This is a genomic window from Marinirhabdus gelatinilytica (assembly GCF_003353425.1).
Taxonomy (GTDB): Bacteria; Bacteroidota; Bacteroidia; order Flavobacteriales; family Flavobacteriaceae; genus Marinirhabdus; species Marinirhabdus gelatinilytica.
On sequence record NZ_QRAO01000004.1, the window covers coordinates 1 to 56920 of the forward strand.

The window sequence follows — 56920 nt, forward strand, 5'->3', positions numbered from 1 at the left end:
ACAGACCTCACCCAGGGGGACTATACCTTCAGGAGCAACAAGGCGAACCAGGACCGCAGGTTCACGGTGCTCTTCGAGCGCGACCCACAGCTGGGCACGGGTGATATAGGAGCAGGGGACATAGCGGTATATCCCAACCCCACCAGCGGGACGCTTCACATCGTGGGCACGACCGTTGGCCTGGACTCCATCAGGGTGTACGATGTGCTGGGCCGTGCAGTGGTGCAGGAGGATCTTGGCGGGGCACTGGGCCACCAGCTGGATATGTCCGGCCTTGGGGCTGCGGTGTACTTCGTGGAGATAACTACCGAAAGAGGCAAGGTGACCAAGAAAGTGGTCAAGAAATAGACCTTATTTTGGAAGAGAAATACAAGCGCCCTAGAGATAGGGCGCTTTCTTATTAAAATATCTTTTAAGATTTTGAGTTAGTAAAAGATGAAACGTTTTGTTTTAGGGGTATTTTTTGTAGGGATTGTTGCTGTATTTTTCTTCACCAAAAAAGGAAAAGTTGTAAAGAATGTAGCGTTAAGTTATGTTGTTGCTCCAGATTATATTCAAAAAGAGGGGGAGACAATTGCTTCGAGGGTTCTTGTTCCGGAAACTTTCAATAGAGTGCAGTACCTGGAAAAATCTTTTTCTAACTATATTCAGCAGTACGCTTTAAAGCCTTATGGTTCCAAGATTGTGAATTATGATGGCAAAGATTATTTATATCAAAAGGGCCATGTGGGTATTTTGGAGGTTCCTGTTCCTTCAAATGGTCTTCAGCAATGTGCCGATGCACTCATCAGGTTACGTGCGGAGTATCTTTGGGAGCAAAACCGAAAAGATGAGATTGGTTTTAATTTCACTTCGGGTCACTACTGTTCTTGGACTGAATACGCTAATGGGTATCGCCCAAAAGTAAATGGTAACAAGGTTACCTTCAGCAAAACAGCACAAACGAATCATTCCAAAGAGAATTTTTATAAATATCTAAACCTGATATATACCTATTCTGGAACCCAATCATTGTACGACGAACTTCCAGAGGTCGCTTCGGTAAAAAATCTTGAGGTGGGCGATATGGTGGTGAAGCCTGGGTTTCCAGGACATATTGTAATGATTGCAGACAAGGCTACCAATGCCAACGGTGAAATTTTGTTTATTTTAGCGCAGGGAAATACACCAGCACAGAGCGTCCATGTACTCAAAAACCTAAACGATGCAACCATAAGCCCCTGGTACCATATAGAGAAGGACGCCTTTCTGGAAATCCCAACGTATTATTTTGACCAAACTAAATTTTTACGCTTCAAATAATGGCATTACCCCTTACCGAACAAGAACTACATAACCTTGCTATGAACATAGTGGGCAAGGACCTTGAGGATAAAGGATTTGAGTTTTTGGGAGTCAATTCAAAATTGAAGAAAGATCCGCAGTTTGTTGCATTGAAAAACAAAGACCTACATTTTGTAATTGTGAGGGCTGTACGGTATCCACAAGATGCTAATGTGTACGATCCTGTCCTGATGCAGACTATGAAGGAGCACGCCGATAAATTTGAAGCGAAAACCTATTATGCTGGCGTTGGCCTGGGCCACGGGACAGACTATGCAAAACCAGTGATAAAGGACGAGGATTACACTATGGTGTATAACGGCTTGCAGGAAATATCCTAATTATGAAATACTTCTCCATTTTCTTACTTTCGGTTTTTATGTTGGTCTCTTGTGCCGAAAAAACACCAGAAGCAACAGTGCTTCAGGGTGATGCTTTTGGTACAACCTATACCATTCAATACTTTTCCGAAAGAGGTTTTGATGCCGAAAGAGGTTTGGATTCTATCTTGGCGATGGTAAACAATTCGGTGAACACCTATATGCCCCAAAGTGATATATCCAAGATTAACCAAGGGGATACAACGGTTGTGGTAGATGAAATATTTAAAGAAGTGTATAAAATTTCTGAAAGAGTGTACACAAATTCTGAAGGTTATTTTGACCCCACTGTGGGAACCTTGCGAAACGCCTATGGCTTTGGCGATATGGCCCCGGTCACCGAGATTGATAGTACGGTTTTAGATTCCCTACGTAGATATGTAGGGTTCAAAAAAGTAGCTTTATTGGAGAATGGGAAGATTGAAAAGCGGTATCCTGAAATATATTTCGACTTTAATGCGGTGGCAAAAGGCTACGGAATTGATAAAATAGGCCAGTTCTTGGAAGCTCAGGGAGTATCAAGTTATATTATAGAACTGGGTGGCGAACTACTGGCCAAAGGCAAAAACTTGAAAAAAGATCAATATTGGATAGCCGGTATAGAGGCAGTAGATTCTCAACTTGAAAACCGGAGCTACCTTGCCACTGTATATCTAAATAATACAGGCATGGCCTCTTCTGGAAATTATAGGAAGTTCAGGATCAACCCACGGACGGGCCAGAAATATGTGCACACCATAAACCCCCTTACTGGTTTTGCAGAAGAGAGCAACGTAACCAGTGCCACCGTCCTTGCGCCCACCTGCGCCCTTGCAGACGCCTATGCCACAGCGTTTATGGCGATGGGGCTGGAACGCTCTAAAAAATTATTGGAAGAGATTGAGGGTGTTGAAGCCTTCCTTACGTATTCTTCAGAAGAACTGGAAGGAGAGGAACAGGGCCAATTTATTACCGATGGTTTTAAAAAACAATTAGTGTCAAACCTTGCGGCAAACGGGGAGTAGTTCTCCTTTTGGGAGCCTGTATTTTTCAACTTCTTTTTCTGAAAGTTTTGCAGTGTAATCTACGCTATCTACTTTAAAACCTACGGATTGCAGCTTGTCAAAATAATCCATTCCGTATACACGTACATGGTCGTACTGTCCAAAAATAGCAGCCCGTTCTCTTGGGTCTGTAATGCTATTGTCCTCAAAAGTAGTGGTGCGGTTACGGTCGTAGGGAACTTGTACAATTGCAGTGCCATTTGGAGCAAGTACCCTGTACAATTCTTTCATGGCTTTTGTATCGTCCGGGATATGCTCCAGCACGTGGTTACAGATCATAAAATCGAAACTATTGTCTTTAAAAGGAAGGTTGCAAATGTCTGCTTTTACATCGGCGATGGGTGAATTAAGATCTGTTGTGGTATAGGTAATGTTTTTCAATGTTCTGAAACGTTTCAAGAACGCTTGCTCTGGCGCAAAATGGAGCACCCGTAATTTTTCAGAAAAAAAGGAGGTTTCATTTTTAAGGTAGAGCCAAAAGAGCCTGTGCCGCTCTAGCGATAATGTGCCAGGCGCCAATACATTTTCACGCACTTTTTCGTAGCCATACGGCAGAAATTTCCGGTAGGAGTTGCCATCAATGGGATCGGTATATTTGTTGCCTCTAAGGAAAAAAGCAACAAAAGGACGTGCGAGGTAGCTTAACCTAATGAGCAACGGTCGTGGAATAGTGTTCAATGCCTTTTTAAAAATTTTGCTCAAACTGTTGCGGTCTAAATAAGTGTTTAAAGTTACAGAAAGTTAACCGTCAAACCTAAACGTATCCTCCTCGTCACTCTCAATACCTAGGGCTTCGTATACATAATCGAAGGTAGAAAGCAATTTGGGTTCACCGTGGACTAGTGCTACGTCGTGTTCAAAATGGGCGCTGGGTTTGCCGTCCCGTGTCACTATAGTCCATCCGTCCTTTAACTGCTTTACACGATGGGTTCCCAGATTGATCATGGGTTCAATGGCAATGGTCATCCCTTCCACGAATTTTTTTCCTCTACCGCGCTTCCCATAGTTGGGTATTTCTGGAGCTTCGTGCAATTGGGTCCCCAAGCCGTGGCCTACCAACTCACGAACCACACCATACCCGTGGGACTCGCAATAGTTTTGGATGGCATACCCTATATCGCCCACTCGGTTTCCGTGCTTAAATTCTTTGATGCCCAGGTACAACGAATTTTTGGTTACTTCCAGCAACTTCTTGGTTTCTGGCGCTACTTCTCCCACCTCGAAAGTATAGGCATGATCCCCATAAAAACCTTGCTTTATGGCACCACAGTCTATGGCAACTATGTCGCCTTCCTGTAAGGGAACATCTGTAGGGAGGCCGTGAACTACGGCCTGGTTTACGCTAGTGAGCAGGGTAGAGGGACAATCGTACAATCCCAAAAAACCGGGGGTAGCATCTTGCTCCCTTATATAAGCTTCGGCAAGGTCGTTCAGTTTGTTGGTGGTAATGCCCGGTTTTACTTCCTTGGCAAGCATCCCCAATGTTTTAGATACTACTAGGGCTGCTTCTCGCATTAAGGCTATTTCTTCGGCTGTTTTGGGTATTATCTTTTTATTGCTCACTGTTTCTTTCTTGTGTTTTTGTTTGAAGGGGTCAAAAGGGGAGGGGTTATTAGAATATTAAAACCCGAACCATCCTTTTTTCTTTTTATGGGTAGAGGGGGCTTCTTCTTTAAGGAGCGTTTGATAAATTTCCCCCCAGCCCATGAGCCCGCCAATATTCCTATCGTCTATAAATATATCTGCGTTTATTTTACGGCTGTATTTTTCGTCAAATTCTTCTTCCGGAAAGCTTTTGTTCACGGCGTAAAAAGTAATTCCATTTTCCTTGCAGAATGCAACAGCTTCATCCAGTGTACGCCCATGACGATAAGTCCATAAAATGAGGCGGTGCCCTTGCTGTTGTAATTTTTTAAGGGTATCGAAAGCGAATAACTGAGGCTTCCCGATTTTTGGGTAGGCGTCTTCCACAATCGTTCCGTCAAAATCTACCGCGATGGTAAGGGTCTCGTTCATAAACTTTTGAATTGGACGGCAAAAATACAAAGAAAAATAAGGATTATCCTTTGTGCCTGTGCGAATAACGGTCTTTCATAAAAATGGCTTGCTGTTATTCAGAGTAGGCCGGGGTGTATTCCTTTCCTTGCAAAATAGTGAGCATATCCTGTTCTAGGGTCTTGTGGGCATATTCAACAATACGGTTCAATGTGTCGCCATTTTTTATGAATAGAATAGTAGGCACATACTCGATATTGGCTCCTTTTTCCAGCTGGTTAGGGGTGTCTTTGTCGTGAGATACAGCAATGATGCTGAAGTTTTCAAAATTATAATCTGCCGCATCCAAAATTTTGTACAGTGCAGGAACCTCACGCTGGCTGTCCTCGCACCAGGTGCCCATAAAAACGCTTACTTTGGTATCATCCAGCAAAGGTTTCAGGCTGTCTACTGCCACCGTATCCAAGGTGTGGTTGGTCTGGCTCTCGGTAAACCATTCGTTGTAGGGTGCGTTTGTTAATCCGTTTCTGTTTACTTTCCCTAGAAGCATTTTACCTTCCTCTTCGGGGTCGTCAAACTCGTTGTTCACTTCCTTGGTAAGGGTGTATTCAATTTTTTCTTCGGAACTATTATCAGTTTCTTCTGAAGGCTTTTCAGCAGCGTTTTTACAGGCTAGTACTGAAATTAAGGTAAAGACAGTCAATAGGTATTTCATAGTCGATTTTTTTTTTTTAGAGTAATGAATGTTGTGTCATGGCTTCGGGTTTTGGGATACCCATTAATTTCAGAATGGTTGGGGCCACATCGCCCAAAACGCCCGATTGGATTTCTTGTATATCCTTATCTACCACAATGAGCGGGACGGGATTGGTAGTGTGAGCCGTGTTGGGTGAGCCGTCCGGGTTGCGCATGGTCTCACTGTTCCCGTGATCTGCAATAATCAAAGTTGTGTAGTCTTGCTCCAAAGCGGTTTCCACGATACTTTTTGTGCAACTGTCCACGGTTTCGCAAGCCGTAATGGCTGCCGATAGCACCCCAGTATGCCCTACCATATCTGGATTGGCAAAGTTGAGGCAGATAAAATCTGCTGATTTTGCTTTAATCTCTGGAATTATTTTATCCCGTATTTCGTAAGCACTCATCTCTGGTTTTAAATCGTAGGTAGCTACTTTTGGCGAAGGGCATAAAATTCTCTTCTCGCCCTCAAAGGGAATTTCTCTACCACCGTTAAAGAAAAAGGTAACGTGTGGGTATTTTTCAGTTTCGGCAATCCTGATTTGTTTTTTTCCGTAGCGCGCAAGTGTCTCGCCCAGGGTATCCTTCACATCTTCTTTGTTGAAAACCACCTGAATATCCTTAAAGCTTTGGTCGTAATTTGTAAGGGTTACGTAATACAGCGGCAAACGGTGCATGCCAAATTCTTCAAAATTTTCCTGTGAGAGTACCTGTGTGAGCTGTCGTCCGCGATCTGTCCTAAAATTGAAGAAAATAACAACATCGTCTTTTTCTATCGTGGCGGTGGGCTTGTCGTTTTCAGAAAGAAAGATGGGTTCGATAAATTCATCAGTAACTCCATTATCGTAGCTTTCAGTAATACTTTCAATGATATTTGTTGAAGGGCTGCCTTTTCCGTACACCAATAGATCGTATGCTTTTTTTACCCGTTCCCAGCGTTTGTCACGGTCCATGGCGTAATAGCGCCCCACTATCGAAGCCAGTTTTCCAGTAGTTGCAACAAGATGTTCCTGTAGTTCTGCAATATCTTGTACCGCGCTCTTGGGATCTACATCCCTACCATCGGTAAAAGCGTGCACGTAGACATGTTCCAGTTCATTTTCTGAAGCTGCTGTGAGCAATCCTTTTAGATGGTTTAGGTGGGAATGTACCCCGCCCTTGCTCACCAAGCCCAAAAAATGAACGTTTTTATGGTTGTTCTTTGCATACTGAAACGCATCTTTTAAGACAGTTTCGTCACGCAACGTGTTTTCTTGGAGTGCCAAATTTATTTTTGCAAGGTCTTGGTACACAATACGCCCAGCTCCCAAGTTGATGTGCCCCACCTCGCTGTTGCCCATTTGGCCTTCTGGCAGCCCCACGTTCATACCGTGGGTTAACAGTTGTGCGGTGGGATACTTTTTGGAGACCGAATCTATAAAAGGGGTGTTGGCTTGTGCGACAGCTGAAACCTCGGGGTTTTGGGTAATCCCCCAGCCATCGAGGATCATAAGGAGTACTTTTTTTTCCATGGGGCAAAGGTAAGGAAACTTGCAATGCTATAGACCTAAGTTGTATCTGGATACCGAAAATCCAATAGTGCTTTTGGTTCAAGATCAAGTACTGTTGCAATTTTATGGATACTCAAGATACCGGTATTAATTTCACCCTTTTCAATTAAGCGCAGTTGTTTTTCGTGAGTGCCAATCTCGTAAGCCAGCTGCACTCTCGAAATATTATGTTGCTTCCGGACTTTTTTTAGGTGTTTGCCAAAAGCAACTAAAAAATCTATATGGACTTGATTTTTCAAGCCATAAAGTTTTTGCTTTGCTTAATTTTAATTCGGCTATATTTAACCGAATTAAAATATTTCTACTATATTTAGGTACAAACTTTTAAAATTTTATACCAATGAAAAATTTAAATCTTCTGGGGAGAGGATTTAGAATGTTCTCCCTCTTTTTATGTATTTTTATGGCAAATAGTTTCTCTATGTTTGCACAAACTATTTATGACGAATGCGGAACACTGGACTTCAATAATCCCAATTTTAATGGTAACTACAGTTATACTGCGGATGTTATAGACACCGCAACCGAAGAACCCTTAGTATTAAATGTCTATTACTGGCAAGTGAAAGCTCCAGATGGAAGCTATGGAAATGTTACCTTTAGTGAGGATAATTTATTGGAAAGTATTGCGGCATTGAATATGCATTTTAATCAATTCAATATATTCTTAAAATATATAGGATATGGTGAAATAAATACTCCTAGTGATTTGCCTTTGGTTGAGTATGAATATAATTCTTTGTTGGAGCAATGGGAGTGTAATCCATATCCCGGCCAATTTGATCCAAATGGCTATGGTATTATTGGAAGATGTCAAATAAGCAATTTTTTTAATTGGGCCAATACCCATTTCAAACATCCCAATGCACTAAACATTTATGTGCCATATGCATCAGAATTTGGAGGAGCAGCAAGAGGTGTGGGCAGTAATATGTTGGTAATGAAAATAGATAAGCTCACTACCTTGCATGAAATGGGACATGCGTTGGGGCTTCACCATACCCGTGCTAAAGGGAATGGATGTTCCGATATGGAACACACCACAAGGACAAAATATTTGTTAAATGGCTCCTTAAATCTAGATTTTAATGCAGAGACCGCAGATGATGAGGTGGTGGATACCGCTGCAAATACTTGCTATCGTAAGACGGGACCAAATGGCCAGAGTATATACCCGTATATTGATTATGGCACTTCCAGTGGAGATTGTTTGTATACTGGAATGGAAGAAGATGAAATAGGGGTAGAATACGAAATATCGCACGAAGACGTAATCAACAACATGAGTGATGCTTACCCCTGTGCGACCGATTACATTACGGCCGGACAGGGACACCGTATGCGCGAGACGATACAGCAGGATCCGGACCTTACCAGTGCTATGAATGTTGATGGAATAGCCTCTTTGTTTGAACCTTATGCTGGAGCGTACGATCCTGATGCCAATGATCCAGAGACCTATCCATTACCTTTGTTTCAACCAGGATTTGATTATATCTTTAGGCCATGCTGCTGCGACTACCCATTGCCATCAGATTATTCCGATATATCCTTTAGTTATAATGGCAATAATGGGGTAGCTACCGTTATTTCCAAGGACGAGACAGATTATAGTACCATAACCCATCCCAACCACAAAGCAATAGAGATAGCCCAGTTGGCTCCCTATATGAACAATCCCGTGCGCAAATGCTGGGATAGGCAGGGTATAGCTACCAGCGGTAGTGTGACCGAATTTAACGATGGGGTCTTTAATGGTAATTATACTACGACAGCGCAAGATTCTACGCAGATAAACAACCCACTCTTAATAGACAATCTTAGCCCAGGGCTCTATACCATAGATAAAACATACGACGATGGTACTACAGACCAGACAGTTGTACAAAAACATAATTGATTTATTAATAAGCAAGCGGGAGTCCACGGCTCCCGCAATTATATTCTATTGCAATGGACTACTTAAAATTATTTTTTTTTCTTTTCGCTATTCCAATGTTTTCCCAGTTTGGACCAGAACAGTTAATCAGTAAAGATACAGGACTACCTGTGTCTATTATAATTGCAGATTTGGATGGAGATGGTTTTTTAGATGCACTTACTGGCGCACGCTCTTCCAACGAAGTTGCTTGGTTTAAGAATGAAGATGGCTTGGGTACTTTTGGTTCTGTTAATCCTATAACACCTTCGGATGAAGTTAGAAGAATACACGCTGGAGACCTGGATGGAGATGGTGACAATGATATTGTCGTGGCACAGATTTTTGAAGATACATTTTACTGGCAGGAGAATTTAGATGGTGAAGGAAATTTTGGCCCCCAACAAATTATAGATGACAATGCAGATAATGCATATGAGGCAATACCCGCAGACCTTGATGGTGATGGCGATCTGGATCTTGTTGCAGCCATATCTGATGACTCTAGGGCTGTATGGTACGAGAATCTAGATGGTCAGGGCAATTTTGGATCTTTACGAGTAATCTCCAACGTACAATTGGCTTGTCGCTCTGTTTTTCCAGCAGATATTGATGGTGATGGTGATTTGGATGTTGTAGCAAATTCTGGAGGAGACGTAACTATTTCTTGGTTTGAGAATGAGGATGGATTAGGGAATTTTGGTCCCAAAAAAATAGTTGCTGGGGAGGCATTATATGTAGCCGATGTGTTTTGTGCAGATATGGATGGTGATGGGGATTTGGATATAGTGGGTACTACAAATGCTGAGGATAGGGTAGCTTGGCACGAAAACCTTGATGGTCTTGGTGCATTTGGCCCACAACAAATAATCACTAATGAAGCATTAAGTTGTACTTCTATTTTTTGTGGAGATTTAGATAATGATGGAGATATAGATGTTTTGTACAGTTCAACACCAAATAGTACTATTGAAAACTCACAAATTGCGTGGAGTGAAAATTTGGACGGCCAAGGTACTTTTGGGGGTAAGTTGATCATTGGCGATGAACTACAGTTAACTCGCGAAGTCTATGCCGCCGATATAGACAGTGACGGCGATCTGGATGTTTTTGCTGCTTCCCAGAACAACAACAAGGTGGTTTGGTACGAGAACCAGACCATTCTTGGAGTAGGAGAACAACGGGTTCAGGGCGGTGTCACATTATATCCCAATCCCACACAGACCGAGCTTTTCATTGAACATGCAAGCTATACAACTTTTAACAACGTAACAATCTACAGTGTACAGGGAAAGATTGTATTACAACAGGACTATCACAGTAAAGCAATAGATATATCCCAGTTATCCAGTGGAGTATATTTTGTAAGCTTAACAGATACACAGGCTAAAAAGACAGTCAGGAAGTTTATTAAAAAATAAAATTGCTCTAATTTATAGATACTTAGGATCTTCAATTTTATGCTACATTAAACTATTCTACCACCCCACCATATTTCCTGATACTTTCCTTAATTTGTTCCATGCGGTTTTCAGGGTCTGGGTGGGTACTTTGAAATTCTGGGACACGGCTTGGTCCAGCGGCTGCTTTTAATATTTGCATCACGCCAATCATCTCGTTGGGATTGTAACCTGCTTTGATCATAAACCGAACGCCCAGGTCGTCACTTTCCAGCTCGTCGTCACGGCCGTTGGAGAGTAGGGTGGTCATCCCAATTTGTGAAACAGCACTTCCTGCGCCCACGCCCACTTCGGCTCCTTGCGCTACGGTTTGCCAAACTTGTGTGTTCGCAATACGTTCGCTACTGTGGCGGCCTATTACATGACCTATTTCGTGGCCCAGTACACCTGCCAGTTGGTCTTCGTTCTGTAATTTACTATAAAGTGCATAGGTGATAAAAATTTGCCCTCCCGGCAGTGCAAACGCGTTGATGGTCTGCGGATCTGCCAGTAAGTGGAATTCATATTGATAGGGAGTTTGTGTGGCAACGGTATTTTCGACCAATTTTTGACCTACCATATCTACATAGTTCTGCAAGCGTTGGTCCTGATACATACCTCCGTATTCCTCGATCATCTTGGGGGCGTTGGCAAGCCCAATGGCAATCTCTTCCTTGGGGTCCATGGAGATGGCCTGGGTAGTGCCCGTATAAGGATTTTCCTCCATAGAAGAGCAATAGCGCACCAAACCAAAACCGGCAATGAGTACGCCAATCAATATCCTGAGTTTCCAACTTCCTCTCATAGGTTGACTTTTAAGAATCTAAGATACGAAATGTTCTGCTTAGTGTATGGAGTGTTTGCTAAAGTAATTTTGGGTTGATGTCCAAGATGTTTTCAGTACGGTATTTTTCAATAAAAGCATCGCTAAAATGATTGGCTCCCTTTATTTTTTCTTCCAAGAGGATTTGCTTTACGTCCAGTTTTCTGTACTCTTGGAGCATGGGGACAGAGACCGGTGCATAGCTAAAGTGCCATGGTTCGTATTTAAAACCCTTCCGGTTGGCATTGTCTGTATATACTTCAAAGAAACCAAAGCTTTTGGCATTTTTATCCAACCATTCCTTCAATTTACAAAAAGGACCTTTCCCATGGAACAGCTCGGGTTGTAGTACACTCTTGGGGCGTGGGGAGGCACCGCCGTCAATAATGTCAATATCGGTGCCCCAGTGGTGGCGGGAAGTCCCGGGGATAGTGGAGTATTCAATAATCTTTTCGATGGCTTGGGTGGGCGAGAGGCCCTGTTTGGTAAAGCGGTTGTACTTGCCCTCAAAAATTTCTTTCTGGCGCTGAAAGCTTCGGTAGGCAGAAACTACCTCAATGGAGATACCGGCTTCGGCAGCGGCAGCTTTCATTTTTTTGAAAGCTTCTTTGGCGTCCTTGTGCATTTTGCTGGTGTAGCTACCCCCCACAATATCCGGATTGCCTTTACCAATGAGTTGGGAGCGGGTAAATGTTTGTATAATTTCAGAAGAAAAACCCAGCGAGGGAATTAAAGTTAAACCTAGGGTTGCAACCAAGCTCTGTTGAATGAATTCTTTTCGTTTCATGGCCTAAAAATAATCAATTTGGGTGCCACTTTCTATCTCATAGGCTGTTTTATCTTTTTCAAAAACCCTGGCCGAAAGTACGCCCTGCAACACAATTTTTTCAGCTCGTACCCGTAGCCAACTTCCTTCCCGCAGTCCAATTACGGGTACGGTGTTCTGGGTATGGAACTCCTTGATGCGCGTCTCCCGTGTCTCGCCCATATGCTTGCTATTGGGGTCTGGATCGAGATAATGTGGATTGACGTTAAACGGTAGCACGCCCAAGGTCTTAAAACTTGGGGGATACACTATGGGCATATCGTTGGTCGTCATCATGCTAGGGCCGCAAATATTACTTCCGGCGCTCGTCCCCAAATATGGGGTGCCCTTAAAAATAGCCTCCCGTAGCACTTGCATCAGCCCTAATTGATGCAGCGCATTTACAAGTACAAAAGTATTGCCGCCACCCGTGAAGATCGCTTGGGCATTTTTAATGGCTTCCCCGGGATCATCAAACGTGTGGACACCTACAACCTTTTTGTTAATTTTCTTGAATACATCGGCTGCCTTCGCAGTATATTGGTCATGCGAAATACCACCGGGTCTTGCATAGGGCATAAACAGTATTTCCTCCGATTGGGAAAATAGGTGTTCCAATTCGGGTAATAAGTAGTCCAAATAGCTACCTTGATGTAGGGTTGAGGTACTAGCAACAATAAGGTTTTTCATGCTGTTGAAATGTGCTGGGTTTTATTTCGTCTCTATACTAACTGTACAAAGCTTGCGATTATTTTCGACTTTTAAAAAAACTGCCGTATCTTTAGTATATGAAAAACTTGTTTCTTTTTTGTGGGATCTTTTTCACTATTGCAGCATTTTCACAACAAACTGAACGTGTTGAAGTACAAGGTGAAATTATTGTACCTGTGGGAGATGAAAAGGAACAGATAAGCGTTTACAATACATCTTCACAAAAAGGAACCACTACAGATGCTGAGGGTAAATTTACCCTGAAAGTCGCCGCAAATGATAGGGTGTTAATCACCGCATTGCAGTTTCAACCCTTTACGGTGGTAGTGGACCAAGGCGTTGTGGATAAAAAAACAATGCGCATTCTTATGAACCCTGCCATCAACCAGTTGGAAGAGGTTGTCGTGAGGCCATACGATCTTTCCGGAAATGTAGAAGTGGACGTAAAAAGGCTTCCGGTATTTGAGGTGCCCAATTACGATCTTTCCTATGAAACCATAACTTTCGATTATACATTTACGCCAGATAAGCTCTCCAAAGTAGAAGGGAATGCGGCCCAAGATGCCTTGGGTACGGGCGGTTTGCAGTACGGTGCCAATTTTGGTAATATCATTGCCGGCATTGCGGGTTTGTTGCTGAAAAATAAAGATAAAAACACTCCCGCTGAAAAGTTGAACAACGGCCAAGTATTGGTAACCGCTTTACAACAACGGTTCAGTACTACTTATTATACTGAAACATTAGGCATCCCCACCGAAAAAGTGGACGACTTTATCTATTTTGCACAAGACAATGCCATACAGCCTTACTTACTAAAACCTGAAAATGAAATAGAACTCATGGAGGTGCTGTTGGAGCAAAGTGTATTGTACAAAGAGCGATCACAACATGAAGACTAATCTCACCATTGTCTTTTGTGTTTTTTTTATTGCTGCAAAAATTGCCGCACAAACTACTACATTACAGGGAAAGGTTACCAATCTTGAAGATATTGAAGGCATCCATGTACTCAACAACAATTCCCGTAACAATAGCGTTACCGATGCCTTCGGGAATTTCTCGATACGTGCAAAGGTAAGTGATACATTGGTGTTTTCTTCGGTACATTATCTACCTCAAAAGGTTGAGGTTACACAGGCCATTGTAGAGAGTGGCATTGTAGTGGTAACGCTGGAGAAACTCGTAAATCAATTGGATGAGGTGTTCTTAGGGTCAAATCTTTCGGGAGATCTCACCAAGGATACAGAGGGTATAAAAGTGGAACGCCCCATAAATTTTTTCGATTTGGGTATTCCCGGCTTTCAAGGAGAACCCGAAGAAAAAATACCCACTGTTTTGGGACAGACTATTGGCCCCACTCATGTGGATTTTGAGGCACTGTACAAGCACTTGTCCGGCTACTATAAAAAACTCAAGATAAAGCGGAAATGGGAAGCCCAAAACAATACGGTAGCACGTATTCTATATGCGTTTGACGAAGATTTTTTAGAAGAAGCTTATGAAATTCCTAAAGATAGAACATACGATTTCATATTGTTCTGTATAGAAACTACAAGCCTTCAGAAAGATTTTAACAACGAAAACAACGGCATTGTGCAGGATATCTTTAAAGAACAAGCGCCTATTTACGTTTCCAGACTACAAACAGAAACAACAAAAAGGGAATAATTCTTGTAACAATTTGGCCTAAACTACGTCACATATCAGTTAAAAATAGCGATGAAATTTCTTAAAACTGCCTTAGTTCTTTTTTTAGTTCCCCTGCTCACCTCTTCAGTAGACCATAAATTTTATGTGAGCATTACCAGTATTGAGCATGCGCCCAAAGAGGAGAGCTTGCAAATCATTACAAAAATTTTCTTGGATGATATTGAAGATGCCCTGGAGAAACGATATAACAGGAAATTCAAGTTCAACTCCCAAAAAGAAAAAGAAGAGGACGAATTGATACTAAAGGATTACGTGTTTCAAAAATTAAAAGTCAAAGCGAACGGAACCCCGGCAACGCTTAACTATATTGGTAGGGAGTACGATATTGACGTGGTAAAGATCTATATAGAAATACCCAATGTCCCAACCCTGAAAACTATAGAGATAGAGAACCAAGTATTGTTCGATATGTTTACCGATCAGCAAAATATAGTGCACATAAGAAATGGCGACACACGCCGAAGTTTGATTTTGGAAAACCAAAACCCTAAAGGATTGTTAAATTTCAATCAATAGTACGCCTAAACCCTTTATAACAAGTATTTTTAAACCTTTCAAAAAATAAACAATAACACATGAAATTAGTTAAATACCTTTCCTTGATCGCTTTGTTCCTAACAGCGGGAATGGCCTATGCACAAGATGGTGATGTTGAAAAAGACGAGGCCCGCAAGCCTGGACATTATAACAATAATCGCTTTAAGCAATTGTACGAAGAGTTTTCCACGCCCAATGTGTATCGCTCTCCTAACGGTGCCCCTGGACCACAATATTACCAACAACGGGCAGATTATGAGATGGACCTTATCCTGGACGATAAAACGTCAAGACTTTACGGGACCGAAACAATTACTTATACCAATAATTCTCCAGATGAGTTGGAATACCTTTGGGTGCAGTTGGACCAGAACGTTCGTGCGCGAGATTCAAAATCGCCACTTATCGAGCCCAGTGGAGCAACCCCTGCTGAGCTTGCCAGTAGTTTTGTAGGCAAGTATATGGGAGCAGGCTTTGATGGTGGTTTTAAGATAGACTACGTAAAAGACAAGTCTGGAAACCCCTTGCCCCATACCATTAACCGTACGATGATGCGCATAGATTTGCCTGAAGCAATGGAAACAGGAGATAAGTTTACCTTTTCTATAAAATGGTGGTACAACATTCCAGACCACACTGTAGACCGTGCCAGAAGTGGATACGAAGTATTTGAAGATGGAAACAAAGGGTATGTTATTGCCCAGTTCTACCCACGTATGGCTGTGTACAGCGATGTAGAGGGGTGGCAGAACAGTCAGTTTTGGGGACGTGATGAATTTGCGCTTCCTTTTGGCGACTTTGAAGTAAATATTACCGTACCCGCAGACCATGTTTTGGATGCAACTGGTGAACTGTTGAACAGAAAGGAAGTCTTCAGCTCAACAATGATGAACCGTTACGAAAAGGCCAAAAAAGAATACAAAGAACCCGTACAGATAGTAACCGAAGCAGAAGCAGAAACAGCCTCTAAGGGTTTTGCGTCCGGGACAAAAACTTGGAAGTTCAAGGCCGAAATGGTTCGCGATTATGGTTTTGCAACCTCACGAAGATACATGTGGGATATGATGGCCGTAAAAATTGGCAATCGTGATGTCATGGCAGTTTCTGTATACCCTCCAGAAGGAAACCCATTGTGGGAAGATTGGTCTACAAAAGTAGTGGCCAGTACCCTGGAGACGTATTCTAGAATGGCTTTCGACTATCCTTACCATAAGGCAATTTCGGTACACGCAAAAAACCAAGGGATGGAATATCCTATGATATGCTGGAACTATGGCCGTCCCGACAAAGATGGAAACTATAGCGAAAGAACCAAATATGGAATGTTCGGAGTAGTTATCCACGAGGTAGGACACAACTATTACCCAATGATCGTGAACAGTGACGAGCGCCAGTGGACGTGGATGGACGAAGGTATCAACACCTTTGTACAGTATGTGGCAGAACAGGATTTTGGCGAGAAATATCCAGAGGCAATCGCTCCCAACACAAAGTATCCTTCCCGTAGAGGTCCGGCAAAAAACATTGTGGGCTATATGGCGGGTGACCAAGACTACATCATGCCCATCATGACCAAAGGTTTGAATACCTATAGTTTTGGTGCCAATGCATATTCTAAACCGGCTACGGGATTGAACATCCTTCGCGAAACCATTATGGGGCGTGAGTTGTTCGATTATGCATTTAAGACCTACTCACAACGATGGATGTTCAAGCACCCTACCCCAGAGGATTTCTTCCGTACGATGGAAGATGCCTCAGCAGTTGACTTGGATTGGTTCTGGAGAGCATGGTTCTACACAACAGATTATACCGATATAGGCGTAAAAGAAGTGAAGAAATTCTATGTAACCAGTAAAATGAACAAGGAAGTTAGAGAAATGATGGAAGCCCGTGGTATGAAAGAGAGCGACCTGCCTCCATTGGTATATTTGGTGGAAGAGGGAAGTGAGGATTTTGACCCCTCGATGAAAAACGCAACCCTCGATGAGGTTACAACTTTACAGGAATATATAATGGACAATGTTCCTGCTGAAGATAGAGCGGCAATGAAAAATCCTAAATATTTCTACGAGGTGGTTTTTGAGAAGCCAGGAGGAATTCCAATGCCTATCATAGCTGAGATCACCTATGCCGATGGAAGTACAGAGCGCATTACCTATCCAGCTCAAATTTGGAGAAAGAACGATGCCGAAGTAGGAAAAGTAATTGCTTCTGAAAAGGAGATCACCAAAATTATGGTAGATCCGGACGAAGAAACAGCCGATATAGATACATCGAACAACGCTTGGCCAAAGCGCAAGAAGCTGGGAGAGTTCAATAAGTTTAAAAACGAAGTGAAGGGTGAAGAGTAATCCTTTTACTGAAACCAAATAAAAGCCTCTTTCAAATTTTGGAAGGGGCTTTTTTTGTTTCTCGTAATATCAGAATTGGAAATTAAGAATTTGTATCTTTGCACCCTATGTTTACAGTAACTTTTCCTTTATTCATAAGCGGTGCCGAAATAGCTTTTATACTATTTATCGTGCTCATGGTCTTTGGTGCCGATAAGATGCCCGAAATAGCTCGAGGACTGGGAAAAGGAATGCGCCAAATTAAGGACGCCACCAACGACATCAAATCTGAAATCACCAAGAGCGCCGAAAAACAGGGCTTGGATATAGACATCACTAAAGATGTTCGGCAAGAGATCGATAAGGTAAAAGAAGATGTTGAAGAGATCTCTGGTCCCATAAAACGAAAATTCTAATGCTCCAAACCCTAAAAGAATGGGACAGGGAACTTTTTATCTGGCTAAATAGTTTGGGTATCGAGCGTTTTGATGGTTTTTGGGTGTTTGTAACCCAAATTGAAACCTGGTTGCCACTGTTCATCTTTTTTTTCGGGATTATATTTTACTACCAAGGCTTCAAAAAGGGGCTACTGGTAATACTCTTCACTATAATCACATTTGTTGTTACCATAACATTCACCAATCTGGTAAAAGACTATGTGGCTAGGCTGCGCCCAAATAATGTAGAAGAATTGTCTACGTTAATCCGTATTCTTCAAAAGCCTACCAATTACAGTTTCTTTTCAGGACACGCGTCCTCCAGTTTTGCTGTTACTACATTTGTGGTGCTTACCATACGGAAGTACTCGAAATGGATTTTCCTGGCATATCTCTGGCCCTTCATTTTTATTATGAGCCGTATTTATGTAGGCGTTCATTACCCAAGCGATCTTTTCGTGGGGGCTTTAGTAGGAACAATCATTGCAATTGTTTTTTATTATATCCTCAAAAAAATTATAAAAAAAATACCAAATTAATAGTATATTGTTTGTCTAACAAAACAAACCATATCATGAAAAACTATTCCCTTTTACTATGCATGGGCATCTTACTAGTTGCAAGTTGTTCCCAAGACCCCATTTCAGAAACCATTGACGAAGAAGTAAATCTAGAAACAAATATTCAAGATGGCCTATTGTCTATAGAACAAATTAACGAGATCATTGAAGCCCAACTGGACGCAACAGGAAATTTTAGCTGGGCTTTGGTTGATGATAATGTGTTGTGGAGTGCCACGGTACACGGTAATTCCTTGCTCACCATAGGCTATGGCCAGCAAGGTGAGAGTTTCAGGACAAGTGATTCACAACGATTGAGCCAGTCCAAAAATACAATCATAGACCAAGTGTCCGCAATAGAAAAAACCAGCAGAAGATCTATTGTTGTTGAAGATGATCCCGTACTCAACGTAATAGACCTAGAGGTGAATGCTATTGAAACCATTAGCGAGTTGCGCAAACGAAACGACATTAGGTACTTGGAACCGAACGGATACTCCTATTTTGTTCCCAATGTACAACAACCACAAAACCAACAACGGTCTTCCAGCGGTTGCAGCAAAAGCGGAAGCACATTGAATACTAACGATTACCGAACCGTAGCACCCGGAAGTTTGGTGAGCTGGACGTACGATTACCATAATATTGAACAAGCTTGGACATATAGCACCGGGGCAGGTGTAACCGTTGGACTTATTGATACTGGGGTATCTCCCAATCAACCATTACTGGGTGCTAATTTTAATGATGGGTGGAGCTCAGGAAGAACCATCCAGAAATACGGAACTTTTATAGATAGTCCTTGGTGGTGGAGCAGTAATTATGATGGTCCACACGATAAATGTGGGCACGGGACCAGTATGGGCGGGACCATAGCGGCTCCAAGAAACAACGATAATTTGCCCGTTGGTGTTGCCTACAATAGTAATTTGGTATCCTATAGAGCTACGGAAGATGTGGTGCTTAACGATTACCACGAACGTAAAGGGGTAAAAAATGCGTTGATTCAACTTGGAAATAGGAATGATGTGAAGATCATTTCAATGAGCATTGGGTACCCTTGGTCCATTGGGAATGTTAGGGATGCTGTTCGTTACGCGAATGATAGGGGTAAATTGATATTTGCCGCTGGAGGAACCTCATTGGATTTTACAAATTGGTACCCCGTTATTTTCCCAGCGAGTATGAGTGAAACCGTTGCCGTTACTGGAATAACCGATAGCGGTACGTACCAGCAATGTGATACCTGTCACGACGGGAGTGAGATTGAATTTACCATAGTAATGGAGCGCGATAATAACAATAATAGGACGGGGACTACGGTTGGTTTTTATAATGGAGACAGCAAATATGTTGGCGGTAGTAGCGTAGCAACGGCCACAACAGCTGGAATAGCTGCCTTGGTATGGGCGAAGAACCCGGGTTGGTCCAAAAATCAGGTTTTAACAAAGTTAAGACAGAGCTCTGAGTTTTACCCTAATAAGGACAGTACAAAGGGCTACGGAAATATTGATGCTCTGCAAGCAGTACAATAGAATACAGTTCTGAAAATTTGTAAAAGCCCAAGAAAATTATCTTGGGCTTTTTATTTCTGAGAAGTTGCTGAAAAAAATAAAACAGAAGACCCTCCCCAAAGCGCTTACGTCTTGAAGAGGGCCGTTCTTTATATGATAGGTATTTTTCCCTTTGTTTACAATACAAAGATGATAGTAATTTAAAGAAAACAACACAGGTGCATACCTATTTGTACAAAGTGAAAAACCCCTTTTTGTTAGGACGATATGATTATTTTACCCTTGAAATGGTAAGCCCATCCCTAATAGGTAGTAAGACGGTTTCCAGGCCAGGATGCTCCTTGAGCATTTTATTGTATTTTAAAAGTACTTTTGTATCCATATCGTCTTCTTTCAAGGGCTCAACAACTTTGCCGCTCCAAAGCACGTTATCACTTAAGATAATAGCTCCAGATCCCAACTTCGGAATGAGTAGCTCGAGATAATTTACATAGTTGTGCTTATCGGCATCTATAAAAACAAGGTCGAAATTTTCTTCCAGCTTCGGAATAATTTCCAATGCATTCCCCGTATGCTGAAAGATGTTGTCCTTGTACGCTGAAACATCAAAATATTTTTGTGCAAAATCGAACAACTCTTCATTAATATCAATAGTGTGCAACTGCCCATTTTGTTGAAGCCCTTCAGCCAAACACAGTGCCGAATACCCTGTGTAGGTTCCAATTTCCAAAATTCTTTTCGGGCGAATCAACTTGGAGAGCATACTCAGTACCCGTCCTTGTAAATGGCCACTCAACATTCTAGGAGCCAATACCTTTTGCCACGTCTCGCGAGATAATTTTTGCAATAATTCAGGTTCGGGTTGCGAGTGCTTTACTACGTAGTTTTCAATTTTTTCTGGCAGAAAATCCATTAAGCAGTTATTCTATCGATCAATTTTTTCTTGGCTTTTTCATCATCGCCACAGAGCCATTGCAACACATTATCTTCCCACATTTGGTCTGCATCGTCTTCAGTAATAATTTTACGGTCTTTTGCAAGGTCGAGTATTTTCCCTGGGTAGGAAGATTGTACAATGCTTTCCATCTCACCAAGCGGATATGGATCGTCCAGTCCCACCAAAACTTGTTTCACGCCTTGGTTTTTTACCAAAAGTTCCAACGAGCCTGTATCGTGAACCAAAGTGTCAAAAAATATGTTTTTGTGCCCAACAGACTTACGTGGGTGTGTTTTACCTTCAAAGAGATCTGGGCGGCCATCAAAACCTTGTATTCTTCTTCCCAGGTTCATTTGCGCCAATTGCCCGCCGTGGGCAAAGCAGGTACGCATTCCGGGATATTTGTCTGCATAACCGTTTAAGGTTAAAAAGTGGTAGGCATCGGCACATTGTGCGAGCATCCAGATTAGGTGGAAACGCCAGGCCGTATTTTCAAGTTTTATAAATTTTTCGCCATCGTAGGGGTGTATCTCTACCGCTAGGTTGTATTTGCTGGCAAGTTCAAAAATGGGTTCGTTCTCTTCGTCAAAAATACAACGCCACGTACCTATGGTGTCCATATAGTGGGTTGGCAGGCACAACAATTGCATACCCAAAACTTCCACACAACGTTCAATCTCCCAAAGTGCCCCACGAATAAAGCCAGGGTGTATTACAAACCCACAGGTAAATTTTGATGGGTTTTCCTTCTGCACTTTCGCGTTAAAATCGTTTTGAAAGCGCAACGCCTGTTTCATCTCTTCCAGGCGGAGTCCATTTCCGTAGAGTTGGGACAGGTTCAGTACAACTGCGTGGTCAATCTTATATTTTTCCATCCATGCCAACTTTTCGTCAAGAAAAAAGCTGGAGTCTGTAACAGGACGGCTCCAGTCTTTCTGAAGCATATACTTTCTATCCTTGTCAACCCAAAAAATACCCTTATCCTGCATAAACTGTGGGATTTGCTCAGGATAGGGCAAGAGGTGCGAATGGCCGTTAATGCGGAGTTTTCTTTTTGTCATGAGTTAGTGATTTGGGCGTGTCCCTAATCGGGTCGGGCTTTCGTGGCTACATGGTAGCCTACTCTATCCCTCACGCAAAAGCTAAAGTTACAAACTTTTTGTCCTTCCACCATCTACCGGGAGGTTAATTCCATTGATATAGCTGGCAGCTTCCGTAGCCAGAAAGGCAACGGCATTGGCAACCTCACCAGGTTGTGCAAAACGTTTTGCGGGTACCAAGGATTGCATCCATTTGGAAGCTTCGTCTTTCGATTTTCCTGTGCGTTCAGCGGCTTTGTCAATAATGTTTTCCAATCTGTCTGTAGCGGTAAAGCCTGGCAGTACATTATTAACCGTAATTCCATATTGTCCTAATTCGTTGGCAAGGGTCTTGCTCCAGTTGGCCACGGCACCGCGAATGGTATTGCTCACTCCCAACCCGTCGATAGGCTGTTTTACCGATGTTGAAATAATATTGATGATCCTCCCGTAATCGGCTTCTTTCATTCCGGGCACCAATGCCTGTACCAAGATCTGGTTGCATACCAAGTGTTGTGAAAAAGCTTTTGTGAATTCTTCGGTATCGGCTTCAAAGATAGGGCCGCCCTTTGGACCACCTGTATTGTTTACCAAGATGTGCCATGTTTTTCGCTCCTTGGCAATGGCTACTTTTTCCTTCACTTCTTTGGGGTTGCTAAAATCTGCTACAAAATAGTTGTGTTTCTGTCCCTTGTCATGGTGTAGTTCAATTAAGGTCTCTTTCAGCTTTGCTTCATTTCTAGCCACTAGGGTAACGGTGGCTCCCATCTTTGCCAGTTGCTTTGCAACGGCTTTTCCAATGCCCGCGGTACTTCCGCAGACCAGTGCATTTTTGTTCGTTAAATCTATATTCATAGGTGTTTTTCCGCTCAGGCGGGTGTCTCTTTGGTTAATAATCTGTTTAATCTAATGATATAATTGAAATGACCAAAAGTTTAGGATTAGTTTAATATTTCCAACAGTCTAACTAGGAAATTCATCAAATTGCCGGTTAGGGTTTTAACCCTCATAAGTAATGCATACATTCTTCGGTTCCGTAAAAAACCGAAGTGCCTCAAAACCACCCTCACGACCCACGCCACTGTCTTTCATGCCACCAAAAGGAGTTCGAAGGTCACGGTTTAGCCACGTGTTCACCCAAACAATTCCTGCCTCCAACTGTTTTGAAAGTAGCATGGTACGGTTAAGGTTATTGGTCCAGACGGTTGCAGAAAGTCCGTACTTTACATTATTGGCAAGTTGGAGGGCTTCTGCTTCATCCCTAAAAGTCATTATGGTCACCACGGGCCCGAATACCTCTTCTTGCTGAATGCGACAGTTGTTGTCCTCAACTTCAATCACGGTGGGTTGCAGGTAGTAGCCGTTCTCAAAATTTTTCACTGAAACCCTTTTGCCACCAAATAGTACTGTACCGCCTTCATTTTTGGCGATTTCAATATAATTCTCCACCTTTTCAAGGTGTTCTTTTGAAACCAAGGCACCCAGGTTTGTGTCCTCATCAAACGGATTGCCAATCTTCAATTTCGAAACTTTTTCGACAAAGTCTTTTTTAAATCTGGATGCAATAGCTTCTTCAACATAAATCCTACTTCCGCAGAGACAAATCTGTCCCTGATTGGCAAAGGAGCTTTTTACCGTTGTAGCCAGCATTTTTTCATAATTGCAGTCTGCAAAGATAAGGTTGGGGTTTTTCCCGCCCAGTTCCAACGATAGCTTCTTGAACATTGGAGCGGCTGTGCGGGCAATGTGTTCGCCTGTTGTGGTACCACCGGTAAAACTTATGGCCTTTATGTGCTGATGGGCGACGATGGCCTGTCCTGTTTCGGGACCCGTACCGTGTACGATGTTGAGGACGCCTTTTGGCAGTCCAGCTTCGGTTAAAATTTCGCCCAATAGATAAGCTGTCATTGGGGTTACCTCACTGGGTTTTGCAACCACGCAGTTTCCAGCGGCAATGGCCGGAGCCACCTTCCAGGTGAAGAGATACAGTGGAAGATTCCAGGGCGAGATACAGCCTACAACACCTATGGGGCTGCGCATGGTGAAATTCATAGTATTTAACCCAACACTTTCGTGGGCTTCACTGGCAAATTGGGTAATGGCATTCCCAAAAAACCGAAAGTTTGCCGATGCCCTTGGGATATCTACTGCTCTTGCCAAACTAAAGGGTTTCCCATTATCCTTGGCTTCTGCTTCTGCAAGTTTGTCTAAGTTAGCTTCAATTAGATCGGCTATTCTCAGTAACATCTTACTCCGTTTCTCTAGGGTTGTATTGCTCCAGCTGGGAAATGCTTCTTTAGCAGCTTGGTAAGCGTTTTCGACATCTTCCTGGGTGCTCTTTGCAATTTTTGAATATACCTCACCCGTACTGGGATTATAGTTGTCCAGCCATTCATCAGAGGAAGGTTCTTTACTTTCGCCGTCTATGTAATTTTTTATTTTTGTCATCTTGTATAACAGGCTTTAATAAATTTCTCTCCAAATTCAGTCAACACAATCGTATCATCAGTGATCACTTCTTCTTGGGGTTCTAGTCTTCCACTGCTAAGAATTATAAATGCGGAATGATTAAATTGAATTATTTCTTTTAAAATATTTAACCTAATTAAATTACTTAATTCTTCAATATTAAAAGGTCTATCGAGTGAATAACCACTAATGTTAGACGTAGGTATTTTTATGTGGTTTTTATTGCCAACCGATATAAGGGTGTTGCAAAATTTTCTTATTTTTTTTAGTACAATAACATCCTCCGTTGATAGTTGGCTTAGAATTTTTGGAAATATAATTGAATTTAGATTTTTAGATGAATCAATATAATTTATTAAAAGATTTTCCCACATTTCATTTAAAAGAGGTTCTTCCTCTAAAGAAGCATTTTCTAATAGAGGTAACAATATTTTTAAAGGAACCTTTTTTGGCTTTATTTTTTTCTTTTTAATGTATTTTTCAACATTATTTAATAATCTAATTTGATTTTTAAATCGCCAAACTCTAATATTGTCCGAAACTAAAAGCCCAACTTCTTCAACTGAAGGACCCATAAGTTTGTTCAAGAACTCTTTGGCTAAATCTAGACCTTTTTCAAGAGTGGAAGATTTTAAATTTAACTGATTTTCTGACATATATAAACTGATTATTACTTACTGTTTACCGGTTTATAGGCCGTTACCTTAATCTCGATCACCAGATGTGGGTGTGGCAATTGATGTACGGCAACGGTAGTACGAGCGGGTCCCGTTTCTTTACTGAAAAACTCACCGTACACTTGGTTGTACCCTCCAAAATCGTTCATATTTACCAAAAATGTAGATACCTCTACTACATCTTCCAGGGTTGCGTTTTCGGTAGCCAAGACATCTTTTATGTTGTTGAGAACGGCACGGGTCTGTTCTTTTATGTCCAGAAAAATAGTACCCATTTCGTCAATTTTATTGGCCCCGGCAATAGTATTGTCTGGCAATCGGGAGCTGGTACCGCTCAAGAACAGGAAATCTCCGGCTCTTTTTATATGCGGATATGCGCCCCGAGGCGTTGCTTTTCCTTTTACTACGTTGCTTTTTGTTTTCATGAGTTTTTATTTACTGTTCCCTGAGGGACTTTAGGGGTGATTGTGTATGCGTAAGCATTCCCCAAGCCCTGGAGGGAAAATTATTGTTTTGCTACAAATTGCTAATCACATCATCATCGTGCAGAACTTCTATTGTTTCACGTTTCACGATGTCCAGCTTTTTACTGAGGTCCATGGATTCTGTTATTTTACCGTCGGCTATCAGGTTTAGGATTGCCTTGTCCTGTGCGCGCCCTTTTTTCAAAGCTTCGGAATAGGTAATGTCCTCGTTAAAGGTAACCAAAGAATATTTACTGAAATATTCCTGTGGGAATTCTGCTTCAAAAGCGGTCTCTAGTTTACGTTTCTGCTGAAACAGAGGACTTGCGGTGTGCTCTTTCATTTCGTGGAAATTATCCACAGCCAGATCGGCAATGGCATCGGTATCCTTTTTTCGGGTTTTTCCATATTCCTGAAATATGGTTTCCCAACTAGAATTCTCTTCGGAAGAAAAGCGATCCAAAACTTCATCAAATACTACCACATCTTCAAAACTGGCGTTCATTCCCTGCCCGTAAAAAGGAACTATCGCATGGGCTGCATCACCCATTAACAGGGTCTTTCCGTAAGCACTCCAAGGACTGCATTTAATGGTGCCGAGGGGTCCCGTTGGGTTGTTGAAAAACTCCTCTACGAGATTGGGCATCAGGGACACGGCATCGGGATATTCTTTCTTGAAATATTCCATGACCATTTTGGGTGTGGTCAAAGTATCAAAACAATAGTCACTGTTTGAGTAAGGGAGGAACAAGGTCACGGTAAAACTACCGTCTAAGTTAGGGAGCGCAATGAGCATATCTTCGCCACGTGGCCAGATGTGCAATGCGCCCTTTTCAGTTCGGTAGCCACCATCTTCGGCCTTGGGAATGGTAATTTCCTTGTAGCCATGTGTGAGCCATTCCTGTGAAAAACTGAACAGAAATTTTTTATGGTTGAACATACTCTTACGAACCACGGAGCCAGCACCATCCGTCCCCAAAATCACATCGCCTTCATAGCTTACCTCACCGCCGGACACATAATCTTTAAACGTGGCCGAGGCTTTTTGTAGATCCACACTTTTACATCCCTTGTTGAAGACTAGCTCAACATTTGGCATTTTCTCGGCTTCGTCCAACAATAACATATTGAGTCCCGGCCGAGAAATAGAATTGATGTATTCGTTTTCTCTACCGCTGTATTTGCTCAAAAATGTATTGCCTTCTTTGTCATGGATCATGCGTCCCAACATGGGGATGCACAGTTGGAGCGCTTTTTCTTCAACACCTGCTAAGCGTAACCCTTTCAATCCCCGATCGCTGAGAGCCAAGTTGATGGAACGCCCTGCGTCTTGTTCTTCTTTTCGTAAATCTGGCCGCTTTTCTACAAGCTTTACGGCATAGCCTCTTTGTGCCATTCGCAATGCGAGCAGGCTTCCGCAGAGTCCTGCGCCTATAATAAGTATGTTTTGGTTTTTATTCAAAAGATATATATGGTCTAGCGCAGTCGAGACCTGCATTTTGATTAATATGAACCTCTCGACTGCGCTCGAGGGCACATGTTTATTACAGTATTTTTTTTAACCGCTGTACAAACTCCCAAACATCTTCAAAATTATTGTACAATGGTGCAGGGGCGACCCGTATTACATCTGGTTCGCGCCAATCACTTATTACACCAGCTTGGGTTAGTTTTGTGTGTAATGCTTTATCAGCATTTTTAACTTGTATGCTCAATTGGCAACCACGGTCCTCTTTGTTTCTGGGGGTGATGATGTTTATGTTCTCGTTGTTCAGTCCGTCCAGTAGATATTCTAAATAGCCTGTCAGTTTTTCAGATTTGCTCCTTACGTTCTCGAAACCTGCTTCCGCAAAAACATCAAGGCTTGCGCGTATGGCAGCCATGCTCAAAATTGGGGGGTTGCTAAGCTGCCATCCCTCAGCACCTTCGAGTGGGTCAAATTCATGGCGCATATTAAAACGCGTTTGTTTGTTATGTCCCCACCAGCCTGCGAAACGAGGTAAATCATTATTTTTTTCGTGCCTTTCATGTACAAAACAACCGCCCAAACTCCCTGGACCGCTATTTAAATACTTGTAGCTGCACCACACAGCAAAATCTGCGCCTGTATCATGCAGATTGGGTTGTATATTTCCAGCACCGTGCGCTAGGTCGAAACCAACCATGGCTCCGTGTTTATGGCCTAGTTGAGTTATTTTTTTAAGCGGAAACGATTGTCCCGTGTAATAATTTGTACTTCCAATCATCAACAAGGCAACTTCGTCGCCTTGGGTTGCCATGATTCTTTCTAGGTCCTCAAAACGGCAAAGCTCTTCTCCCTGTCTGGGTTTCCAAAGGATCAATCCATCTTTTGGGTCGAGACCGTGAAATTTTAGCTGGCTTTCCACCGCATACTTATCGCTTGGGAAAGCATCACTCTCTACAATAATTTTGTACCTGGTCTTTGTGGGTTTATAAAAACTCACCATCATTAAATGGAGGTTGGTGGTGAGGGTATTCATTATTACCACTTCACTGGGTTTTGCGCCAACGATCACGGCCATGTTTTGTGTAAGGAACTCGTGGTAGGGAAGCCAAGGATTTTCGGCATCGGTATGGCCTTCTACACCGTGTTTTGCCCAATCATTCAATTCTTGCTGAATATACTCTTGTGTACGCTTGGGTTGTAACCCCAAGGAATTTCCGCAGAGATAGATTAATTGTTCACCTGCTGAATTTTTCGGGAATAAAAACTTGTCTCTAAAATGCTTTAAGGAATCCTTGGCATCACAGGATTGCGCATATTGTAAAGAGTTTTGATATTGCATAGTGCGGTTTGATTATGAAAGGCTAACAAAAATAACAATTTAAAATGTTTTATATTCTGAATGTTTAACGGGTTTTTATTTTATTCAGAATAAGTATATTAGCCCCATTATAAGTTAATGAAATGAAAAAGAACGCCCTACTACTTATAGGATTACTGTGTATAACGCCATTGTTCTCACAATCTGTTGCAAGGCATTGGAACGAGGAAGTGCTGCACGCTATACGGAACGATTTTGCTAGACCTACTGTACATGCACGAAACCTTTTCCATACATCTGCTGCAATGTATGATGCCTGGGCAGTTTTTGATACCGAAGCGGCTCCGTACTTTTTAGGTAACACAATAGAGGGGTTTACATTTAAGTTTAATGGTTTTACACCCAGTGAAGCAGTGTCCAATTCACGTGATAAAGCTATAAGCTATGCCGTATACAGGCTCATTGAGCACAGATTTGTTAATTCCCCGGGTACTGAAGACATCATGACATCCACACAGCACTTAATGGACTCCTTGGGGTATGACATTTCAATAAGAACTGAAGATTACACAAGTGGAGATGGTGCTGCGCTGGGCAATTACATTGCTGCAAAAATTATTGAATACGGGTTACAGGATGGTTCTAATGAAGCAAACGACTATGCCAATAGATTTTACGAGCCAGTAAATGAAACCTTGAATATGGACATATCCGGTAATGCTACCTTAACACACCCAAACCGCTGGCAACCTTTGAAGCTCTCAAATTATGTAGACCAGAGTGGTAATAGCATTCCAGGTGGCGAACCAGAATTTTTGAGTCCAGAATGGGGTGCCGTGATACCCTTTTCGTTACAAGAGGAAGATAAAACAACGTATACCCGTGATGGTTTTGACTATAATTGTTATTACGATCCCGGACCGCCAGCATATATTCAAGATGGAATGGCACTTGCAGATCCTTATAAATGGAATTTCTCTCTCGTAGCTGTTTGGGGTGCGCATTTAGATCCCAATGAGGAAACCAGTATAGACATTTCACCCCGTGTTATTGGAAACCTGGATTCTGAACTATTTCCTGAAACATTTGACGAGTATACCCAATTTTACGATTACTTTGAGGGTGGCGACCCTAGTACGGGACGAACCACGAACCCTACAACTGGTGAGGCCTATGAACCACAAATAGTGAAACGTGGAGATTATGCAAGGGTTTTGGCAGAATTCTGGGCAGACGGACCCGATAGTGAAACGCCGCCAGGGCACTGGTTCACTATTTTAAATTATGTGAACGATAATCCTTTGCTCGAGAAAAAATTTGAAGGGCAGGGGGAAACACTCTCCAATCTTGAGTGGGATGTAAAATCCTACTTTATCCTTGGAGGTGCTATGCATGATGTAGCCATTACGGCTTGGGGTTTAAAGGGATATTATGATTATATACGTCCCGTGAGTGCCATACGGTATATGAGTGAAAAAGGCCAATCTAAAGATACAACGTTACCAAGATACCACCCACATGGAATACCCTTGATCCCTGGGTATATTGAGTTGGTTGAAGAAGGCGATCCATTGGCAGGATCGTTCAATGAAAATTTACATAAGATAAAACTGTATACCTGGAAAGGCCCTAGCAATATTATAGACCCGTTGTACGATATTGCAGGAGTAGGGTGGATACTGGCCGAGGAATGGTTTCCCTATCAAAGACCATCTTTTGTTACGCCACCTTTTGCAGGTTATGTTTCTGGACATTCTACCTATTCCCGAACTGCTGCAGAAATACTTACCCAGCTAACGGGAGATGAGTTTTTCCCGGGCGGGATGGGCGTTTTTGATATTCCCGCAAACGATTTCCTGGTCTTTGAAAGAGGACCTTCAGAAGATATGCAATTGCAATGGGCTACCTATAGAGATGCATCCGACCAGTGTAGCTTGTCGCGGATCTGGGGAGGCATACACCCACCCATAGACGATATTCCAGGAAGAAAGATTGGTGAGGCATTGGGGAGTAACACTTTTTCATTCGCCAAAAAGTATTTTACCAAAAGAATTGCTGAAGAAGGTGTTCTGTACCCCAATCCCGCTGAAGACAAGGTAACCATTGGTTATGCAACCCAGGACGAAAACACGACCGTTCGAGTAATGGATGTTCGAGGAAGGGAGTTGTTTGCCCAGCAAGCAGACTTTTCAGGAAGTTTTAATGTCGAGATAGATATTTCAACATTGGGCAGCGGTATCTATTTTGTCCAACTTGTGAGTAGCAACAAGGTGCGCCTCTTTACAAAAAAAATACTCAAGCAGTAACTTATTTCTTTACCGAAATATCCGTAAAATACAATTTGAAACCTCCCGTACTGTCCTGGTGCATCTTGGAGAGAGTGAGGCCATTGTAGTCTTTATAATCTTCCCAAGTTGTCATCATGGATGGAGTGCTATCATTTCCTTTTCTGAAAATCCACTCTTTTACTCTAAAATTGGTATCGAAATAAAAATCATAAGCATCGCCAGGGGTATAACCGCCTTTATTTCCGTAGGTAATGGTGAGTTTGTTAAGGGTATCCTTAGAAATGGGTGCAATTGCTGTTGTAGTTTTAGAAAGGGTAGTCCCTTGGTCCCAAACCAATTTATAGGGGGCGAGCAACCAGTAGGAATCGTTCACGAAACCAGCATCGGTCTTCATTATAAGGCTGTCCATTTCTTTTCGGTTGTATGTAACTGTGTCATTTTCTGAAATCAATGTCACGTCATCGGTCTTGGGTTTCCACCTCCACGAGCGTTCGTAATGTTTTCCGCCTCTATCTACATTGAAGGTGAAACGTAATTCTGAAACCTTATTCCAATGTGCTAAACCGTTGTTATAGGCGATGCTCTGGGCATCGGTGAGGTCTGGGTTTTCTTCGGGGTCTGGGATAAGCTCCAGCCGGGTATTATTGGTTTTTGTTTCTTGACAGCCAACAAGGGCAAGCAGAAGCACTACGATAGGAAGGATGTTTTTCATGGTATTTATTTAAAAGGTATTCAGTAAAAATAGTGAAAGTATATTTGGGAATTATTTTTTGTAACTTTAAGAGATGGAAAAAGTAAAAGAATATACCAATGGTAAAGTGACCGTGGTGTGGAAGCCGGAGCTTTGTATACATTCCGCAAAGTGTGTACACGACCTGCCCGAGGTCTTTAAACCAAAGGATAAACCTTGGGTGCAAGTTGAGAATGCAACAACAAGCGATATTGTAGCTACGGTAAAGGGGTGTCCCAGTGGTGCGTTGAGCTATTTTATGAACGAAATAGGACCTGCTGAAATAGATACGGAAATGAAGAAAGAAACTACAAAAATCGAGGTTATGAAAAACGGGCCCCTAATGGTTTTAGGTTCCGTAGCAATTACCCACGATGATGGCAGGGAAGAGCTCAAGGAAAAACGAACTGCCTTCTGCCGTTGCGGGCATAGTAATAACCAACCCTTCTGTGATGGGAGTCATAACGCATAGCAATGGATATATCAATTTCAGAAAATCAAGAAAAAAAGCGCTTTGAGACCCAAGTGGAAAACAAATGGGCTTTTATCGAATACATCCGCACCCAAGAGAAAATGTACTTGACCCATACCGAGGTGCCCACTTCACTTGAAGGCAACGGCATAGGCTCTACATTGGTAAAACACGCATTGAAGCACATAGAGAAAGAATCGCTCAAGTTGGTCCCGCTCTGTCCCTTCGTTGCAGGTTACATTAAAAGACATCCTGAATATAAAGAACTGCTCGCAGAAGGATATACCATAAAAGAAGAAGACCCCACTAACTAGGTTAATAGGGTCTTATCAATTTTTTGGTTTAAACGATTAATCTACTGCGTCCTCAACGTCGTCTGCTACGTCCTCGATAGCGTCTCCTGCATCACTTTCAGTTTCTCTACAGCTTACAAATGAAGTTGCTGTTGCGGTGAATAATCCTGCTGCCAGTAAAAATGTAAATAGTTTTTTCATCGGTTTGGTTTTAAGGTTTAATTAAAAATAAAGATTTTTTCTGAAACTTTCAGAAATTAAGGTTTACGGCCTGTTGCTAATCTGTATAGTATCGCTATTACGGCCAGTACCAGCAAAATATGGATTAGACTACCCACGGCTTCCCCAAAGGCGAAAAAGCCTACGAGCCAACCTATAATCAAGATTACAACAATTAGCCAGATAATATCTTTCATAGTTCTATTTTTTGGTTCGTATTAAAGATACTAGGAAAATATAGTTTTACGGTGGAGTTTAACGGCGGTTTAACCTGCATTGTTAAAGTGCTCCCAACTAGAAATTGTCGGGATTTTCGATAATTTTTGCAGCTCTTTCCTTTAACGCTGAAAGCTTTTCTGGAGACATTTTGTCCAGTAAACCCATCATCATGTTCATACGCTGGTTGTCCTTAAAATGTTCCCTCTTATCATCCAGAAAATTCCAATACAGACTGTTGAACGGGCAGGCGTCATCCTCGGTCTTTTTGGAAACGTTGTAGTGGCAATCTTTACAGTAATTACTCATTTTGTTGATGTAGCTTCCGCTGGATACGTAGGGTTTTGTGGCCACGATACCGCCATCGGCAAACTGGCTCATCCCTCTGGTATTGGTAATTTCAACCCACTCAATAGCATCGATGTAAATACCCAGATACCAGGCGTCTACCTCGTCCGGGTGGCATTGGGTGAGCAAAGCAAAATTACCTGTTATCATTAACCGTTGTATATGGTGTGCGTAAGCGTGGTTTAAACTTTGGTCTATAGCGTGGTGCAAGCAGTTCATGTTTGTGTCCGCCGTCCAATAAAAATCGGGGAGTTTGTTCTGGTTGTCCAATTTGTTGCTTCGTCGGTACCCTGGCATCTCTTTCCAGTAAATACCTCGCATATACTCACGCCATCCCAAAATTTGCCGAACAAAACCTTCTACCTGTGAGATATGAATGTTGTCTTTATGCTCCCTCCAATAACCTATCACTGTATCAATCACTTCTTTGGGGTGCAGTAGCTTGCTGTTCATGGCGAATGAAATCCTAGAGTGGAAAAGAAACACCTCCTCGGTGTGCATGGTATCTTGGTAATCGCCAAAATGTACCAACAGATTTTTGCAAAAATAGTTCAATACCGAAAGACAATCCTCCCTGCTAGTAGGCCAGCTAAAACTGCTTTTTTTTATAGATCCCATGGTTTTCACCCCAGCATCCTCGATACGTTTTACAGTTGCCGAAACGTCTTTCCTAAACCCTCGCTCGTGTGGAATTTCTGCATTGCCATTCCATTTTTTTCGGTTGCTTTTGTCGAAGTTCCATTTACCGCCTTCGGGATTTTTTCCGTTTACCATCAAGATGTCATATTTCTTCCGCATATCACGGTAAAAATATTCCATGGTCATTTCCTTTTTCCCTTTGTAGAATTCGGATAGATCGCTTCTTGAGGTTAGAAAATGTTCGGTATCATAAGCTTCGGAACCTATACTTAGATCCTTACAAAAATCATGTAGCTGTTTATCAAGGCGATATTCGTCGGGGAGTTGGTATTCAAGCTTTTCAATGTTGTGTTTTTTGATTAGTTTTTCAAGGTTCTTCACCAAGCGCTGTTCGTTGTTCCCATCGTCCAGCTTGTAGTATGTTACTTCGTGACCACGTTCTTGTAACCACTCTGAAAAGTGTTGCATCGCCTCAAAAAAAGCAACCACTTTTTGGATGTGGTGCACGGTATAGTCGGTTTCCTGGCGCATTTCGGCTATAAAATAGAGAACATCCTCGTTGGGATCGTTGTACCAAGAATGTTTATGATTCAGTTGATCGCCTAAGATGAGTCGGAGCGTTTTCATTTTTTGGTTGAATGATTTATTAATTGTTTGTTGTGATAGTGTTGTTTTTTAAGACCGGTACAGTGCTATTGAAGCCATAACTTTATAAATGCATCATCGGGGTCATAGCGTTCGGACTGTTTCTCGATATTGAACTTTCGGTCTCGTGGGTCGTTACCCACACCAGAGACGTACTGCCAATTGCCCCAATTACTGTGCACGTCGTAATCTATCAACTGGCTCTCAAAGTAACTGGCACCCACGCGCCAATCTTGCTGAAGTTCCTTGGCCCAAAAGCTGCCCACGTTTTGGCGGCCCCGATTGCTCATCCACCCCGTAGCGGCTATTTCCTTCATATTGGCGTTTACAAAATCGTACTTTGTGTTGCCTTTTATCCATTGCTGTTTTTTTACTTCGGAAGTTCCCCAATCGTAATTTTTCCCAAGAATTCCCCCAATATTAAATAGCTTGTCCCCGTGTTTTAACGATATGTATTTAAAGAAATCACGCCATATCAATTCAAATATCATCCAGTAGGTATCCTGGTTTTTCTTTACTTCAGTTTCAAAATTTTTAACTTCCCAATATACCATGCGAGGTGATAAGCTGCCATTGGCCAGCCAGGCCGAAAATTTTGAGCTGTAGTCCTTACCTATCAAACCGTTGCGGGTTTGCTTGTAGGTTGCTATGTTTTGTGTGTTCCAAATGTAATCTTCCATACGTTTTTTTCCTTCGGTTTCTCCTCCTTTAAAAGAAAACGCTGTGCGAGAGTCCAGCTTTGGTTCCTGCAGTCCCAGGTCTTGAAGTGCCGGAACGGTCTGGGAATAGTTTACGTTTTTTGGAAAACCCCTGTTATCTTGTTCAAGTGGAAGGGAGCTATTGATGATGTTCTGAACCGAACCGTATTTCTCAAATTTTTTTCTGAAGTCGGTAAAGACCCTCGGAATGTTGTTCCAATGCTCGAAGGGAATATCTTCGGGATGAAAAAGGAACTGATCGTAGTATTCTTTTAACTGTATATCTTCAGGAAGTGCTTTTTTTACATTTGTGGTAACCGTAGCCTCCTCGCTGGTCCATTCCTTTTGGGTGAATATTTCTGAAACGTGTATTTTTTTTACCAAATCGGGAAGGCTCTCCTCGGGTTTTTTTGTCGAAATATATAGTGGGATATTTACTTTTTTCAGGGTTTCCTGCAAATCTAAAATGGTTTCCAACAAAAACTTTGCTCTAAAAGCCCCGGTTTTGGGAAACCCATAGAGGGTCTCACCGTAATGCCGTGGATCAAAACAATAGATGCCAGCTACGGCTCCCTTGCGTTTGCAAGCTTCCGTAAGGGCTTTATTGTCGATGCTTCTTAGGTTGTTCCTAAACCAGACCAGTTGTGTCATGAGTTTTTATTTCTTTGGCAACGTTCACTGCAATACACTACGGTGTCCCAATTGTTCTCCCACTTTTTCCGCCAACTGAAGGGTCGCACGCAAACTGGGCAGGTTTTAGAAGGTAGATTGGTTTTCTTGTGAGCCATGTTTAAAAGTATCAATTGTTAGATAAATTTTAAAAAAGATTAAACAAAATTTAACTTACTATCTTTCAGGAATAATTTTGTACTATGGATTTACAGAAAGCATTCAATACCAATCGTGAAACGTGGAATAAAAAAGTAGCTGTACACGCTGCAAGTGATTTCTATTTTCTGGAGGAGTTCAAAAAAGGAAAATCATCATTGAACCATTACGAATTGGAAGCGCTTGGAGATGTTACGGGCAAAAACCTGTTGCATTTACAGTGTCATTTTGGGCAGGATACGCTCAGTTGGAGTAGGATGGGAGCCAAGTGTACAGGGGTAGATATTTCTGAAGAAGCTATAAGGTTGGCTGGAAACCTAAATGACGAGTTGGAACAAGACGCCCATTTTGTGTGCTGCAATGTGCTGGATACTTCAGCACATATTTCAGAAAAATTCGATATTGTCTTTACAAGCTACGGTACCATAGGTTGGCTACCAGACCTGCAACCTTGGGCACGAATGATTGCTGAACGGTTAAAGCCTGGCGGAATATTTTATATCGTAGAGTTCCACCCCATAGCCTGGATGTTCGATTACACCGTGGCGCCACCAGAAATGAAATACGCCTACCATCTAAAAGAAGCTATTTATGAAGAATACGAAGGCTCCTATACCGAAAATGGAAAAGACAAAATAACAAGTAAGGAATATGGCTGGAACCATAGCCTTAGCGATGTGGTGGGAAGTTTATTGAGAGCAGGGTTAACTATTGAAAGCTTTAACGAATACGATGGTTCTCCTTATGATGTGTTTCCAGATTTGGTTAAAAACGAAGCTGGATTGTTTGAGTTAAAGGATAACATGTATCCACTTTTATTTGAAGTAATGGCAAAGAAAGTCTAAAAACAAAAAACCACATAGACTTTTGATATCTATGTGGTTTGAGTTGTTGTTTATATTAATGTGCATCTTCTTTCAATAATTCCGGAAATTTTTTCTGAAATTTTTTCAGCCTTGGTATCGATACATTTTGAATGTATGGGTTGTTGGGGTTATTGCGCTCATAATTTTGATGGTATGCTTCAGCAATCCAGAATTTCTGGAAAGGTAGTACTTGCGCTGCCACTTTTCCTTCCCCCAACTCCTTTTCAAGCTCGGCGATTTTGTTGTCGATTATTTTTTTCTGCGCATCATTTTGATAAAAAATAATGGAACGATATTGAGAGCCCATATCTGGTCCTTGTCCGTTTACCTGGGTTATATTTTGTGAACCAAAATACACATCTACCAGTTGCTTAAAACTTACAGTTTCTGGATTGTAAATAACTTCTACTGCTTCGGCATGTCCAGTTCTTCCTGTGTTACTGGACTCATAGGTTGGATTTTTGGTGTGACCGCCACTGTAACCGGAAATAGACTCTTTAACACCTTTCACGCTTTCGTAAATAGCTTCTACACACCAAAAGCAACCGCTAGCAAAATAGGCTTTTTCCAAACCGTTTTCAGTAGGTACTTCAACAGGGGTCTGTGTTTTTTGTGCTTCTACTTCAGCTTTTTTGTTGCTTTCGTTGCTGGATTGGCAAGAGGCCTGTACAGTTAATAGTACGGAGGCGAATAGTATTGGGATTATTTTTTTCATAACAATTTTTTTATTTTTTGGATTGGTCGGGGTTTTAGCTTTTCCTTTCATTTTAATATAACAAAAAAAGCCCCCACATACTGTGAAGGCTTTGTTATATTCTTAGCTTTCGTTAACGAAAGTGAAAGCACGCTGAGTGGCGTCGAAGGGTTATTTCATTTTTGCGAACATCGCTTGCATTTTTTCCTGCTCTTCGGTAGCCAGTTCTGGATCTACCAAAATACGGCCACTATGCTCATCTGTAATGATTTTTTTACGCGCAGCGATTTCCATTTGTACCTGTGGTGGGATAGTGAAGAATGATCCTCCTGAGGCCCCACGCTCTACGGGTACAACCGCAAGGCCGTTCTTGACATTGGAGCGTATTCTTTTATAGGCTTTTACCAAGCGGTCTTCGATTTTCTTCTCAAATTTCTCGGATTCCTTGATAAGGGCTTTTTCCTCCTTTTCGGTTTCTGCCAAAATTTCGTTGAGTTCTCCTTGCTTGTGCTTTAGGTGTTCCTCCCTTTCAGAAAGACGAGATTTTGTCTCATCTATCACTGCATTTTTTTGCTCTATCTGTGCCTTATATTCTTTTATATGCTTTTCAGAGAGTTGTATCTCCAATTCCTGGAACTCAATCTCCTTGCTCAAGGAATTGTATTCACGGTTGTTGCGAACGTTGTCCTGCTGTGCAGTATATTTTTTTATAAGTGCCTTGGACTCTTCAATCCCGTTCTTTTTGTCCTTTATGTTTTCCTCAATAAGCTCCAGCTCATTTTGCAGTTTTTCTAAACGGGTGTTCATACCGGCAACTTCATCTTCAAGATCTTCAACTTCCAAAGGCAATTCCCCTCGTACGTTACGAATTTCATCTACACGGGAATCTATTAATTGTAAGTCGTAAAGTGCTCTTAACTTCTCTTCTACAGTGGTTTCTGTTTTTGTGGCCATAAATTAAAAATAGCTAATAGGATTGGTGTTTGTTTGTGATAAAACGACTGCAAAATTAGTGATTTTTTTTGTAAGGACATCAACTAAAAGCTCTTTTGTGTATTGTTCGCTCTCGTAATGGCCTACATCACACAAAAGAATCTTGTCTTCGGCTTGGAAAAAGTCATGGTATTTAAAATCTGAAGATACAAAAGCATCGGCTCCTTGGGCCTTTGCTGCTTTTATAGCGAAACTACCGCTGCCTCCCAATACAGCTACTCTTTTAATCATTTTGCTGTTTAAGCCCGAATGTCGCACACAACCAGTCTTAAAAGTACTTTTGACTAGGGCGAGGAAATCTTTTTCTGGAACTTCCTCCTCCAGTTCCCCCAACATCCCCATTCCCAAATGTTGATTGGTATTCTCAAGGGTTGTAATCTCGTGGGCCACTTCTTCGTAGGGATGTGCCGCAAATAGAGCTTTTAATACCTTGGATCTTAAATGTTTGGAAAAAGTGATGCCTATTTGGGTCTCAACCTCAAACCGAAGCTCGCCTTTCTGGCCTAGCGTTGGTTCGCTTCCTTCCTCCCCCTTAAAGCTACCCTTGCCCTCTATACTGAAACTGCAATGGCTGTAATTACCTATGTTTCCTGCCCCTGTTTTAAAAAGGGCATTTCTTACTTTATCCACGCTCCCAGAGGGCACAAACGTGGTGAGTTTTTGTATTACTTGTGTTTTTGGTAGTAAGATATTCCGGTTTTTAAGGCCCAGCACGTCACACATTTTTGCATTTACCCCGTTCCAAGAGTTGTCCAGCGCTGTGTGAATGGCAAAGATGGAAATATCGTTTTTTATGGCTTTTTGGACCGTACGTTCTACATAGGTTTTACCTGTAAGTTTTTTAAGCCCAGAAAATATTATGGGATGAAAGCTCACAATAAGATTACAGTTGTTCTCAATAGCTTCGTCCACCACGGTCTCTAGGGTGTCCAACGTTACCAAAACTCCTGTTAGCACGCTACTGGTGTCTCCAACGAGTAGTCCCGTGTTATCAAAATCCTCGGCATAGGGGAGAGGGGCGTATTCGTTTAAAATAGTAATTACATCTTGTACAATCATTCCGAAACTAATTTTGAGTAAAGATAAGAGTTTGTCAAATTTCAGCATATTTACAGCGACAAACTTATCTTTACATTTTACTATGGTACAAATTCTCCGAAAGTTATTGTTCCCATTCGCCATTCTCTATGGCTGGATAACGGGTTTTCGCAATTTTTTGTTCAACAAGGGTGTGCTGGAAAGTAGGGAGTATAAAACACCGTTGGTTTGTGTGGGGAACCTTTCGGTAGGAGGTACGGGAAAATCGCCTATGATAGAGTACCTTATTTCTTTCCTGAAAGAAGATTACAGCATTGCGGTCTTGAGCCGTGGTTACAAACGTGAAACCAGTGGTTTTTTGGAAGTGACCGAAATTCACAATGCAGCCCAAGTAGGTGACGAGCCACTTCAGTTCAAAAAAAAATATCCCGATATAACAGTTGCTGTATGTGCAGACAGACGCACAGGTATTGCAAAACTTGAGGAAAAAGCAGATGTTATCCTACTGGATGATGCTTTTCAGCATAGAAAAGTGAGCCCCGCCGTAACTATCTTGCTCACCCCTTTCCACGATTTGTTTATTGAGGATTATATGCTGCCCACAGGGAATTTACGCGAACCTAGAAGCGGGTCTAAACGCGCACATTGCTTGGTGGTTACCAAATGTCCGCCTCGTGTGCCTTACGCTAAGTTGCAGGAAATAGAGTTGCGAATGCCCATATATAACCACCAGAAGCTCTATTTTTCAAGTATTGGGTATAGTAGAGAGATTTTTAATAAAACCGAAAGCTTGCCATTGGAATACCTTCAAAATAAAAATTTTACATTGGTTACCGGTATAGCAGATCCCTCGCCTCTAGTAAATTTTTTAACTGAAAAAGAATTCAGGTTTACGCATAAAGCGTTTCCAGACCACCATATGTATTCTTCAGCTGAAATTGAGCAACTGAAAGAAAAGGAGATTATTCTAACTACCGAAAAAGATTATATGCGCCTTCATGATAAGATTGACAAATTTGCACTGTTCTATTTACCAATACAGACTGAGGTATTGAAAGAACAGGCAGAGTTCTTTGAAGATTTCATTATAAAATCCATCGATAAAAAGCGCTTGGGTTAACTTGGAGTTGGGAGCTTTTTGTTCTCTAGTGTTTTGTAAATCTTTTCAAAGAATTCTTCGGTCTTAAAAGGTTTAGGGATAATTTCATTAAAACCTGCTCTGTAAAAATCGTCGAGATTTTCGTCTATGGTTACGGCCGTAAGGGCTATAATGGGTATTGATTTGTTGAACTCCCTAATTTTTTGTGTTGCCTCTATACCGCTAATACCGGGCATGTGTATGTCCATTAAAATAACATCGAAAGTCAGTTCCTCTACTTTTTTCACAGCATCCATTCCATTGTCTGCCACGTCACAAACCATATTGTTTTTTTCGAGGATCTTCTTTGTGATCATTTGGTTTATCTTGTTGTCCTCTACCACCAATACTTTTTTGTTTTCCAGTGCGGAATAATCTGTTTCTTTTACAATAGCTGGGGTTGCTGCGCTATCATCGTTTAACCCTTCTGGTATGCTAAAGTTTATGTTGAACCAAAACTTTGAGCCCTTGCCCAACTGGCTCTCTAGGTGTATTTTACTTCCCATAAGTTCCAATAGGTTCTTGACAATGGAAAGACCCAGTCCCGTACCGCCAAACTTTCGGTTAATCTGAAGGGAGGCTTGGGAAAAAGTTTCAAAAATACTTTTCTGTTTCTTTTTTGAGATCCCTACCCCGTTGTCCTCGACCTCTACGTGCAGTTTTACTTTCGAGGCGCCCTGGTCCATTTTTGTGACCCGTATGACCACTTCGCCATTCTGGGTGAACTTTACTGAATTTCCAATAAGATTGATCAATACTTGCGACAACTTCAAAGGATCGCCGTTTAGCTTGCTGGGTATGTTGTCATCATATTCCAGACGTAAGGTATTCTTGCGGTCGTCTGCAGATTTTTTTAAGGCGATGAGTACATCGTTGATACGTTTCTTTAGTGAAAATGTGGTTTTTTCAAGCTCTACCTTGTTTGCCTCCAGCTTGTTCAGGTCCAGAATATTGTTGATGAGCGATAACAGATATTCTCCAGAAAACTTCAAGGAGTTTAAGTGTTCTCTTTGATGCTCCTTGGGGTCTTCTTCCAAAAGTAGGTGTGTGAGCCCCGTAACAGCGTATAATGGGGTTCGTAACTCGTGTGTAATGGTGCTTAAAAACTGCGCCTTGGCGAGAGAGGCTTTCTCGGCTTTTTCCTTGGCGCTTTGCATTTCTACATTTTTATCCTGTAGGAGGTTGTTAGCCTTCGCACGCAGATTGTTGTTTTTGTACAAAGAAAGCGTAAGCAATGATAATATGATTATAAGTGCAATACTCAAGGCCGTGGTCATCTTGTTAAGGTTAAGGCTGCGTGCTTGGGCCTCGATTTCAGATTGCTTACTTTCTATGATTTCGGTAAGGTCTCCAACGCTGCTCTCGGCATCTACCCCTTTTGAAATGGCTTGTTTGTATACAGCATTTATAGAGTCGTTCAGTATGATGTACTGCTGGAATACCTTTTCGGCTTCAGCACTATTTCCTTGACGTAATGCAATTTGCGCCTTTACCTTGTAAATTTCAGAATTTAGCTTGGAGTATCCACGGGCTTTTACAATACGCTCAGCATTTTCTATGGAGCTCACTGCTTTGCCCAAGGCATCTTTTATCTCATTGTTGGATACGTGGAGTAGTGCCTGCGACTTGTTTATTTCTGCAAATGCTTCTTGATATTTTAAGTCTTCTATCCTAAAAGTGGGTAAGCAGGCATTAAAGTAATTAATGGCTTTTTTATAGTTGTTCAATTTTAGTTCAAGGATACCAAAGCCAAGAATAGTATTGGCTTGCCCTGCCTCATCATTTTGTTCGGCATACAGTTTGTCCGCTCTTTTTAGGTAGTCTTCAGCCAAAGCATATTCTTCATTTCTTGTAAGTATGAGACCATATAGGGTATAGGTGTATGCTTTGGTCTTTGCGCGTGTAAAGTTGTCAATTTGTTTTAGGGCAAGTTCTACCTCGGTTTTTGCCTTGCCATAGTTTTGGATGTAGTAATTTAGTTCTGCAATGTGCAGTTTGGAATCCAGTTTCAATTCCTTGAAGCCGCCCTCGTTTATCTGCTTGTCTGCGTCGATCAGTTTTACAATGGCATCTTCAAACTGTTGGTTTGAAATTGCATTGGAAGCTTCTTTTTGTAGTTGTTTAATTGCGGCAATAGAATCTTGACGGTTTTCTTGTGAGATCACAACGAAAACCGAAAAAAAGCAAATAGCAGTAAGCAGTAGCTTAATTTTTATGTGGCGCAAGCTTCGCATTAAGTAGGCAAACTTAGGGATTAAATATACTTATTTCCTTGAAATATGAAGTATTAAATCCACAATTCTTGAAGAATAGCCCACTTCGTTGTCATACCAGCCAATAATTTTTACCATTGTGCCTATCACCGAAGTCATTCCAGCGTCGAAAATACAGGAGTGGGTGTTGCCCACGATATCTATGGAAACTATGGGGTCTTCAGTATATTGTAATATACCTTTCAGTTCATTCTCTGAAGTTTCTTTGAACCGTTTGTTTATGGTGTTGATTGAAACCTCTTTATTTACGTTCAAGGTAATATCGCACAGCGAGCCATTGGGTACGGGCACCCGTATCCCGCAACCACCAATTACGTTGGACAAATGGGGAAATATCTTTGTGAGTGCCTTGGCTGCACCGGTTGTAGTGGGAACAATAGATTGTCCTGCGGCACGAGCCCTACGGAGATCTCTATGGGGTTGGTCGTGCAAGCTTTGGTCCGTTGTATAACTGTGCACTGTAGTAATGTATGCCTGTTTTATGCCGCATAGCTCATCTATTACCTTGAGCATGGGAGCAGCATTGTTCGTGGTGCAAGAAGCATTGGAGATAATGGTGTCTTTTGCTGCAATTTCACTTTCGTTGACTCCTAGTACCACAGTTTTTATAGCATCGTCCACTGGGGGGACAGAGAGGATCACTTTTTTAACAGCACCACCTATATGCTGCTGCAGTTGCTTTTTTTCTTTGAATTTTCCCGTGGCTTCTACAATTATTTGGGCATCTTTCCAGTCTATCTCCCCAATTTCTATGTTGTTGGAGAAAATTACTTGCTTGTTGCCTATGGCTATCCCCTGGTTGTTGGTTTTTATTTCCTCTTTCAACACGCCGTGAATGCTGTCGTATTTTAGGAGATGTGCAAGAGTTGCTGTGTTGGCAATGTCGTTTACCCTTACAACTTCTATGTGTGGATGATGCAACAAGCTGCGGAAGAGGGTACGGCCTATACGTCCAAAACCGTTAATTCCAACTTTGATTTTTCCCGCCATTGTTGTGCAGAATTAGGTTAAATGCTTTTGCGCTTTGTAGGAAGATCGTACCAGTGCGCCACTCTCTACGTGACGGAAGCCCATTTCCAATCCAATGGTCTCATACTTTTTGAACTGCTCCGGTGTAATAAACTCCTTTACTGGTAAATGTTTTTTTGAAGGTTGGAGGTACTGTCCAATGGTAACAATGTCCAAGTCTACACCTCGTAGGTCTTCCATTGTTTGGATCACTTCTGCTTCTGTTTCTCCCAACCCGAGCATAATTCCGCTTTTGGTGCGGTTAATGCCTTCAGATTTTAGGTAACGGAGTACTTCAAGGCTACGCTCGTATTTTGCTTGTATGCGCACCTCACGGGTAAGACGTTTTACTGTTTCCATATTGTGGGAAACTACTTCGGGAGCTACTTCCACGATGCGGTCAATATGTCTGGTTACCCCTTGAAAATCTGGAATAAGTGTTTCCAGTGTGGTTTTTGGGTTCATACGGCGTATTGCCTTAACGGTCTCTGCCCATATAATAGATCCCATGTCCTTTAGGTCGTCACGATCTACCGATGTGATGACCGCATGCTTGATTTCCATGAGCTTGATAGAGCGGGCCACCTTTTCGGGTTCGTCCCAATCTACTGTTTCTGGTCTTCCGGTCTTTACACCGCAAAAACCACAGGAACGGGTGCAGATGTTCCCCAATATCATAAATGTTGCGGTTCCCTCTGTCCAGCATTCGCCCATGTTTGGGCAGCTTCCCGAGGTACAAATGGTGTGCAAATCGTATTTATCTACCAATCCCCTGAGCTCTGTATATTTTTTACCAGTGGGTAATTTTACACGAAGCCATTTTGGCTTTGCGGTAGGTCTTGTGGGAGTTGCTGTTTGTGTGCTCATAGGTTGCCGCAAAGATACAATATTATACACGGAATGTATAACGAAACCCCTTCAAGATTATCTATGGTCGCATAGCTTCCGAACATTAAATGTAGCTAAAGTTTTTCACCTAGAGCGTAGTGAGGTACCATATACTGAAAGCTACAAGTACACCAATGCTGAGCAAGGCATACATTTTGAAACCTTTTGAAGGCCTTGCGTTTTGGGGCATTTCGGTACTTGTTACTACTTTGTAATTTAAGATGGCATAAAAAGGTGCGGTAAGAAATGAAAGTATTGTCGCTATTTTTATGAGTAATCCCATTTCAGCTAAAAAGAAAAAGAAAATAATAAGGGTGCCCACTGCCAATATGGCCAGCCAAAATAAATATCCTCTTTTATAGTGTCTTTTGGTTAAAATTTCAGAAGTTACCTTCATCACCCTTGGTGAGCCATCCAATGTAGTAAGCGTGGTACTGAACATAGTGGTTAGCGCCACTATGGCTATGATCCATTTTGCCCCCTCTCCCAAACTGAACGCATACATATCTATAAGCTGGTTGGCAAATGTTCCTGCATTTGTGGAAAAGGAACTCCCACTGCCAAACATTACATGTGCCCCAAGTGCCAAAAAACCTATTGCCAAAATGGTGGTGGCAAGGTAGCCTACGTTATAATCAAACAAAGATTGCTTTTGGTTTAGGCTGGGTTCCAGTTTTTTCTTCTCTACCGTCCACATACTTTGCCAGATGGAAATGTCCAAAGGGGCTGGCATCCACCCCATAAAAGCAATCAAGAAAGCAATAGAGGCTGCATTGTTGGGCAGGGTTTGGGAAAAAGAGAGACTGGTTGAAGCTTCACTTGCCATGACAACGGCAACGATCGTAGTGAGTGTAAGACATAGCACGATAACCTTCATTAGGGTGTCCAGCACTTTGTATCTTCCCAAAATAAGTATCCCGAAACATAGGGTAGTGATTATGGCTGTCCAAACAATTTCGGAGCCACCAAACAATGAGACTGCAATGCCCGCTGTAACAATTGTCACTGCTGTTTGTATGGTGAACATGGTAGCAAAAGTGAGCAAAAAATAGGCGATCAATGCTCCTTTTCCTAGCCTTTTGTAACCATACAATAAGCTTTTTCCTGTGGCGGCAGCATACCGTGTTCCAAACTCAAAAAAAGGATACTTAATTGCATTGATGAGCAATAACGCCCACAGGAGGCCAAAGCCAAAATCTGCACCGGCTCTAGTAGATTGCACCAAGTGCGAAACACCAATAGCGGCACCAGCAAATACGAATCCTGGCCCCAATTTTTTAAGGAAACCTTTCAAAGCAAACTATGGGATTTAATAATTTCGGCCAGTAGTTTTCTGGCGCGGAGCAAGCGTACTTTTACATTGCTCAAAGGTTCTTTCAGTGTATCCGAAATTTCATTATAGGACATTTCCTGAAAATACCGAAGATTTATAACATCTTGATAATGCGGTTTAAGCTGTTTGATAAAGCGAAGTAGTTGTGCCAGATTTTGCTCGCGTATCAACCTGTCTTCGGCTGTAGGACTTTGGTCAGGGATTTTGTTTATATGCTCCTCGCTGGTGTCTGCAGTTTGGTTGATGATAGATTTTTTCCGCTTTCTATATTTATCTATCTGTATATTCTTGGAGATGGTTAGTAGCCAAGTCCCAAAAGTGTATTCTGGGTCAAAGGTGTCCAGCTTGTCGAACGCTTTACTGAAAGTTTCTATGGTTATATCTTCGGCTTCGTGTTCGTTATTTACTCTTTTGAGCTGAAATCCGTACACCTGGTTCCAGTAGTGATCCAATAAAAAACTGAAGGAACCCTGTTTGCCTTCAATGGCGCTTTTTATCTTTTTTTGAATGTGTGCTTCGGTTATTTCCAACGGGAAGGTTTTGTGTGGCTATTAAAAATAAAGATACTTAATTGCACCCAAAGTAAAAATAATTCCAATATCGGGATAAACGGGATGAGGTTGTTTTCTTTCAGTTTTCTAGCAGCGAGCCCAAGGATGCTGTACTGTGATAGAAGTCTTGCCGCAACGATACCTAGCGTGATCTCCCAACTGCTTGCAATTAAGCAAAGGATAGCCAATACCCAAAAAAGAATGTTTGCGGTGAAATACAGCCCTAGTAAAAATTTATGCTTGGGTTTGTACAACTTTGCAGTGGTAATATGCCTTCTCTTTTGGTGTATCCAACTTTTAAAGGTGGTTTTGGGCTTGGAAACGGTCATGCTTTCTTCAGCATAACATATAGCCGTATTTGTTGAAGTGGCCGCTTCGTTTACAAAAAGATCATCGTCGCCAGAAGGTAATTGTATGTGACTCATAAACCCGTTATTGTCGTAATAGAGTTTTGCTGTATAGGACAGGTTTCTGCCTACACCCATATAAGGAACGCCCGCTTTGGCGTATGAAAAATATTGGGTAGCGGTCATTAGGGTTTCAAACCGTATCAAGCTGTTCAAAAAACCTTTTTGTTTTTCGTAGGCTCCGTACCCTAATACAATCTGTATGTCCTCGTTGAGGGGGGCGGTCATCTTACGTATCCATTGGTTGGAGGTTGGTTTGCAATCGGCATCGGTAAAAAGTAAGCGCTGGTTCACTGCTTTTTTCAGACCCAGTGTAAGTGCGTACTTTTTATTGCCCCAAAAGGCTTCGTTGTTTTTTACGTTTACCAACTTTACGCGCGGATCCTTTTCGGCAAAATGCTCCATAACCTCTAAGGTGTTGTCGCTAGAAGCATCATTTACCAAAATAAGTTCAAAGTTGGGATAGTCCTGTGCCAATATGTGCGGAATGTTCTGGGATAGATTTTTGGCTTCGTTCTTGGCGCAAACTATAACCGAAATGGGATAGGTGTGTCTCGGTGTTTTGAGGTAGGGATTGGCAAATGCAAATTTTGAAAAAAGCGCATAATAGCCACAGTTAACTACTACTGTTGCTGCCAATAGGTATAAAAGAACCATAAATTACTACAGAAAATAGGGTGTGCTATGAGGTGTGTATTTCTTCCTTGCAATCTTCAAACTGGTCCGGTGTCTTTCCGCAAAAACCACAAGCCTCACCCTCTTTGTTCAAAAAAGGATTTTGGCTGGCGCATGTCCCGGCAAATTTGCCGTCTTTCTTTCCCCAAATCTTAATGGCGATTCCAGCAACAGCTAACAGAAGGAGCGTTATGGTAATCAATAAAATTTTCATCCGTATAAAATATTTGATAAAGTGGAGGATGGAATGCCCAAAAGTACCTCTCCAGCAGGTTGCAAAATTATGGTGGGCATTTTCTGCCTTGAAATTTTATCGCAAAAATACAATCTTTCTTGGGGATGGCTTAGAATTTTGGTTATTTTTAGCCTTTAAATCCTAAAAACCAGAGATGAAACCAATCCATATTCTTTCAGTAGCATTACTTAGTGGCATTACCTTGTTTTCATGTAAGAACGATGTTGAAGCTACTAAAGAAAGCACTATTGAGACTACTAAAGAGACCACTACTGAAACTTCTGTCGAGACCCAAATAAATAAAAAGGAAGTTACTCCCAAAAAAAACCTCACCGAAAAGGAAATAGCCCTTAAAAACAGTCTGATGGCAAAGGTGATGATGAATAGCGAAATAAAAAACTTCACACGCGCTATGGTCTCTGCGGGATTGATAGATGGACTGTCCAATGCAGAAAAGGAGTACACCATATTTGCCCCAGTTGACCCTGCTTTTAATGTATTCGGAAAAGGCCAGAATATAATGACAGATCCCACAAGAAAAGAAGAATTGACCAATATGCTTAACAACCATATTGTAGTAGGAACTATAGATAGTGCTACACTGTTGCAAAATATAAAGCAGAACGGCAGCCAACAACTTACTTCCAGAAGCGGAAAAAAAATCAAGGCGACACTCGTAAACAACGATATTGTACTTACGTTCGGGGAGACAAAAGCTACTTTAGGGAAAAGCGATTACAAGGGTAGCAATGGCGTGCTTCACTTAATCGATACTGTGCTGCAATAGTTTTACTGAAAATTAAAATAACTTTTTAAAAAACATTTACTTCGGGCTCGATGTAGATTCCAAAAAGTTCTTTTACTTTTTTCTGGATCTTGATGGCAAGTTCCCAAATTTCGGCTCCGCTTGCATTTCCATGATTTACCAAGACCAATGCTTGGTTTTTGTGTATGCCCGCATCACCAAAACGCTTGCCCTTAAAGCCAGCCTGCTCAATGAGCCATCCCGCAGGAATCTTGAACTGTGTAGGAGAAACTTCGTAAAAGGGTGCTTCTGGATGTTGGGTCCTGAACTGTTGGAAGTCTTCAGCCGAAATGACCGGATTTTTAAAAAAACTGCCGCTGTTTCCCAATGTTTTGGGGTCTGGAAGCTTGGATTGCCGAATTGCGATCACTGCTTCTGAAATATCCTTGATGGTAGGCTTGTCTATATCTTTTGAGGCCAATTGATCTTTTATGGCGCCGTACGAGGTCTGTAGCTTGTGGTTTTTTTTGGTAAGCTGGAATGCAACGCTCGTGATGATGTATTTGCCTTTGAGCTCATTCTTAAATACCGAGTTTCGGTAGGCAAACTTACAATCCTCCTTACTGAATGTTTTTAGCTCGCCAGTTACAATATGTACTGCCTCGCAGGATACAAACACGTCCTTTAACTCTACACCGTAAGCTCCAATGTTTTGTATGGGAGCGGTTCCTGTATTCCCTGGGATTAAAGATAAGTTTTCAATGCCTCCGTAGTTATTTTCAATGCAATAGGTTACAAAATTGTGCCAATTTTCGCCCGCCATTACCTTTAGATGAACAGTGTCTTCATTTTCTCCAACAATAGAAATTCCTTTTAGGTTCAAATGGATTACGAGGGATTGCACATCTTTGGTCAGCAGCATATTGCTACCGCCACCCAATAAAAATAAAGGTTCTTCGGGATTGCTGGCCAGTACGTCCTTTAATTCGGCAATTGAGGAAACCGATACAAATTTCCGAGCCTCTACATCTATGCCGAAGGTGTTATATTTCTTAAGGGATTTATGGTTTTCTACAAACATTAATCGCGGTATTCTTTCAAAGCAGCTTTTAAGATATTCACTGCTTTAATAAGGCTCTCCTTTTGTAGGACATAGGCTATACGTATTTGGTTTTTACCTACGCCTTCACTGGAATAAAAACCAGCGGCGGGCGCTACCATAACGGTTTGTCCATCTACATCGAACTTTTCCAGCAACCATTGGGCAAACAGGTCGCTATCCTTTACTGGGAGCTCTACAATACAGTAGAATGCCCCTTTAGGGTGGCCAACCTTTACTCCTGGAATTTCTTCCAGTAATTTTATTAGGGTGTCTCTTCTATCCTTGTATTCGGAAATCACCTCGTCAAAATAACTTTGTGGGGTGTTTAATGCTGCTTCACTGGCTATCTGGGCAAATGTGGGAGGGCTCAACCGTGCCTGCGCAAATTTTAAGGCGGTTTGTATCACCTTATTGTTCTGTGAAACTAAGCACCCAATACGCGCACCACACATACTGTATCTTTTTGAAACGGAATCTATTATAATCCCATTTTGGGACATGCCCTCTATCTCTAGAATGGAGGTGTGCTTTTCACCATCATAGGTGAACTCTCTATATACCTCGTCTGCTACGAGAAATAGATCGTGTTTATTTACAATTTTCACCAGCGTCTCTATTTCTTCTCTTGAATATAGATAACCCGTGGGATTTCCCGGGTTGCAAATAAGTATAGCTTTGGTCTTGGGGGTAATGAGCTTTTCAAACTCGGAGATAGGAGGCAGGGCAAAATTATCCTCAATCTTGGAGATTACAGGTACAATCTTTACACCGCTTGCCGTGGCAAAGCCATTATAATTGGCATAAAAGGGTTCGGGTATAATAATTTCGTCACCTTGGTCAGCAATGGTACCCATGGCAAAGAGTAATGCCTCGCTACCTCCCGTTGTAACAATAATATCTTGCGCGTTTACAGGAATGTTATTACGATTGTAGTACGCTGCGATTTTGGTACGGTATGGCTCAGAACCTTCAGAGCGAGTATAAGCTAAAATATCGAGATGGTGATGTGCAACAGCATCCATCGCTATTTGGGGGCTCTTTATGTCTGGTTGGCCTATGTTTAAATGAAATACGGTTTTGTTGTTTTTATAGGCTATCTCGGCATAAGGCACCAATTTTCTGATGGGCGACTCTGGCATTCTAGCTCCTTTGGAAGATACTGTGGGCATAGGTTTTTTATTAGTAAACAAATTTGCGAAATATATTCCATAAATACACGTAGTTATAGGTAGAGATGGGTTATTTTTTTATCTTGAGGATTATGCGTTTTTCTTTTGTACTTAGGTTTTCGGTTATTTTTAGTGTTTTGCTGTTTTTCAGTATGCAACTATCGTACGGGCAAGAGGGATTTACACTGCCTGAAAATGTGAAGCGCGACAAGGTTTCTTTTGAGCTAGTAAACAATCTGGTCATTATTCCAGTAGAACTCAACGGCACAAAACTTTCTTTCTTACTGGATACTGGTGTTAGCACTACATTGCTGTTCAGTATAGCACAAAACGATTCGTTACAGCTTAAAAATGCGGTTCCTGCATCTATTAGGGGCTTGGGGGATGGCGGAAGCATAGATGCACTAAAGAGCCAAAACAATATATTGAGGGTAGGAAAGGCAGTGGATAAAAGCCATTCATTGTATGTGATTTTTGACCAATCCCTAAACTTTTCACCTCGAATGGGAGTGCCCATCCATGGTATTTTGGGTTACGATTTCTTCAAGAAGTTCTTGGTCAAGACAGATTATACTTCAAAAAAACTCACGGTATACAACCCTAAATTCAGCAAAAAAAATCCTTGTAGATCATGTGAAGTCGTTCCTCTGGAGTTTCATTCCAACAAACCATTTGCAAGAATGAAAGTTTCGGTACGTAATGGATTTGAGGATAAATTATTTTTACTGGACACAGGCTCTAGCGATGCCCTGTGGTTGTTTGATGAGACAGATTATATTTCAGAACTCCCAAAAAATTATTTTGAAGATTATCTGGGTTTGGGGTTGAGTGGTAGCATATACGGAAAACGTTCAAAAATAGAGAGTCTGTCTATTGGCTCGTACGATTTAAAGGAAATCGGCACCTCTTTCCCGGATGGGGAGAGTCTTCGGAATATTGTTTTTTTTAATCATAGGGAAGGAACTATTGGCGCAGGGATATTAAAGCGGTTTACGGTATTTATGGATTATTCCCAACAAAAAATGTATTTGAGGAAGAATAGCAACTTTAAGAAACCGTTTTATTATAACATGGCAGGGGTTACCCTTCAGCACGATGGTACCGTTACCGTGAAGGAGGTTCAGGAATACAGGACGGGCTCCTTGAATATGGCCAAGAGCGATGCCAATAATGGCTCTATAACTATACCGGTTGTACAGAGTTACTCTTTATTTTTGGCTCCAAGGATTGTTGTGGCGGAGCTGCGTGAAAATTCTCCTGCGGCGGAGGCAGGGTTGCAAATAGGCGACGAGGTAGTAACCGTAAACAACAAGCCAGCGTATAAATATAAATTATACGAGTTGTCTGCCTTGTTCAGTTCAAAAGCCGGTCGAACCATTCGCCTTACCATCTCGAGGAACGGAGAGGAACAAAAAATAAAATTCGTTCTAAAAAAACTATTATAAATAAAAGAGCCGATTTTCAATTGAAAACCGGCTCTTACTATATCTAAAAGTAAAAGTTTATTGCATAACACTCTTACCTTCGGCTAGAACTTCGCCTTTAATCTTTAACGCTTTTACAGGCTCAGACGCATTGGAGTACACTGTAATAGTCTTTCTTATAGGTCCTACCTTATTTTGCGTATCGTATTTTACCTCTATTTGTCCTGTTTCTCCAGGATTAACAGCTCCTTTGGGTTTTTTTGGAATTGTACAGCCACAGCTAGATTTCACGTCGGTCACTACAATGGGTTGGTCCCCTACGTTGGTGAACTCAAAAACGCGAACTCCGTCGCTTCCTTTGGCTACTTTACCGTAGTCAATCGTTTCTGTCTTAAATTCAAATTTTCCCTGTGCGTTCATTGCCAATCCAGCAAAAAGTATCACAGCTAATAAGAGTAATTTTTTCATGATTTCTAAAATTTTGGTCAGGCTAATGTACTTAACTTTTACACAACCTGCAAACCAAGTTATTCACTTTAATAATTTTATAATAGTACAGTAAGTACTACTTTTGTACTTAGTTCAAAAATTAGACCAAACTATGGCACTTACCGCAAAATATAATGCACAAACGGTTGAAGAAAAATGGTATAGCTACTGGATGGAGCAGGGATTTTTTCATTCTGAAGTAAATGATAAAGAGCCTTACACCATTGTAATCCCACCTCCCAATGTTACGGGAGTACTGCACATGGGCCATATGTTGAACAACACCCTGCAGGATGTGTTGATACGTCGTGCTAGACTAAAAGGGTATAACGCTTGTTGGGTACCGGGTACAGATCACGCTTCTATCGCAACCGAGGCAAAAGTTGTGGCAAAGCTTAAAGAAGAAGGTATTGAAAAGGACAGTCTTACCCGAGAAGAGTTTTTGGAACACGCCTGGAAATGGACCCACAAACATGGTGGGATTATCCTGGAACAACTCAAAAAATTAGGGGCTTCCTGCGATTGGGAGCGAACCAAGTTTACCATGGATGAGGATTTGTCCAAATCTGTCATCAAGGTGTTTGTAGACTTGCACAACAAAGGCAAAGTGTATCGAGGTTATCGTATGGTAAACTGGGATCCACAGGCCAAGACCACTTTGAGTGACGAAGAGGTGATCTATGTTGAAAAACAAGGGAATCTGTACTACTTAAACTATAAAATTGAAGGTTCCGAAGATACATTGACCATAGCTACAACAAGGCCTGAAACCATCATGGGAGATACCGCAATATGCATTAATCCCAATGACGGGCGTTTTGCGCACTTAAAGGGGAAAAAAGCTATTGTTCCAATTAGTAACCGTGTAGTCCCTATTATTGAAGATGAATATGTAGATGTAGAATTTGGTACTGGTTGCCTAAAAGTTACCCCAGCGCACGACGAAAACGATAAGATGTTGGGCGATAAGCACAATCTGGAGGTTGTTGATATTTTTAACGACGATGCCACACTGAACAGTTTCGGGATGCACTACGAAGGGAAAGATCGTTTCGTGGTGAGAAGGGAAATAGTGAAAGAACTTGAAGAGCTGGGTGCTCTCGTAAAAACCGAGCAGCACACCAATAAAATAGGAACTTCCGAAAGAACCGGTGCTGTAATAGAACCAAAATTGAGCGACCAGTGGTTCCTGAACATGAAAGAACTGGCACAACCCGCCCTAGATGCCGTTTTGGAGAAAGAAGTGAACTTAGTACCCGAAAAGTTTGTGAATACCTATCGTCACTGGATGGAGAACGTTCGCGATTGGAACATCTCACGCCAATTGTGGTGGGGACACCAAATCCCAGCGTTTTATTATGGAGATGGTAAGGAAGAGTACGTAGTTGCTGAAACAATGGAAGAAGCGCTAGCCATAGCACAGGAGAAATCTGGCAATAACCAACTACAGCTAACCGATTTAAAACAGGACCCAGATGCACTGGACACTTGGTTCTCGTCGTGGCTATGGCCCATAAGCGTCTTTAACGGTATCTTGGAACCGGACAATGAAGAAATAAACTATTATTATCCCACAAACGACCTTGTTACCGCACCCGAGATTCTTTTCTTTTGGGTGGCTCGTATGATTATTGCCGGATACGAATACCGTGGCGAAAAACCCTTTAACAATGTGTATCTAACAGGTATCGTTAGAGACAAGCAACGCAGGAAGATGAGTAAATCCCTAGGGAACTCGCCAGATCCTATCGAGTTGATCAACAACTATGGTGCAGATGGCGTGCGTGTGGGAATGTTGTTGAGCTCGCCTGCAGGGAACGATCTTATGTTCGACGAGGACCTGTGCAAGCAGGGGAGTGGCTTTGTAAATAAAATATGGAATGCCTATCGCTTGATAGACGGTTGGGAAGTTTCAAAAACAGAAAAAGCTACCGAAGCCTCTACCATTGCAATAACTTGGTATAAAAGTAAATTCCAGAAAGTGTTGGCGACCATCGAGGACCATTATAGCAAATACCGAATAAGTGACGCACTGATGTCCACATACAAATTGGTCTGGGACGATTTCTGTTCCTGGTTATTGGAAATGGTAAAACCTGCGTACGGAAAGCCCATTGCTGCTGAAACCTATAACGAAGTGATTGGTATATTGGAGAACAACTTGAAAATACTACACCCCTTTGTACCTTTTGTTTCGGAAGAAATTTGGCAACACATTGCTGAAAGAACCCCCGAGGAAGCCTTGATCGTTTCAGAATGGCCTAAAACCGAAACTATTGACGAACAGTTGATAAAGGATTTCGACTTTGCAGCAGAAGTAATCTCAGGCATCAGGACCATCAGGAAACAGAAGAATATTTCTTTTAAGGATGCTATCTCCCTTTCGGTCATCAATAACGAGAACTCCAGTACCCAATTTAATGCAGTTATTGAAAAGATGGGTAACGTTTCAGCCCTAAACAACGTGGATACCGCTGTGGATGGCGCATTGACTTTCCGTGTAAAGTCCAACGAATATTTTATCCCTATTGAAGGTGCCATAGATGTTGAACAAGAAATAGCAAAACTCACCGAAGAGCTTAGCTATACCCAAGGTTTCCTAAAGAGCGTACAAAAAAAACTGAGCAACGAGCGTTTTGTCTCCGGAGCTCCTGAAAAAGTGGTAGCGATGGAAAAACAAAAAGAGGCAGACGCCCTTGCCAAGATCGAGACCATTAAAGCTAGTTTGGCCGGATTGCAGTAGCACAACCCGTTAAAAAGTTCTAAATTGTTCTAAAACAGCGTTAAAAGTGCGTTTTTGAGCTGTTTCTCTATGTATATTGGTTTAAAACTTAATATCATGGAACAGGCAAAGTATGAACAGATGCAAACGATGCTCAACAAACTGGAAGATGTAAAGAACAGCCAGGAGAGTATTATCGACAAGATTAACCACATTATTACCGATCTTTTTCAAAACCCGGACAAAGACCTTGAAAAGGTGATGGAAGAGGCCCACCAGAGAGCTTCGGACAATGTTGATAACATTCGTGAGGCGATGGAAGAGTACGAGATAAAGTTCAACAAGGCGCAGCAGGCGTAAATACTTTTCAAACACTTACACTAAAATGGCAGTCTACATAATTAGGTTGCCATTTTTTTATTTCCTATACAAAAAATACTGCCGTACGGCGTCTATATACGCTTGCTTGGCTTGGTCCATGGTCATTTCCTTTGTTTGGAATAGTGCGTTGGTTTTAAAAGCGCTTATCAATGGGTTGCTGCCACTGGGGCGGTCATCGCTATTGGTTGCTTTTTTATAGTAGGCGTAGAGGCGTAGCAGGACATCTGCCGGAAAAGGTTCGGTATGCTCGTTGATGCTCTTTACAGCTTTTTTAAAGGCGATATCTAGCTCTTCGGATGTCATTTATTTTTCTGCTAAAACCGTAATGCCCCCTTTTACTTTTTGGTTTAGGGACACGTTTATTTTTGTGTCCACGGGCAAGTAGATGTCTACCCGAGACCCAAATTTTATAAAACCGCTATCGCTGGCCTGTGCTACGGTTTCCCCTTCCTTGGCGTAATTTACAATGCGCTTTGCCAGTGCGCCCGCAATTTGCCTGTGCAATACGTCGCCAAAAATTTCAGACTTTACTACCACGGTGGTACGCTCGTTCTCTTCACTGGATTTTGGGTGCCACGCTACTAAATATTTGCCGGGGTGATATTTACTGTACATTACATTTCCACCCACGGGATAGCGCGTAACGTGAACATTAATAGGGGACATAAATACTGAAACCTGTAAGCGCTTGTCCTTAAAGTATTCTTTTTCGAACACTTCTTCAATTACTACAACCTTACCATCTACCGGTGATAGTATATGGTTCTCGTTCAGGGGAAAATGTCTCTTTGGGTTTCTGAAAAATTGAAGGATCAAAATCAAGAACACAACCAGTGCTAGTATAATACCGCCGCGATACAATTGGTCACCAACAAAATAATTGGCCGTTACACTTAAAACGATCACTATTATTAGTGTGATTAAAATTATTTTATGACCTTCTCTATGAAACATAATCTACAATTAATAAAAACGCATATAAAAATGGGCTGGCATACATAATGCTGTCCAGCCTGTCGTACAAACCGCCGTGTCCGGGCATTAAGGTGCCACTGTCCTTCACGCCTGCCTGGCGCTTAAACTTGGACTGTATAAGATCTCCAATTGTGCCAAATAACGATGCCAGTATGCCAAGACAAATCCAGACCCAGAGGTCGTAAATTTCAGAATAATTAAAGATAATAAATG

The 56920-nt window shown here is 41.8% G+C and carries 61 protein-coding genes (1 of these 61 cut by a window edge); 22 read left to right on the top strand and 39 right to left on the bottom strand.

Annotation, left to right across the window (positions count from 1 at the left end; all coding sequences use genetic code 11):
• From C8D94_RS11210 to C8D94_RS11225, 4 genes are all read left to right on the top strand, one after another.
• Window positions 1-348, top strand: a 348-nt coding sequence (locus tag C8D94_RS11210) for a T9SS type A sorting domain-containing protein (protein WP_147278544.1), incomplete at its 5' end; no start/stop codon positions are given.
• A gap of 87 nt (window positions 349-435) precedes the next feature.
• The gene (locus tag C8D94_RS11215) at window positions 436-1302 is read left to right on the top strand and encodes a DUF4846 domain-containing protein (protein ID WP_115124056.1); all 867 of its coding nucleotides are present in this window, start codon (window positions 436-438) and stop codon (window positions 1300-1302) included.
• The gene (locus C8D94_RS11220; RefSeq protein WP_115124057.1) at window positions 1302-1664 is read left to right on the top strand and encodes a Na(+)-translocating NADH-quinone reductase subunit F; all 363 of its coding nucleotides are present in this window, start codon (window positions 1302-1304) and stop codon (window positions 1662-1664) included. The genes C8D94_RS11215 and C8D94_RS11220 overlap by 1 nt, the downstream gene beginning before the upstream one ends.
• Before the next feature lie 2 nt (window positions 1665-1666).
• A complete protein-coding gene (locus C8D94_RS11225; protein WP_115124058.1) occupies window positions 1667-2707 on the top strand; it encodes an FAD:protein FMN transferase in 1041 nt (346 codons plus the stop codon).
• On the opposite strand, the gene C8D94_RS11230 is transcribed toward C8D94_RS11225, so the two are convergent.
• From C8D94_RS11230 to C8D94_RS11255, 6 genes are all read right to left on the bottom strand, one after another.
• Window positions 2681-3448 carry a class I SAM-dependent methyltransferase gene (locus C8D94_RS11230; protein WP_115124059.1) on the bottom strand — a complete coding sequence of 256 codons (768 nt, stop codon included), beginning with the start codon at window positions 3446-3448 and terminating at the stop codon, window positions 2681-2683. The two genes, C8D94_RS11225 and C8D94_RS11230, sit on opposite strands and share 27 nt — an antisense overlap.
• A gap of 39 nt (window positions 3449-3487) precedes the next feature.
• Window positions 3488-4309, bottom strand: coding sequence for a type I methionyl aminopeptidase (map, locus tag C8D94_RS11235; RefSeq protein ID WP_262510547.1), 822 nt, complete (start codon window positions 4307-4309; stop codon window positions 3488-3490).
• 57 nt (window positions 4310-4366) lie between these two features.
• Window positions 4367-4762 (bottom strand): BT0820 family HAD-type phosphatase, encoded by a 396-nt coding sequence (locus tag C8D94_RS11240; protein WP_115124060.1) that lies wholly within the window; start codon window positions 4760-4762, stop codon window positions 4367-4369.
• Window positions 4763-4856: 94 nt separating this feature from the next.
• Entirely contained in the window at window positions 4857-5456 is a 600-nt protein-coding gene (locus C8D94_RS11245; RefSeq protein ID WP_115124061.1) for a TlpA family protein disulfide reductase, read from the bottom strand.
• 16 nt (window positions 5457-5472) lie between these two features.
• Entirely contained in the window at window positions 5473-6987 is a 1515-nt protein-coding gene (gene gpmI / locus C8D94_RS11250; RefSeq protein WP_115124062.1) for a 2,3-bisphosphoglycerate-independent phosphoglycerate mutase, read from the bottom strand.
• Window positions 6988-7022: 35 nt separating this feature from the next.
• Entirely contained in the window at window positions 7023-7265 is a 243-nt protein-coding gene (locus C8D94_RS11255; protein ID WP_115124063.1) for a helix-turn-helix domain-containing protein, read from the bottom strand.
• 101 nt (window positions 7266-7366) lie between these two features.
• On the opposite strand from C8D94_RS11255, the gene C8D94_RS11260 reads away from it, so the two are divergent.
• Together C8D94_RS11260 and C8D94_RS11265 are read left to right on the top strand one after the other, a co-directional pair.
• Entirely contained in the window at window positions 7367-8926 is a 1560-nt protein-coding gene (locus C8D94_RS11260) for a hypothetical protein (RefSeq protein WP_147278545.1), read from the top strand.
• Window positions 8927-9075: 149 nt separating this feature from the next.
• Window positions 9076-10365 carry a T9SS type A sorting domain-containing protein gene (locus tag C8D94_RS11265; RefSeq protein ID WP_170134767.1) on the top strand — a complete coding sequence of 430 codons (1290 nt, stop codon included), beginning with the start codon at window positions 9076-9078 and terminating at the stop codon, window positions 10363-10365.
• Window positions 10366-10417: 52 nt separating this feature from the next.
• On the opposite strand, the gene C8D94_RS11270 is transcribed toward C8D94_RS11265, so the two are convergent.
• The 3 genes from C8D94_RS11270 to pepE are packed head-to-tail and all read right to left on the bottom strand — an operon-like array spanning window position 10418 to window position 12701.
• The gene (locus tag C8D94_RS11270; RefSeq protein WP_115124066.1) at window positions 10418-11188 is read right to left on the bottom strand and encodes a M48 family metalloprotease; all 771 of its coding nucleotides are present in this window, start codon (window positions 11186-11188) and stop codon (window positions 10418-10420) included.
• Between the two features lie 58 nt (window positions 11189-11246).
• The gene (locus C8D94_RS11275) at window positions 11247-11993 is read right to left on the bottom strand and encodes a M15 family metallopeptidase (protein WP_115124067.1); all 747 of its coding nucleotides are present in this window, start codon (window positions 11991-11993) and stop codon (window positions 11247-11249) included.
• A gap of 3 nt (window positions 11994-11996) precedes the next feature.
• Window positions 11997-12701, bottom strand: coding sequence for a dipeptidase PepE (pepE, locus tag C8D94_RS11280; protein WP_115124068.1), 705 nt, complete (start codon window positions 12699-12701; stop codon window positions 11997-11999).
• A gap of 98 nt (window positions 12702-12799) precedes the next feature.
• Here pepE and C8D94_RS11285 point away from each other — a divergent pair, with 98 nt between their 5' ends.
• The 7 genes from C8D94_RS11285 to C8D94_RS11315 all read left to right on the top strand — a co-directional run bounded on the left by C8D94_RS11285 (window position 12800) and on the right by C8D94_RS11315 (window position 19834).
• Complete coding sequence (locus tag C8D94_RS11285) at window positions 12800-13621, top strand: carboxypeptidase-like regulatory domain-containing protein (protein WP_115124069.1); 822 nt, start codon at window positions 12800-12802, stop codon at window positions 13619-13621.
• Window positions 13611-14390 (top strand): carboxypeptidase-like regulatory domain-containing protein, encoded by a 780-nt coding sequence (locus C8D94_RS11290; RefSeq protein ID WP_115124070.1) that lies wholly within the window; start codon window positions 13611-13613, stop codon window positions 14388-14390. The genes C8D94_RS11285 and C8D94_RS11290 overlap by 11 nt, the downstream gene beginning before the upstream one ends.
• Before the next feature lie 51 nt (window positions 14391-14441).
• Window positions 14442-14948 carry a DUF6702 family protein gene (locus tag C8D94_RS11295; RefSeq protein ID WP_115124071.1) on the top strand — a complete coding sequence of 169 codons (507 nt, stop codon included), beginning with the start codon at window positions 14442-14444 and terminating at the stop codon, window positions 14946-14948.
• Window positions 14949-15007: 59 nt separating this feature from the next.
• Window positions 15008-17323, top strand: a complete 2316-nt coding sequence (locus C8D94_RS11300) for a M1 family metallopeptidase (RefSeq protein WP_115124072.1) — start codon at window positions 15008-15010, stop codon at window positions 17321-17323.
• A 107-nt stretch (window positions 17324-17430) separates the two neighbouring features.
• Complete coding sequence (locus C8D94_RS11305; protein ID WP_115124073.1) at window positions 17431-17718, top strand: Sec-independent protein translocase subunit TatA/TatB; 288 nt, start codon at window positions 17431-17433, stop codon at window positions 17716-17718.
• Window positions 17718-18278: a phosphatase PAP2 family protein gene (locus tag C8D94_RS11310; RefSeq protein WP_115124074.1), complete on the top strand. Its 561-nt coding sequence runs from the start codon at window positions 17718-17720 to the stop codon at window positions 18276-18278. Before C8D94_RS11305 ends, C8D94_RS11310 begins: the two co-directional genes overlap by 1 nt.
• A 35-nt stretch (window positions 18279-18313) precedes the next feature.
• The gene (locus tag C8D94_RS11315) at window positions 18314-19834 is read left to right on the top strand and encodes a S8 family peptidase (protein ID WP_115124075.1); all 1521 of its coding nucleotides are present in this window, start codon (window positions 18314-18316) and stop codon (window positions 19832-19834) included.
• 250 nt (window positions 19835-20084) lie between these two features.
• Here the strand turns inward: C8D94_RS11315 and C8D94_RS11320 are convergent, their stop codons facing one another.
• The 8 genes from C8D94_RS11320 to kynU all read right to left on the bottom strand — a co-directional run bounded on the left by C8D94_RS11320 (window position 20085) and on the right by kynU (window position 28246).
• The gene (locus C8D94_RS11320) at window positions 20085-20726 is read right to left on the bottom strand and encodes an O-methyltransferase (protein ID WP_115124076.1); all 642 of its coding nucleotides are present in this window, start codon (window positions 20724-20726) and stop codon (window positions 20085-20087) included.
• Window positions 20726-21811 (bottom strand): amidohydrolase family protein, encoded by a 1086-nt coding sequence (locus tag C8D94_RS11325; protein WP_115124077.1) that lies wholly within the window; start codon window positions 21809-21811, stop codon window positions 20726-20728. Before C8D94_RS11325 ends, C8D94_RS11320 begins: the two co-directional genes overlap by 1 nt.
• Window positions 21812-21898: 87 nt before the next feature.
• Entirely contained in the window at window positions 21899-22684 is a 786-nt protein-coding gene (locus C8D94_RS11330) for an SDR family oxidoreductase (RefSeq protein WP_115124078.1), read from the bottom strand.
• A 144-nt stretch (window positions 22685-22828) separates the two neighbouring features.
• Window positions 22829-24277 (bottom strand): aldehyde dehydrogenase, encoded by a 1449-nt coding sequence (locus C8D94_RS11335; protein WP_115124079.1) that lies wholly within the window; start codon window positions 24275-24277, stop codon window positions 22829-22831.
• Window positions 24274-24954, bottom strand: a complete 681-nt coding sequence (locus C8D94_RS11340) for an Abi-alpha family protein (RefSeq protein WP_115124080.1) — start codon at window positions 24952-24954, stop codon at window positions 24274-24276. The genes C8D94_RS11335 and C8D94_RS11340 overlap by 4 nt, the downstream gene beginning before the upstream one ends.
• Window positions 24955-24968: 14 nt before the next feature.
• Entirely contained in the window at window positions 24969-25400 is a 432-nt protein-coding gene (locus C8D94_RS11345) for a RidA family protein (RefSeq protein WP_115124081.1), read from the bottom strand.
• A gap of 91 nt (window positions 25401-25491) precedes the next feature.
• The gene (locus tag C8D94_RS11350; protein WP_115124082.1) at window positions 25492-26901 is read right to left on the bottom strand and encodes an FAD-dependent oxidoreductase; all 1410 of its coding nucleotides are present in this window, start codon (window positions 26899-26901) and stop codon (window positions 25492-25494) included.
• Between the two features lie 82 nt (window positions 26902-26983).
• Window positions 26984-28246, bottom strand: coding sequence for a kynureninase (gene kynU / locus C8D94_RS11355; protein WP_115124083.1), 1263 nt, complete (start codon window positions 28244-28246; stop codon window positions 26984-26986).
• A 122-nt stretch (window positions 28247-28368) separates the two neighbouring features.
• Here kynU and C8D94_RS11360 point away from each other — a divergent pair, with 122 nt between their 5' ends.
• Window positions 28369-30531 carry a T9SS type A sorting domain-containing protein gene (locus tag C8D94_RS11360; RefSeq protein WP_115124084.1) on the top strand — a complete coding sequence of 721 codons (2163 nt, stop codon included), beginning with the start codon at window positions 28369-28371 and terminating at the stop codon, window positions 30529-30531.
• A 1-nt stretch (window position 30532) separates the two neighbouring features.
• Here the strand turns inward: C8D94_RS11360 and C8D94_RS11365 are convergent, their stop codons facing one another.
• Window positions 30533-31225 carry a hypothetical protein gene (locus C8D94_RS11365; RefSeq protein WP_115124085.1) on the bottom strand — a complete coding sequence of 231 codons (693 nt, stop codon included), beginning with the start codon at window positions 31223-31225 and terminating at the stop codon, window positions 30533-30535.
• A gap of 73 nt (window positions 31226-31298) precedes the next feature.
• On the opposite strand from C8D94_RS11365, the gene C8D94_RS11370 reads away from it, so the two are divergent.
• Window positions 31299-31715 carry a (4Fe-4S)-binding protein gene (locus C8D94_RS11370; protein ID WP_115124086.1) on the top strand — a complete coding sequence of 139 codons (417 nt, stop codon included), beginning with the start codon at window positions 31299-31301 and terminating at the stop codon, window positions 31713-31715.
• Between the two features lie 2 nt (window positions 31716-31717).
• A complete protein-coding gene (locus C8D94_RS11375; RefSeq protein WP_115124087.1) occupies window positions 31718-32029 on the top strand; it encodes a GNAT family N-acetyltransferase in 312 nt (103 codons plus the stop codon).
• 36 nt (window positions 32030-32065) lie between these two features.
• Here the strand turns inward: C8D94_RS11375 and C8D94_RS15335 are convergent, their stop codons facing one another.
• The 5 genes from C8D94_RS15335 to C8D94_RS11395 all read right to left on the bottom strand — a co-directional run bounded on the left by C8D94_RS15335 (window position 32066) and on the right by C8D94_RS11395 (window position 35561).
• On the bottom strand, window positions 32066-32209 hold the full coding sequence (locus C8D94_RS15335) for a hypothetical protein (protein WP_170134768.1): 144 nt from the start codon (window positions 32207-32209) through the stop codon (window positions 32066-32068).
• Window positions 32210-32265: 56 nt separating this feature from the next.
• Window positions 32266-32424 (bottom strand): lmo0937 family membrane protein, encoded by a 159-nt coding sequence (locus tag C8D94_RS11380; protein WP_115124088.1) that lies wholly within the window; start codon window positions 32422-32424, stop codon window positions 32266-32268.
• A 97-nt stretch (window positions 32425-32521) separates the two neighbouring features.
• Window positions 32522-34057, bottom strand: coding sequence for a cryptochrome/photolyase family protein (locus C8D94_RS11385; RefSeq protein WP_115124089.1), 1536 nt, complete (start codon window positions 34055-34057; stop codon window positions 32522-32524).
• 65 nt (window positions 34058-34122) lie between these two features.
• Window positions 34123-35424, bottom strand: a complete 1302-nt coding sequence (locus C8D94_RS11390; protein WP_115124090.1) for a DASH family cryptochrome — start codon at window positions 35422-35424, stop codon at window positions 34123-34125.
• Entirely contained in the window at window positions 35421-35561 is a 141-nt protein-coding gene (locus tag C8D94_RS11395; RefSeq protein WP_115124091.1) for a DUF2256 domain-containing protein, read from the bottom strand. Before C8D94_RS11395 ends, C8D94_RS11390 begins: the two co-directional genes overlap by 4 nt.
• Before the next feature lie 84 nt (window positions 35562-35645).
• Between C8D94_RS11395 and C8D94_RS11400 the strand changes: the two genes are divergently transcribed.
• A complete protein-coding gene (locus tag C8D94_RS11400) occupies window positions 35646-36446 on the top strand; it encodes a class I SAM-dependent methyltransferase (RefSeq protein ID WP_115124092.1) in 801 nt (266 codons plus the stop codon).
• A 55-nt stretch (window positions 36447-36501) separates the two neighbouring features.
• Here the strand turns inward: C8D94_RS11400 and msrA are convergent, their stop codons facing one another.
• The 3 genes from msrA to C8D94_RS11415 all read right to left on the bottom strand — a co-directional run bounded on the left by msrA (window position 36502) and on the right by C8D94_RS11415 (window position 39213).
• Window positions 36502-37182, bottom strand: coding sequence for a peptide-methionine (S)-S-oxide reductase MsrA (msrA, locus tag C8D94_RS11405; protein ID WP_115124314.1), 681 nt, complete (start codon window positions 37180-37182; stop codon window positions 36502-36504).
• A gap of 150 nt (window positions 37183-37332) precedes the next feature.
• Window positions 37333-38115 carry a zinc ribbon domain-containing protein gene (locus C8D94_RS11410; protein ID WP_115124093.1) on the bottom strand — a complete coding sequence of 261 codons (783 nt, stop codon included), beginning with the start codon at window positions 38113-38115 and terminating at the stop codon, window positions 37333-37335.
• 3 nt (window positions 38116-38118) lie between these two features.
• Complete coding sequence (locus C8D94_RS11415; RefSeq protein ID WP_115124094.1) at window positions 38119-39213, bottom strand: Nif3-like dinuclear metal center hexameric protein; 1095 nt, start codon at window positions 39211-39213, stop codon at window positions 38119-38121.
• Window positions 39214-39295: 82 nt separating this feature from the next.
• Between C8D94_RS11415 and lpxK the strand changes: the two genes are divergently transcribed.
• Window positions 39296-40312, top strand: coding sequence for a tetraacyldisaccharide 4'-kinase (lpxK, locus tag C8D94_RS11420; protein WP_115124095.1), 1017 nt, complete (start codon window positions 39296-39298; stop codon window positions 40310-40312).
• Here lpxK and C8D94_RS11425 read toward each other — a convergent pair.
• From C8D94_RS11425 to C8D94_RS11455, 7 genes are all read right to left on the bottom strand, one after another.
• Window positions 40309-42555, bottom strand: a complete 2247-nt coding sequence (locus C8D94_RS11425) for a tetratricopeptide repeat-containing hybrid sensor histidine kinase/response regulator (protein WP_245946294.1) — start codon at window positions 42553-42555, stop codon at window positions 40309-40311. The two genes, lpxK and C8D94_RS11425, sit on opposite strands and share 4 nt — an antisense overlap.
• Window positions 42556-42594: 39 nt before the next feature.
• On the bottom strand, window positions 42595-43593 hold the full coding sequence (gene gap, locus C8D94_RS11430; protein WP_115124097.1) for a type I glyceraldehyde-3-phosphate dehydrogenase: 999 nt from the start codon (window positions 43591-43593) through the stop codon (window positions 42595-42597).
• A gap of 12 nt (window positions 43594-43605) precedes the next feature.
• Window positions 43606-44478 (bottom strand): lipoyl synthase, encoded by an 873-nt coding sequence (lipA, locus tag C8D94_RS11435; RefSeq protein WP_115124098.1) that lies wholly within the window; start codon window positions 44476-44478, stop codon window positions 43606-43608.
• 109 nt (window positions 44479-44587) lie between these two features.
• Window positions 44588-45772 carry an Nramp family divalent metal transporter gene (locus C8D94_RS11440; protein WP_245946295.1) on the bottom strand — a complete coding sequence of 395 codons (1185 nt, stop codon included), beginning with the start codon at window positions 45770-45772 and terminating at the stop codon, window positions 44588-44590.
• Window positions 45773-45789: 17 nt separating this feature from the next.
• Window positions 45790-46362 carry an RNA polymerase sigma factor gene (locus tag C8D94_RS11445; protein WP_115124100.1) on the bottom strand — a complete coding sequence of 191 codons (573 nt, stop codon included), beginning with the start codon at window positions 46360-46362 and terminating at the stop codon, window positions 45790-45792.
• Complete coding sequence (locus tag C8D94_RS11450; RefSeq protein ID WP_115124101.1) at window positions 46353-47447, bottom strand: glycosyltransferase; 1095 nt, start codon at window positions 47445-47447, stop codon at window positions 46353-46355. Before C8D94_RS11450 ends, C8D94_RS11445 begins: the two co-directional genes overlap by 10 nt.
• 25 nt (window positions 47448-47472) lie before the next feature.
• Window positions 47473-47679, bottom strand: a complete 207-nt coding sequence (locus tag C8D94_RS11455) for a membrane or secreted protein (protein WP_115124102.1) — start codon at window positions 47677-47679, stop codon at window positions 47473-47475.
• 175 nt (window positions 47680-47854) lie between these two features.
• Here C8D94_RS11455 and C8D94_RS11460 point away from each other — a divergent pair, with 175 nt between their 5' ends.
• Window positions 47855-48487 (top strand): fasciclin domain-containing protein, encoded by a 633-nt coding sequence (locus tag C8D94_RS11460; protein WP_115124103.1) that lies wholly within the window; start codon window positions 47855-47857, stop codon window positions 48485-48487.
• Between the two features lie 25 nt (window positions 48488-48512).
• Here C8D94_RS11460 and murB read toward each other — a convergent pair whose 3' ends face one another.
• Complete coding sequence (gene murB, locus C8D94_RS11465) at window positions 48513-49526, bottom strand: UDP-N-acetylmuramate dehydrogenase (protein ID WP_115124104.1); 1014 nt, start codon at window positions 49524-49526, stop codon at window positions 48513-48515.
• The gene (locus C8D94_RS11470; RefSeq protein ID WP_115124105.1) at window positions 49526-50716 is read right to left on the bottom strand and encodes a pyridoxal phosphate-dependent aminotransferase; all 1191 of its coding nucleotides are present in this window, start codon (window positions 50714-50716) and stop codon (window positions 49526-49528) included. Before C8D94_RS11470 ends, murB begins: the two co-directional genes overlap by 1 nt.
• Before the next feature lie 152 nt (window positions 50717-50868).
• Here C8D94_RS11470 and C8D94_RS11475 point away from each other — a divergent pair, with 152 nt between their 5' ends.
• The gene (locus tag C8D94_RS11475) at window positions 50869-52161 is read left to right on the top strand and encodes an aspartyl protease family protein (RefSeq protein ID WP_170134769.1); all 1293 of its coding nucleotides are present in this window, start codon (window positions 50869-50871) and stop codon (window positions 52159-52161) included.
• Window positions 52162-52218: 57 nt separating this feature from the next.
• On the opposite strand, the gene C8D94_RS11480 is transcribed toward C8D94_RS11475, so the two are convergent.
• Window positions 52219-52608: a DUF1573 domain-containing protein gene (locus tag C8D94_RS11480; protein WP_115124107.1), complete on the bottom strand. Its 390-nt coding sequence runs from the start codon at window positions 52606-52608 to the stop codon at window positions 52219-52221.
• A gap of 133 nt (window positions 52609-52741) precedes the next feature.
• Here C8D94_RS11480 and C8D94_RS11485 point away from each other — a divergent pair, with 133 nt between their 5' ends.
• Window positions 52742-55372: a valine--tRNA ligase gene (locus C8D94_RS11485; protein ID WP_115124108.1), complete on the top strand. Its 2631-nt coding sequence runs from the start codon at window positions 52742-52744 to the stop codon at window positions 55370-55372.
• Window positions 55373-55468: 96 nt separating this feature from the next.
• Window positions 55469-55711 carry a hypothetical protein gene (locus C8D94_RS11490; RefSeq protein ID WP_115124315.1) on the top strand — a complete coding sequence of 81 codons (243 nt, stop codon included), beginning with the start codon at window positions 55469-55471 and terminating at the stop codon, window positions 55709-55711.
• Between the two features lie 57 nt (window positions 55712-55768).
• Here the strand turns inward: C8D94_RS11490 and C8D94_RS11495 are convergent, their stop codons facing one another.
• The 3 genes in view from C8D94_RS11495 to C8D94_RS11505 are tightly spaced (each overlapping or abutting the next) and all read right to left on the bottom strand, a layout consistent with a single transcriptional unit that may run on beyond the window.
• Window positions 55769-56035 carry an acyl-CoA-binding protein gene (locus tag C8D94_RS11495; RefSeq protein WP_115124109.1) on the bottom strand — a complete coding sequence of 89 codons (267 nt, stop codon included), beginning with the start codon at window positions 56033-56035 and terminating at the stop codon, window positions 55769-55771.
• On the bottom strand, window positions 56036-56686 hold the full coding sequence (locus C8D94_RS11500; protein ID WP_115124110.1) for a phosphatidylserine decarboxylase family protein: 651 nt from the start codon (window positions 56684-56686) through the stop codon (window positions 56036-56038).
• A protein-coding gene (locus tag C8D94_RS11505) for a phosphatidate cytidylyltransferase (RefSeq protein WP_115124111.1) crosses the window boundary here: on the bottom strand, window positions 56676-56920 show its end. Its footprint extends 559 nt past the window's final position; 245 of the gene's 804 nt are visible here — the last part of the coding sequence; its start codon lies off the right edge, out of view; it ends in the stop codon at window positions 56676-56678. Before C8D94_RS11505 ends, C8D94_RS11500 begins: the two co-directional genes overlap by 11 nt.

Excerpts from the sequence above, each read along its gene's own strand:
- C8D94_RS11215 (WP_115124056.1), top strand. The coding sequence starts at position 436 with ATGAAACGTTTTGTTTTAGGGGTATTTTTTGTAGGGATTGTTGCTGTA.
- C8D94_RS11220 (WP_115124057.1), top strand. The coding sequence starts at position 1,302 with ATGGCATTACCCCTTACCGAACAAGAACTACATAACCTTGCTATGAAC.
- C8D94_RS11225 (WP_115124058.1), top strand. The coding sequence starts at position 1,667 with ATGAAATACTTCTCCATTTTCTTACTTTCGGTTTTTATGTTGGTCTCT.
- C8D94_RS11240 (WP_115124060.1), bottom strand. The coding sequence starts at position 4,762 with ATGAACGAGACCCTTACCATCGCGGTAGATTTTGACGGAACGATTGTG.
- C8D94_RS11245 (WP_115124061.1), bottom strand. The coding sequence starts at position 5,456 with ATGAAATACCTATTGACTGTCTTTACCTTAATTTCAGTACTAGCCTGT.
- gpmI (WP_115124062.1), bottom strand. The coding sequence starts at position 6,987 with ATGGAAAAAAAAGTACTCCTTATGATCCTCGATGGCTGGGGGATTACC.
- C8D94_RS11260 (WP_147278545.1), top strand. The coding sequence starts at position 7,367 with ATGAAAAATTTAAATCTTCTGGGGAGAGGATTTAGAATGTTCTCCCTC.
- C8D94_RS11270 (WP_115124066.1), bottom strand. The coding sequence starts at position 11,188 with ATGAGAGGAAGTTGGAAACTCAGGATATTGATTGGCGTACTCATTGCC.
- C8D94_RS11275 (WP_115124067.1), bottom strand. The coding sequence starts at position 11,993 with ATGAAACGAAAAGAATTCATTCAACAGAGCTTGGTTGCAACCCTAGGT.
- pepE (WP_115124068.1), bottom strand. The coding sequence starts at position 12,701 with ATGAAAAACCTTATTGTTGCTAGTACCTCAACCCTACATCAAGGTAGC.
- C8D94_RS11285 (WP_115124069.1), top strand. The coding sequence starts at position 12,800 with ATGAAAAACTTGTTTCTTTTTTGTGGGATCTTTTTCACTATTGCAGCA.
- C8D94_RS11290 (WP_115124070.1), top strand. The coding sequence starts at position 13,611 with ATGAAGACTAATCTCACCATTGTCTTTTGTGTTTTTTTTATTGCTGCA.
- C8D94_RS11295 (WP_115124071.1), top strand. The coding sequence starts at position 14,442 with ATGAAATTTCTTAAAACTGCCTTAGTTCTTTTTTTAGTTCCCCTGCTC.
- C8D94_RS11300 (WP_115124072.1), top strand. The coding sequence starts at position 15,008 with ATGAAATTAGTTAAATACCTTTCCTTGATCGCTTTGTTCCTAACAGCG.
- C8D94_RS11305 (WP_115124073.1), top strand. The coding sequence starts at position 17,431 with ATGTTTACAGTAACTTTTCCTTTATTCATAAGCGGTGCCGAAATAGCT.
- C8D94_RS11310 (WP_115124074.1), top strand. The coding sequence starts at position 17,718 with ATGCTCCAAACCCTAAAAGAATGGGACAGGGAACTTTTTATCTGGCTA.
- C8D94_RS11315 (WP_115124075.1), top strand. The coding sequence starts at position 18,314 with ATGAAAAACTATTCCCTTTTACTATGCATGGGCATCTTACTAGTTGCA.
- C8D94_RS11320 (WP_115124076.1), bottom strand. The coding sequence starts at position 20,726 with ATGGATTTTCTGCCAGAAAAAATTGAAAACTACGTAGTAAAGCACTCG.
- C8D94_RS11325 (WP_115124077.1), bottom strand. The coding sequence starts at position 21,811 with ATGACAAAAAGAAAACTCCGCATTAACGGCCATTCGCACCTCTTGCCC.
- C8D94_RS11330 (WP_115124078.1), bottom strand. The coding sequence starts at position 22,684 with ATGAATATAGATTTAACGAACAAAAATGCACTGGTCTGCGGAAGTACC.
- C8D94_RS11335 (WP_115124079.1), bottom strand. The coding sequence starts at position 24,277 with ATGACAAAAATAAAAAATTACATAGACGGCGAAAGTAAAGAACCTTCC.
- C8D94_RS11340 (WP_115124080.1), bottom strand. The coding sequence starts at position 24,954 with ATGTCAGAAAATCAGTTAAATTTAAAATCTTCCACTCTTGAAAAAGGT.
- C8D94_RS11345 (WP_115124081.1), bottom strand. The coding sequence starts at position 25,400 with ATGAAAACAAAAAGCAACGTAGTAAAAGGAAAAGCAACGCCTCGGGGC.
- kynU (WP_115124083.1), bottom strand. The coding sequence starts at position 28,246 with ATGCAATATCAAAACTCTTTACAATATGCGCAATCCTGTGATGCCAAG.
- C8D94_RS11360 (WP_115124084.1), top strand. The coding sequence starts at position 28,369 with ATGAAAAAGAACGCCCTACTACTTATAGGATTACTGTGTATAACGCCA.
- C8D94_RS11365 (WP_115124085.1), bottom strand. The coding sequence starts at position 31,225 with ATGAAAAACATCCTTCCTATCGTAGTGCTTCTGCTTGCCCTTGTTGGC.
- C8D94_RS11370 (WP_115124086.1), top strand. The coding sequence starts at position 31,299 with ATGGAAAAAGTAAAAGAATATACCAATGGTAAAGTGACCGTGGTGTGG.
- C8D94_RS11375 (WP_115124087.1), top strand. The coding sequence starts at position 31,718 with ATGGATATATCAATTTCAGAAAATCAAGAAAAAAAGCGCTTTGAGACC.
- C8D94_RS15335 (WP_170134768.1), bottom strand. The coding sequence starts at position 32,209 with ATGAAAAAACTATTTACATTTTTACTGGCAGCAGGATTATTCACCGCA.
- C8D94_RS11380 (WP_115124088.1), bottom strand. The coding sequence starts at position 32,424 with ATGAAAGATATTATCTGGCTAATTGTTGTAATCTTGATTATAGGTTGG.
- C8D94_RS11385 (WP_115124089.1), bottom strand. The coding sequence starts at position 34,057 with ATGAAAACGCTCCGACTCATCTTAGGCGATCAACTGAATCATAAACAT.
- C8D94_RS11390 (WP_115124090.1), bottom strand. The coding sequence starts at position 35,424 with ATGACACAACTGGTCTGGTTTAGGAACAACCTAAGAAGCATCGACAAT.
- C8D94_RS11395 (WP_115124091.1), bottom strand. The coding sequence starts at position 35,561 with ATGGCTCACAAGAAAACCAATCTACCTTCTAAAACCTGCCCAGTTTGC.
- C8D94_RS11400 (WP_115124092.1), top strand. The coding sequence starts at position 35,646 with ATGGATTTACAGAAAGCATTCAATACCAATCGTGAAACGTGGAATAAA.
- msrA (WP_115124314.1), bottom strand. The coding sequence starts at position 37,182 with ATGAAAAAAATAATCCCAATACTATTCGCCTCCGTACTATTAACTGTA.
- C8D94_RS11410 (WP_115124093.1), bottom strand. The coding sequence starts at position 38,115 with ATGGCCACAAAAACAGAAACCACTGTAGAAGAGAAGTTAAGAGCACTT.
- C8D94_RS11415 (WP_115124094.1), bottom strand. The coding sequence starts at position 39,213 with ATGATTGTACAAGATGTAATTACTATTTTAAACGAATACGCCCCTCTC.
- lpxK (WP_115124095.1), top strand. The coding sequence starts at position 39,296 with ATGGTACAAATTCTCCGAAAGTTATTGTTCCCATTCGCCATTCTCTAT.
- gap (WP_115124097.1), bottom strand. The coding sequence starts at position 43,593 with ATGGCGGGAAAAATCAAAGTTGGAATTAACGGTTTTGGACGTATAGGC.
- lipA (WP_115124098.1), bottom strand. The coding sequence starts at position 44,478 with ATGAGCACACAAACAGCAACTCCCACAAGACCTACCGCAAAGCCAAAA.
- C8D94_RS11450 (WP_115124101.1), bottom strand. The coding sequence starts at position 47,447 with ATGGTTCTTTTATACCTATTGGCAGCAACAGTAGTAGTTAACTGTGGC.
- C8D94_RS11455 (WP_115124102.1), bottom strand. The coding sequence starts at position 47,679 with ATGAAAATTTTATTGATTACCATAACGCTCCTTCTGTTAGCTGTTGCT.
- C8D94_RS11460 (WP_115124103.1), top strand. The coding sequence starts at position 47,855 with ATGAAACCAATCCATATTCTTTCAGTAGCATTACTTAGTGGCATTACC.
- murB (WP_115124104.1), bottom strand. The coding sequence starts at position 49,526 with ATGTTTGTAGAAAACCATAAATCCCTTAAGAAATATAACACCTTCGGC.
- C8D94_RS11470 (WP_115124105.1), bottom strand. The coding sequence starts at position 50,716 with ATGCCCACAGTATCTTCCAAAGGAGCTAGAATGCCAGAGTCGCCCATC.
- C8D94_RS11475 (WP_170134769.1), top strand. The coding sequence starts at position 50,869 with ATGCAACTATCGTACGGGCAAGAGGGATTTACACTGCCTGAAAATGTG.
- C8D94_RS11480 (WP_115124107.1), bottom strand. The coding sequence starts at position 52,608 with ATGAAAAAATTACTCTTATTAGCTGTGATACTTTTTGCTGGATTGGCA.
- C8D94_RS11485 (WP_115124108.1), top strand. The coding sequence starts at position 52,742 with ATGGCACTTACCGCAAAATATAATGCACAAACGGTTGAAGAAAAATGG.
- C8D94_RS11490 (WP_115124315.1), top strand. The coding sequence starts at position 55,469 with ATGGAACAGGCAAAGTATGAACAGATGCAAACGATGCTCAACAAACTG.
- C8D94_RS11495 (WP_115124109.1), bottom strand. The coding sequence starts at position 56,035 with ATGACATCCGAAGAGCTAGATATCGCCTTTAAAAAAGCTGTAAAGAGC.
- C8D94_RS11500 (WP_115124110.1), bottom strand. The coding sequence starts at position 56,686 with ATGTTTCATAGAGAAGGTCATAAAATAATTTTAATCACACTAATAATA.